The sequence below is a fragment of the Streptomyces sp. NPDC032091 genome (genome assembly GCF_055580265.1).
This window is the reverse complement of sequence record NZ_JBVILR010000028.1, coordinates 1-55,451: the sequence shown is the minus strand read 5'-3', so window position 1 is coordinate 55,451 and position 55,451 is coordinate 1. Positions and strand designations below refer to the sequence as shown.

At 73.1% G+C, this 55,451-nt stretch carries 51 protein-coding genes; 27 read left to right on the top strand and 24 right to left on the bottom strand.

Features of this window, described 5'->3' with window-relative positions; genetic code table 11:
* Nucleotides 1-792: a hypothetical protein gene (locus ACZ5NJ_RS32835; RefSeq protein ID WP_468769773.1), complete on the top strand. Its 792-nt coding sequence runs from the start codon at nt 1-3 to the stop codon at nt 790-792.
* 72 nt (nt 793-864) lie between these two features.
* Here the strand turns inward: ACZ5NJ_RS32835 and pspAA are convergent, their stop codons facing one another.
* Nucleotides 865-1,143: a PspA-associated protein PspAA gene (gene pspAA / locus ACZ5NJ_RS32830; RefSeq protein WP_468769771.1), complete on the bottom strand. Its 279-nt coding sequence runs from the start codon at nt 1,141-1,143 to the stop codon at nt 865-867.
* Between the two features lie 14 nt (nt 1,144-1,157).
* Entirely contained in the window at nt 1,158-1,952 is a 795-nt protein-coding gene (locus ACZ5NJ_RS32825) for a PspA/IM30 family protein (protein WP_468769770.1), read from the bottom strand.
* A 262-nt stretch (nt 1,953-2,214) separates the two neighbouring features.
* Here ACZ5NJ_RS32825 and ACZ5NJ_RS32820 point away from each other — a divergent pair, with 262 nt between their 5' ends.
* Both ACZ5NJ_RS32820 and ACZ5NJ_RS32815 read left to right on the top strand, forming a co-directional pair.
* Nucleotides 2,215-2,814 carry a DUF3043 domain-containing protein gene (locus ACZ5NJ_RS32820; protein ID WP_468769769.1) on the top strand — a complete coding sequence of 200 codons (600 nt, stop codon included), beginning with the start codon at nt 2,215-2,217 and terminating at the stop codon, nt 2,812-2,814.
* Nucleotides 2,815-2,891: 77 nt separating this feature from the next.
* Entirely contained in the window at nt 2,892-3,635 is a 744-nt protein-coding gene (locus ACZ5NJ_RS32815) for a class I SAM-dependent methyltransferase (RefSeq protein WP_468769847.1), read from the top strand.
* Between the two features lie 60 nt (nt 3,636-3,695).
* On the opposite strand, the gene ACZ5NJ_RS32810 is transcribed toward ACZ5NJ_RS32815, so the two are convergent.
* Entirely contained in the window at nt 3,696-3,905 is a 210-nt protein-coding gene (locus tag ACZ5NJ_RS32810) for a hypothetical protein (protein WP_468769768.1), read from the bottom strand.
* 93 nt (nt 3,906-3,998) lie between these two features.
* Here ACZ5NJ_RS32810 and ACZ5NJ_RS32805 point away from each other — a divergent pair, with 93 nt between their 5' ends.
* The 5 genes from ACZ5NJ_RS32805 (at nt 3,999) to ACZ5NJ_RS32785 (ending at nt 10,340) form a co-directional block, all read left to right on the top strand.
* Nucleotides 3,999-5,213, top strand: coding sequence for a bifunctional adenosylcobinamide kinase/adenosylcobinamide-phosphate guanylyltransferase (locus ACZ5NJ_RS32805; protein ID WP_468769766.1), 1,215 nt, complete (start codon nt 3,999-4,001; stop codon nt 5,211-5,213).
* A gap of 55 nt (nt 5,214-5,268) precedes the next feature.
* On the top strand, nt 5,269-6,348 hold the full coding sequence (gene cobT / locus ACZ5NJ_RS32800; protein ID WP_468769765.1) for a nicotinate-nucleotide--dimethylbenzimidazole phosphoribosyltransferase: 1,080 nt from the start codon (nt 5,269-5,271) through the stop codon (nt 6,346-6,348).
* Between the two features lie 81 nt (nt 6,349-6,429).
* Nucleotides 6,430-8,322, top strand: coding sequence for a phosphatidylglycerol lysyltransferase domain-containing protein (locus ACZ5NJ_RS32795; protein WP_468769764.1), 1,893 nt, complete (start codon nt 6,430-6,432; stop codon nt 8,320-8,322).
* Entirely contained in the window at nt 8,319-9,062 is a 744-nt protein-coding gene (locus tag ACZ5NJ_RS32790; RefSeq protein WP_468769763.1) for a hypothetical protein, read from the top strand. The genes ACZ5NJ_RS32795 and ACZ5NJ_RS32790 overlap by 4 nt, the downstream gene beginning before the upstream one ends.
* A 90-nt stretch (nt 9,063-9,152) precedes the next feature.
* The gene (locus tag ACZ5NJ_RS32785; RefSeq protein ID WP_468769846.1) at nt 9,153-10,340 is read left to right on the top strand and encodes a sensor histidine kinase; all 1,188 of its coding nucleotides are present in this window, start codon (nt 9,153-9,155) and stop codon (nt 10,338-10,340) included.
* A 914-nt stretch (nt 10,341-11,254) separates the two neighbouring features.
* Here ACZ5NJ_RS32785 and ACZ5NJ_RS32780 read toward each other — a convergent pair.
* The 5 genes from ACZ5NJ_RS32780 to ACZ5NJ_RS32760 all read right to left on the bottom strand — a co-directional run bounded on the left by ACZ5NJ_RS32780 (nt 11,255) and on the right by ACZ5NJ_RS32760 (nt 18,027).
* The gene (locus ACZ5NJ_RS32780) at nt 11,255-12,073 is read right to left on the bottom strand and encodes an endo alpha-1,4 polygalactosaminidase (RefSeq protein ID WP_468769762.1); all 819 of its coding nucleotides are present in this window, start codon (nt 12,071-12,073) and stop codon (nt 11,255-11,257) included.
* Nucleotides 12,070-12,750, bottom strand: coding sequence for a spherulation-specific family 4 protein (locus ACZ5NJ_RS32775; protein WP_468769760.1), 681 nt, complete (start codon nt 12,748-12,750; stop codon nt 12,070-12,072). The genes ACZ5NJ_RS32780 and ACZ5NJ_RS32775 overlap by 4 nt, the downstream gene beginning before the upstream one ends.
* Entirely contained in the window at nt 12,747-14,345 is a 1,599-nt protein-coding gene (locus ACZ5NJ_RS32770) for a hypothetical protein (protein ID WP_468769758.1), read from the bottom strand. The genes ACZ5NJ_RS32775 and ACZ5NJ_RS32770 overlap by 4 nt, the downstream gene beginning before the upstream one ends.
* On the bottom strand, nt 14,342-15,856 hold the full coding sequence (gene pelF / locus ACZ5NJ_RS32765; protein ID WP_468769756.1) for a GT4 family glycosyltransferase PelF: 1,515 nt from the start codon (nt 15,854-15,856) through the stop codon (nt 14,342-14,344). Before pelF ends, ACZ5NJ_RS32770 begins: the two co-directional genes overlap by 4 nt.
* 143 nt (nt 15,857-15,999) lie before the next feature.
* Nucleotides 16,000-18,027 carry a hypothetical protein gene (locus tag ACZ5NJ_RS32760; protein ID WP_468769755.1) on the bottom strand — a complete coding sequence of 676 codons (2,028 nt, stop codon included), beginning with the start codon at nt 18,025-18,027 and terminating at the stop codon, nt 16,000-16,002.
* Between the two features lie 358 nt (nt 18,028-18,385).
* Between ACZ5NJ_RS32760 and ACZ5NJ_RS32755 the strand changes: the two genes are divergently transcribed.
* From ACZ5NJ_RS32755 to ACZ5NJ_RS32730, 6 genes are all read left to right on the top strand, one after another.
* A complete protein-coding gene (locus ACZ5NJ_RS32755; RefSeq protein ID WP_468769753.1) occupies nt 18,386-19,924 on the top strand; it encodes a leucyl aminopeptidase in 1,539 nt (512 codons plus the stop codon).
* A gap of 342 nt (nt 19,925-20,266) precedes the next feature.
* Nucleotides 20,267-21,655 (top strand): dihydrolipoyl dehydrogenase, encoded by a 1,389-nt coding sequence (gene lpdA, locus ACZ5NJ_RS32750; protein WP_045950452.1) that lies wholly within the window; start codon nt 20,267-20,269, stop codon nt 21,653-21,655.
* Between the two features lie 57 nt (nt 21,656-21,712).
* Complete coding sequence (gene sucB, locus ACZ5NJ_RS32745) at nt 21,713-23,485, top strand: 2-oxoglutarate dehydrogenase, E2 component, dihydrolipoamide succinyltransferase (protein WP_468769752.1); 1,773 nt, start codon at nt 21,713-21,715, stop codon at nt 23,483-23,485.
* 188 nt (nt 23,486-23,673) lie between these two features.
* Nucleotides 23,674-24,300, top strand: a complete 627-nt coding sequence (locus tag ACZ5NJ_RS32740) for a GntR family transcriptional regulator (protein WP_395514045.1) — start codon at nt 23,674-23,676, stop codon at nt 24,298-24,300.
* 281 nt (nt 24,301-24,581) lie between these two features.
* On the top strand, nt 24,582-27,263 hold the full coding sequence (aceE, locus tag ACZ5NJ_RS32735; RefSeq protein ID WP_468769750.1) for a pyruvate dehydrogenase (acetyl-transferring), homodimeric type: 2,682 nt from the start codon (nt 24,582-24,584) through the stop codon (nt 27,261-27,263).
* A gap of 125 nt (nt 27,264-27,388) precedes the next feature.
* A complete protein-coding gene (locus ACZ5NJ_RS32730) occupies nt 27,389-27,907 on the top strand; it encodes a DUF4240 domain-containing protein (RefSeq protein WP_468769843.1) in 519 nt (172 codons plus the stop codon).
* A 6-nt stretch (nt 27,908-27,913) separates the two neighbouring features.
* Here the strand turns inward: ACZ5NJ_RS32730 and ACZ5NJ_RS32725 are convergent, their stop codons facing one another.
* A complete protein-coding gene (locus ACZ5NJ_RS32725) occupies nt 27,914-28,690 on the bottom strand; it encodes an SDR family NAD(P)-dependent oxidoreductase (RefSeq protein ID WP_468769748.1) in 777 nt (258 codons plus the stop codon).
* A gap of 86 nt (nt 28,691-28,776) precedes the next feature.
* On the opposite strand from ACZ5NJ_RS32725, the gene ACZ5NJ_RS32720 reads away from it, so the two are divergent.
* Nucleotides 28,777-29,430 carry a TetR/AcrR family transcriptional regulator gene (locus tag ACZ5NJ_RS32720; RefSeq protein WP_468769746.1) on the top strand — a complete coding sequence of 218 codons (654 nt, stop codon included), beginning with the start codon at nt 28,777-28,779 and terminating at the stop codon, nt 29,428-29,430.
* Between the two features lie 45 nt (nt 29,431-29,475).
* Here ACZ5NJ_RS32720 and ACZ5NJ_RS32715 read toward each other — a convergent pair whose 3' ends face one another.
* Entirely contained in the window at nt 29,476-29,739 is a 264-nt protein-coding gene (locus tag ACZ5NJ_RS32715) for a hypothetical protein (RefSeq protein WP_468769745.1), read from the bottom strand.
* A 178-nt stretch (nt 29,740-29,917) separates the two neighbouring features.
* On the bottom strand, nt 29,918-31,327 hold the full coding sequence (gene glnA, locus ACZ5NJ_RS32710; protein ID WP_395513981.1) for a type I glutamate--ammonia ligase: 1,410 nt from the start codon (nt 31,325-31,327) through the stop codon (nt 29,918-29,920).
* Between the two features lie 185 nt (nt 31,328-31,512).
* Between glnA and ACZ5NJ_RS32705 the strand changes: the two genes are divergently transcribed.
* Nucleotides 31,513-31,980 carry an RDD family protein gene (locus ACZ5NJ_RS32705; RefSeq protein WP_468769743.1) on the top strand — a complete coding sequence of 156 codons (468 nt, stop codon included), beginning with the start codon at nt 31,513-31,515 and terminating at the stop codon, nt 31,978-31,980.
* A gap of 79 nt (nt 31,981-32,059) precedes the next feature.
* Here the strand turns inward: ACZ5NJ_RS32705 and ACZ5NJ_RS32700 are convergent, their stop codons facing one another.
* The 5 genes from ACZ5NJ_RS32700 to ACZ5NJ_RS32680 form a co-directional block, all read right to left on the bottom strand.
* The gene (locus ACZ5NJ_RS32700) at nt 32,060-32,752 is read right to left on the bottom strand and encodes a DUF4191 domain-containing protein (RefSeq protein WP_344153651.1); all 693 of its coding nucleotides are present in this window, start codon (nt 32,750-32,752) and stop codon (nt 32,060-32,062) included.
* A 10-nt stretch (nt 32,753-32,762) separates the two neighbouring features.
* Nucleotides 32,763-32,960: an SCO2195 family GlnR-regulated protein gene (locus ACZ5NJ_RS32695; RefSeq protein WP_079426347.1), complete on the bottom strand. Its 198-nt coding sequence runs from the start codon at nt 32,958-32,960 to the stop codon at nt 32,763-32,765.
* A 225-nt stretch (nt 32,961-33,185) separates the two neighbouring features.
* Nucleotides 33,186-34,133, bottom strand: a complete 948-nt coding sequence (gene lipA, locus ACZ5NJ_RS32690; RefSeq protein ID WP_468769742.1) for a lipoyl synthase — start codon at nt 34,131-34,133, stop codon at nt 33,186-33,188.
* Nucleotides 34,134-34,244: 111 nt separating this feature from the next.
* Nucleotides 34,245-35,066 carry a lipoyl(octanoyl) transferase LipB gene (gene lipB / locus ACZ5NJ_RS32685; protein WP_468769740.1) on the bottom strand — a complete coding sequence of 274 codons (822 nt, stop codon included), beginning with the start codon at nt 35,064-35,066 and terminating at the stop codon, nt 34,245-34,247.
* A 47-nt stretch (nt 35,067-35,113) separates the two neighbouring features.
* A complete protein-coding gene (locus ACZ5NJ_RS32680) occupies nt 35,114-35,452 on the bottom strand; it encodes a hypothetical protein (RefSeq protein ID WP_468769739.1) in 339 nt (112 codons plus the stop codon).
* 174 nt (nt 35,453-35,626) lie between these two features.
* Here ACZ5NJ_RS32680 and ACZ5NJ_RS32675 point away from each other — a divergent pair, with 174 nt between their 5' ends.
* Nucleotides 35,627-37,066, top strand: a complete 1,440-nt coding sequence (locus ACZ5NJ_RS32675; protein WP_468769737.1) for a regulator — start codon at nt 35,627-35,629, stop codon at nt 37,064-37,066.
* Nucleotides 37,067-37,106: 40 nt separating this feature from the next.
* Here the strand turns inward: ACZ5NJ_RS32675 and ACZ5NJ_RS32670 are convergent, their stop codons facing one another.
* The 3 genes from ACZ5NJ_RS32670 to ACZ5NJ_RS32660 all read right to left on the bottom strand — a co-directional run bounded on the left by ACZ5NJ_RS32670 (nt 37,107) and on the right by ACZ5NJ_RS32660 (nt 40,451).
* On the bottom strand, nt 37,107-38,357 hold the full coding sequence (locus tag ACZ5NJ_RS32670; RefSeq protein ID WP_468769735.1) for an FAD-dependent oxidoreductase: 1,251 nt from the start codon (nt 38,355-38,357) through the stop codon (nt 37,107-37,109).
* 219 nt (nt 38,358-38,576) lie between these two features.
* Entirely contained in the window at nt 38,577-39,467 is an 891-nt protein-coding gene (locus tag ACZ5NJ_RS32665) for a TIGR01777 family oxidoreductase (protein ID WP_468769734.1), read from the bottom strand.
* Between the two features lie 294 nt (nt 39,468-39,761).
* Nucleotides 39,762-40,451: a VIT1/CCC1 transporter family protein gene (locus tag ACZ5NJ_RS32660; RefSeq protein ID WP_468769733.1), complete on the bottom strand. Its 690-nt coding sequence runs from the start codon at nt 40,449-40,451 to the stop codon at nt 39,762-39,764.
* Between the two features lie 102 nt (nt 40,452-40,553).
* Between ACZ5NJ_RS32660 and ACZ5NJ_RS32655 the strand changes: the two genes are divergently transcribed.
* Together ACZ5NJ_RS32655 and ACZ5NJ_RS32650 are read left to right on the top strand one after the other, a co-directional pair.
* Nucleotides 40,554-41,672 carry a PP2C family protein-serine/threonine phosphatase gene (locus tag ACZ5NJ_RS32655; RefSeq protein WP_468769732.1) on the top strand — a complete coding sequence of 373 codons (1,119 nt, stop codon included), beginning with the start codon at nt 40,554-40,556 and terminating at the stop codon, nt 41,670-41,672.
* Nucleotides 41,673-41,724: 52 nt separating this feature from the next.
* Nucleotides 41,725-42,630 (top strand): nuclease, encoded by a 906-nt coding sequence (locus ACZ5NJ_RS32650; RefSeq protein ID WP_468769730.1) that lies wholly within the window; start codon nt 41,725-41,727, stop codon nt 42,628-42,630.
* A gap of 59 nt (nt 42,631-42,689) precedes the next feature.
* Here ACZ5NJ_RS32650 and ACZ5NJ_RS32645 read toward each other — a convergent pair whose 3' ends face one another.
* Complete coding sequence (locus tag ACZ5NJ_RS32645) at nt 42,690-42,947, bottom strand: hypothetical protein (protein ID WP_468769729.1); 258 nt, start codon at nt 42,945-42,947, stop codon at nt 42,690-42,692.
* 140 nt (nt 42,948-43,087) lie between these two features.
* Between ACZ5NJ_RS32645 and ACZ5NJ_RS32640 the strand changes: the two genes are divergently transcribed.
* Nucleotides 43,088-43,459, top strand: a complete 372-nt coding sequence (locus tag ACZ5NJ_RS32640; protein WP_468769727.1) for an ArsC/Spx/MgsR family protein — start codon at nt 43,088-43,090, stop codon at nt 43,457-43,459.
* 10 nt (nt 43,460-43,469) lie between these two features.
* Here the strand turns inward: ACZ5NJ_RS32640 and ACZ5NJ_RS32635 are convergent, their stop codons facing one another.
* On the bottom strand, nt 43,470-44,327 hold the full coding sequence (locus ACZ5NJ_RS32635) for an alpha/beta fold hydrolase (protein WP_468769726.1): 858 nt from the start codon (nt 44,325-44,327) through the stop codon (nt 43,470-43,472).
* Between the two features lie 287 nt (nt 44,328-44,614).
* On the opposite strand from ACZ5NJ_RS32635, the gene ACZ5NJ_RS32630 reads away from it, so the two are divergent.
* Nucleotides 44,615-45,145, top strand: a complete 531-nt coding sequence (locus ACZ5NJ_RS32630) for a hypothetical protein (protein ID WP_468769724.1) — start codon at nt 44,615-44,617, stop codon at nt 45,143-45,145.
* Here ACZ5NJ_RS32630 and ACZ5NJ_RS32625 read toward each other — a convergent pair.
* Nucleotides 45,138-46,091, bottom strand: coding sequence for a Gfo/Idh/MocA family protein (locus ACZ5NJ_RS32625; protein WP_468769841.1), 954 nt, complete (start codon nt 46,089-46,091; stop codon nt 45,138-45,140). The genes ACZ5NJ_RS32630 and ACZ5NJ_RS32625 overlap by 8 nt on opposite strands.
* Before the next feature lie 192 nt (nt 46,092-46,283).
* Between ACZ5NJ_RS32625 and glnII the strand changes: the two genes are divergently transcribed.
* The 3 genes from glnII to ACZ5NJ_RS32610 all read left to right on the top strand — a co-directional run bounded on the left by glnII (nt 46,284) and on the right by ACZ5NJ_RS32610 (nt 49,297).
* A complete protein-coding gene (gene glnII, locus ACZ5NJ_RS32620) occupies nt 46,284-47,303 on the top strand; it encodes a glutamine synthetase (RefSeq protein WP_468769723.1) in 1,020 nt (339 codons plus the stop codon).
* A 49-nt stretch (nt 47,304-47,352) separates the two neighbouring features.
* Complete coding sequence (locus ACZ5NJ_RS32615; RefSeq protein WP_468769722.1) at nt 47,353-48,309, top strand: DUF6891 domain-containing protein; 957 nt, start codon at nt 47,353-47,355, stop codon at nt 48,307-48,309.
* Between the two features lie 373 nt (nt 48,310-48,682).
* Nucleotides 48,683-49,297 (top strand): winged helix-turn-helix domain-containing protein, encoded by a 615-nt coding sequence (locus ACZ5NJ_RS32610; RefSeq protein WP_468769721.1) that lies wholly within the window; start codon nt 48,683-48,685, stop codon nt 49,295-49,297.
* Nucleotides 49,298-49,355: 58 nt separating this feature from the next.
* Here ACZ5NJ_RS32610 and ACZ5NJ_RS32605 read toward each other — a convergent pair whose 3' ends face one another.
* On the bottom strand, nt 49,356-50,825 hold the full coding sequence (locus ACZ5NJ_RS32605) for a PepSY-associated TM helix domain-containing protein (RefSeq protein WP_468769719.1): 1,470 nt from the start codon (nt 50,823-50,825) through the stop codon (nt 49,356-49,358).
* Nucleotides 50,826-50,902: 77 nt separating this feature from the next.
* A complete protein-coding gene (locus ACZ5NJ_RS32600; RefSeq protein WP_468769718.1) occupies nt 50,903-51,742 on the bottom strand; it encodes a hypothetical protein in 840 nt (279 codons plus the stop codon).
* Nucleotides 51,743-51,807: 65 nt separating this feature from the next.
* Between ACZ5NJ_RS32600 and ACZ5NJ_RS32595 the strand changes: the two genes are divergently transcribed.
* From ACZ5NJ_RS32595 to ACZ5NJ_RS32585, 3 genes are all read left to right on the top strand, one after another.
* Nucleotides 51,808-52,431, top strand: coding sequence for a rhomboid-like protein (locus ACZ5NJ_RS32595; RefSeq protein WP_468769717.1), 624 nt, complete (start codon nt 51,808-51,810; stop codon nt 52,429-52,431).
* 99 nt (nt 52,432-52,530) lie between these two features.
* Nucleotides 52,531-53,331 (top strand): tyrosine-protein phosphatase, encoded by an 801-nt coding sequence (locus ACZ5NJ_RS32590; protein ID WP_468769715.1) that lies wholly within the window; start codon nt 52,531-52,533, stop codon nt 53,329-53,331.
* 100 nt (nt 53,332-53,431) lie between these two features.
* Entirely contained in the window at nt 53,432-55,354 is a 1,923-nt protein-coding gene (locus tag ACZ5NJ_RS32585; RefSeq protein ID WP_468769713.1) for a hypothetical protein, read from the top strand.
* The last annotated feature ends 97 nt before the right edge of the window (nt 55,355-55,451 follow it).

The window sequence follows — 55,451 nt, the reverse complement described above, 5'->3', positions numbered from 1 at the left end:
GTGGGTCACTGGTGGGATCGGAACATCGTCGATCCGGGGAAGCTCCCGCTGCTGCTCGCGCTGTTGTCGTTCGTGTTCTCGTTCCTGGTCACACGGGTGATCACCCGGCTGATCCGGGCGGGGCGGGGACCCTTCAAGAACATCACCCCGGGCGGGCTGCACGTCCACCACGTGGTGCCCGGGGTGGTCCTGGTGATCATCGGCGGGTTCGGGGCGGTGGGCAGCGGCGGGCACACCTTCGGCGCGGGCCTGTCGGCCGTGCTCTTCGGGCTGGGCGCGGGGCTGGTGCTGGACGAGTTCGCGCTGATCCTGCACCTGGACGACGTCTACTGGAGCGAGCAGGGCCGCAAGAGCGTGGAGGTCGTCGTCCTGACGGCCGCCGTGGTCGCCCTGGTGCTCGGCGGTTTCCTGCCCTTCGGGGTCAACGAGCTGTCGCCCGGGGAGCGGCACAGCCGCGGGCTCGTCGTCATGAACACCGCCACCAACTTCTTCCTGGCGCTGATCGCCCTGTGGAAGGGCAAACCCCGTACGGCGCTCTTCGGGACGGTCATCCCCTTCGTCGCGCTGATCGGGGCGGTGCGGCTGGCCCGGCCCGGGTCCCCGTACGCGAAGCGGTTCTACGCCCACCGGCCGCGCGCCCGCGCCAAGGCGGGGCTGCGGGCCTTCCACCACGACCGGCGCTGGGCCCGGCCGCGCCGCCGGTTCGAGAACTTCATCAGCGGGCTGTCCGACCCGGAGCGGGCGCGGGAGAGGAGCGGCGGCGGGGGCGGTCCGGGCCACGGCCGCGGATGACGCGAAGGGCCCGCCCCCGATGACGGGGGCGGGCCCTTCACACGCGTCGGTGCCCTCGGTGCGCGGGCCCGGTCAGCCCGGGATGAGGCCGTCGTCGCTGAGCATGTCCCGGACCTCGTCGAGGGTCGCGTCCGGGGCGGGCAGGATCAGCTCGGAGGGTTCCAGGGCGTCGTCGGGCAGCGGGGTGCCGAGGCGCCGCACGGCGTCGAGCAGGGCGCCCAGCGTGCGCCGGAAGCCCGCCTCGTCGCCGGACTCCATCTCCTCCAGGAGTTCGTCGTCCAGCCTGTTGAGCTCGATGAAGTGACCGTCGGCCACCTTCACCTGACCTTCCCCCATGATGCGGACAATCATGACGGGCCCCTGTCCTACTGCTTGTCGAACCGGTGCTGGGTCTGCTGCGGCCGGTCGGCGCCCGGGGCGCCGCCCTCGATGGCCTGCTGCTGCGCGGACGGACCGCCGGCCAGCTCCGCCTTCATCCGCTGGAGCTCCAGCTCGACGTCGTTGCCGCCGGAGAGGCGGTCGAGCTCGGCCTGGATGTCGTCCTTGGAGCCGAGGCCGCTGCGGTCGTCGAGGGCGCCGGAGGCCAGCAGCTCGTCGATCGCGCCGGCGCGGGCCTGGAGCTGGGCGGTCTTGTCCTCGGCCCGCTGGATGGCCAGGCCGACGTCGCTCATCTCCTCGGAGATGCCGGAGAAGGACTCGGCGATCCGGGTCTGGGCCTGGGCGGCGGTGTAGGTGGCCTTGATGGTCTCCTTCTTCGTCCGGAAGGCGTCCACCTTGGCCTGGAGGCGCTGGGACGCGAGCGTCAGCTTCTCCTCCTCGCCCTGGAGGGTCTGGTGCTGCACCTCCAGGTCGGCGACCTGCTGCTGGAGCGACGACCGGCGGGACAGGGCCTCGCGGGCCAGGTCCTCGCGGCCCAGGGCGAGGGCCTTGCGGCCCTGCTCCTCCAGCTTGGCGGACTGGCTCTGCAGCTGGTTCAGCTGGAGCTCCAGGCGCTTGCGGGAGGTCGCCACGTCGGCGACGCCTCGGCGCACCTTCTGCAGTAGCTCCAGCTGCTTCTGGTAGGAGTAGTCGAGGGTCTCGCGCGGGTCCTCGGCCCGGTCAAGGGCCTTGTTCGCCTTCGCGCGGAAGATCATCCCCATACGCTTCATGACACCGCTCATGGGCTTCGCGCGCCCCCTTCTGGACGGACTGTGGTGCAGGTCACCGACAGGACCCACAGTACGGGCCCTGCTTCCATTACCGCACTGTTCGAGTACGGATGTGCTCCTCCTCCAGGACGAGTACCCCCGGCGCCGTGTCAGGCGTAAGGAGTAGGTGATCCCCGAGGACCTCAGGAGCCTCGTACGGGGAAGACGCCCGCCGTTGCCGGATCGTTCCCCGCCGAGGTGGGCCGCCCGCCCTCGACCACGTAGGGTTGTGTCTGTGTTTGGTAGCCGCTCCTCCAAGGAAGAGAAGGCCGCCGCCACCGAAAAGGTGAGCGCCGACCTCTCGCAGCCCCGTGACCCGCAGGCCCCCAAGGGCCGCCCGACGCCGAAGCGCGCTGTCGCACAGTCGCAGCGCAAGGCCGTCGTGGCCTCGACCGGCAACCGCAAGGAGGACGCCCGGCGGGCCCGCGAGCGCCGCCGGGAAGAGATGGCACGCCAGCGCGAGGCGCTGGCCAACGGCGACGAGCGCTATCTGCCCGCCCGCGACAAGGGCCCCGTCCGCCGGTTCGTGCGCGACTTCGTGGACTCCCGCTATTCCGTCGCCGAGATGTTCCTGCCGCTGGCCGTGATCATCCTGGTGCTGAGCATGATCCGGGTGAACTCGATCCAGACCGTCGCGCTGACGCTGTGGATGGTCGTGATCGCCCTGATCGTCCTGGACTCGATCGGCCTGGTCTTCCGGCTCCGCAAGGCCCTCAACGAGCGCTTCACGAACGAGCCCCGCCGCGGCGCCATCGCCTACGGCCTGATGCGCACCCTCCAGATGCGCCGGCTGCGTCTGCCCAAGCCGCAGGTCAAGCGCGGGGAACGGCCCTGACCGGAGCGACGCCCGCACCGTCAGGGGCGTCGAAGGGGGAGGGCTTCTCGGGGGGAGCCAGGCTCTGGCTGGAGGGCCTGGGCGGACTGCGCAACGCCGTCCGCCAGGAACTCGTCGGCCGGCAGGTCGAGGAACAGATCACCCAGCGCTTCCCCGTCGGGCAGCGGCTGCGCGTCCTCGACGTCGGCATGGGCCAGGGCACCCAGGCGCTGCGCCTCGCCCGCGCCGGGCACATGGTCACCGGGCTGGAACAGGACGCCGCCATGCTGGCGGTCGCCCACGCCGCGCTGGCCGCCGAGCCGGCCGGGATCCGCGACCGGGTCGAGCTGATCGAGGGCGACGGCCGGGAGACGGGCGCGCACTTCGGGCCGGGCAGCTTCGACGTGGTGCTGTGCCACGGCGTACTGATGTACGTCTCCGAGCCGGACGCCATGCTCGCCGGGCTCGCCCGGATGCTGGCCCCGGGCGGACTGCTGTCCCTGCTGGTGCGCAACGGCGACGCCCTCGCGCTGCGGCCGGGGCTGTCCGGGGACTGGACGGGGGCACTGGTCGCCTTCGACACCGTCGACTACACGAACCGGCTGGGCCTGGAGGTACGGGCCGACCGGCTCGCCGACCTGACGGCCACCCTGTCCGGCATCGGCGCACCGCTGCACACCTGGTACGGGGTCCGCGTCTTCACCGACGGCACCGAAGCCGCCGCGGAGCTGCCGCCCGAGGAGGAGCTGGAACGGCTGCTCGCCGCCGAGGAACGGGCCGGGCGCACCGACCCCTACCGCTCGGTGGCCGCACTGCTGCACCTGTGCGGCGTGCGCGGCTGACGGAGCCGGCGGAACGGAAAACCCCCGGGGACCACCCCGGGGGTTTCGCACATCAGGGCGTCAGGCCTCCGCTGCCGCGCTGAGGCTCATCCTGTAGATCTCCGTCGCGTCCTCGAACAGGGTCACCCGTTCCGCGCCGCCGTCCAGGAGCTCCTTCCAGACCTCGCCGATCCAGGACTCCGCGTCCCCCTGCGTGGTGAACTCCTCCGGTTCCACCGCCGGGCTGGTCTCGGTGCCGTCGGCCGCCTCGAACCGCCACGTCCACGCCATGTCCGCCTCCGTTGGTCGTCCGCTACTCGCCTTGAGTGTGCCCGCAGCGTAACCGGGCGCGCACCAGTACCGGCGAAGGGAGAGGATCTCCGTGTGGAACTCACTCTCCTCGGCACCGGTACCCCCGAAGGACTGCCCCGCCCCGGCTGTCCCTGCGCCGTCTGCGCGGTCTCCGTCGGCACCCGGGCGCGCGCCGCGACGTCCGTCCTAGTCGACGGCGCACTGCTGCTCGACCTCACCCCCGGGGCGGTGCTCGCCGGGGCCCGCGCCGGACACTCGCTGGGCGGCGTACGGCAGGTGCTGCTGACCCACCCGCACGACGGGCCGGCCGTCGAGCTGCCGCCCGGGCTGCCCGCCGCCGGACGGGTCCCCGACGGACGGGAGCTCGCCGTGATCAGCGGGCACCGGGTGCGGGCCGTACCGATGGACTCGCCCGGGACCGGGTACGAGGTCACCGGCCCGGACGGGGCCCGGCTGCTGTACCTGCCGCCCGGCGGGGCACCCGCCGGCACCGAGGGCGTGCCCGCGCCCCGCCCCTACGACGTGGTCCTCGCCGACGTGCTCGGCCGGCCCGAGGCGCTGGCCCGGCTGCGGTCGACCGGCGCCGTCGGCCCCGCCACCGACGTGATCGCCGTCCACCTCGACCACGGCACCCCGCCCGGCGGGGAGCTGGAGCGCCGCTGCGCCGCCGCCGGGGCCCGCGCCGTGCCCGACGGCACCACGGTGACGGCCGGCGAGTACCACGCCGTACCGGACCTGCCCCGCCGCACCCTGGTGCTGGGCGGCGCCCGCTCCGGCAAGTCCGTGGAGGCCGAACGCCGGCTGGAGGCCTTCCCCGAGGTGACGTACGTCGCCACCGGCGGCACCCGCGACGGCGACACGGAATGGTCCCAGCGCGTCGGCCTCCACCGCGAGCGGCGGCCCGCCCACTGGCGCACGGCCGAGACCTGCGACCTCGTCCCGCTGCTGGAACTGCCCGGCGCCCCCCTGCTGATCGACTGCCTCGCGCTGTGGCTCACCGACGCCATGGACCGGGCCGGGGCCTGGGACGACGCCGTCTGGGCGGGCGGCGGCCGCAAGGAGCTGCGGGCCCGCACCGCCGAACTGGTCGCGGCGGTCCGCGCCACCCGCCGCACGGTGGTACTGGTGAGCAACGAGGTGGGCTCCGGTGTGGTGCCCGCGACCGCTGCCGGACGGCGGTTCCGCGACGAGCTGGGCCGCCTCAACAGCGCGGTCGCGGGCGAGTGCGAGCACGTCCTGCTCGTGGTCGCCGGGCAGGCCCTCGTCCTCAAGGGGCAGCCGTCGTGACGGATCGACAACCGGCCCCCGGAGGAGGGGCGCCGGCGGCTGTAATCTCTGGCAGATGACCACGCTGAATCTCGACGACTTCTCCGATCTGATCGAACGCCCCGACGGGGGCGTCCGACGTGACGCCGAGGAGCGTCGTGGGCGCCTCGCCGTGCCGCCCGGCGCCCTGGGCCGGCTCGACGAGCTCGCCGCATGGCTGGCCGCCGCGCAGGGCCGGGTACCGGTCACGCCGATCGAGCGGCCGCGGGTCGTCCTGTTCGCCGCCGACCACGGCATCGCCGCCGGCGGCGTCTCCGCCCGGCCCGCGGGCAGCGCCCACGCCCTGGTGCGCGCGGTGCTCGACGGGACCAGCCCGGTCGCGATCCTCGCCGAGCGCTTCGGGGCGGGCGTCCGCGTCGTCGACGCGGGCCTGGACTGCGACCCCGCCCTGCTGCCCGAGGACGTCGTCCGCCACCGCGTACGGCGCGGCAGCGGGCGCATCGACGTCGAGGACGCCCTCACCGCCGAGGAAGCCGAGGCCGCGCTGAAGCTCGGCATCCGGATCGCCGACGAGGAGGCCGACTCCGGTACCGACCTCGTCGTCCTCGGCGACCTCAGCGTGGGCGGCACCACCGTCGCGGCCACCCTGGTCGCCGCCCTGTGCGGCACCGACGCCTCCGTGGTCACCGGCCGCGGCGGCCTGCCGATCGACGACCTGGCCTGGATGCGCAAGTGCGCCGCCATCCGCGACTCGCTGCGCCGCGCCCGCCCGGTGCTCGGCGACCAGACGGCGCTGCTGGCGGCGGTCGGCGGCGCCGACGTCGCCGCCATCACCGGCTTCCTGCTCCAGAGCGCGGTCCGCCGTACGCCCGTCATCCTCGACGGGGTCGTCTCGGCCGCCTGCGGGCTCGTCGCCCAGCGGGCCGCCTTCCGCGCCCCCGACTGGTGGCTGGCCGGACAGGGAAGCGGGGAGCCGGGCCAGGCCAAGGCCCTGGACCGGATGGCACTCAACCCGGTCCTCGACCACGGCGTCACAGTGGGAGAGGGAACCGGTGCCCTGCTGGCGCTCCCCCTGGTCCAGGCGGCGGCCGCGCTCGCGGCGGAACTGCCCGAAAGGGCGTCCGGAGAGCCGCCGGCGGACCGGAAGACGGACTGAAAGTACCGGGCACCACGGGCCTGACCAGTCCGCAGTGCCCGTACGGCCTGCGGACCGGTGGCGCCCATATCATCGCGTTTCATGGGAGAGGTCCGCTTGTCCAGCGTAGAAACCGACCGGAACAGCCTCGATCAGGCTTCCGGCAAGGGTTCCAACAACAAGAAGGAAAAGGAGCAGGCAGGAGAGGCCGCCGCCAAGCCGGAGACCCGCAGGGGAAGCCCGCGCTCGCGGCGCAGCGCCGCCTTCGCCGTCTGGTACCTCCGCGCCGTCACCTTCGTCAACTTCCTCAGCGCGGTGTGGCTTTCGCTCGGGCAGGACCTGCGCCGGCACAACACCGCCGACTTCTACACCCCGTACCTGCTGACGGCCGGCTTCGCCTCCGGCCTGTTCTCGCTGCTGCTCGCGGTCACCATGGGCCGCCGCAAGCGGGCCGCCTGGATCCTGAACCTGGTGGTCAGCGGCCTGCTGCTGCTCGCGTTCGCGGTCGCCGCCTTCGCCCCGTGCATCGGCGGCGAGTTCAGCATGTGCTACCCGGAGTTCCGCGACCACGCGCAGAACTGGGTCTCGCTCGCCCTCACCGCCGCCTTCGTCGGCGCCCTGCTGGTGGGCCGCCACGAGTTCTACGCCAAGGGCGACCGCTCCAACCCCAAGCTGGCCACCGCCGTCGCCGCCGTCGGCCTGCTGCTCACCTCGCTGGTCGCCGCGCTCCTCGTCGGCGCCACCAACACCGACCCGGACCGGGCCGACGCCACGTTCCTGGCCCGCTGGCGCTACGGCGTGATGCGACTCATCACCCTCGCCCCCGACGACAAGGCGTACAACGCGATCACCACCCCCGCCTGGGTGGACGTCTTCATCAACGTCATGTCGATGCTGCTGCTGCTCGCCGCGCTGTTCGCCGCCTTCCGCTCGCGCCGCGCCGTCGACCCCCTCACCCCCGAGGACGAGGAGAAGCTGCGCGCGCTGCTCGCCAAGCAGGGCGACCGCGACTCCCTCGGCTACTTCGCGCTGCGCCGCGAGAAGTCCGTCATCTGGTCCCCCACCGGCAAGGCCGCCGTCACCTACCGCGTCGTCGGCGGCGTCTCCCTGGCCTCCGGCGACCCCATCGGCGACCCCGAGGCCTGGCCCGGCGCCATCGAACCCTGGCTGGCCGAGGCCCGCGAACACGGCTGGGTCCCGGCCGTGATGGGCGCCTCCGAGGAAGCCGGACAGATCTACGCCCGCCACGGCCTGGACGCCCTGGAGCTCGGCGACGAGGCCATCGTCGAGACCGACGAGTTCACGCTGGAGGGCCGCGCCATGCGCACCGTCCGGCAGGCCTACAACCGCGTCAAGCGCGCCGGCTACACCGTCCGCATCCGCCGCCACGCCGACATCCCCGCCGACGAGATGGCCGTCCTGCTCCAGCGCGCCGACGACTGGCGCGACGGCGCCACCGAACGCGGCTTCTCCATGGCCCTGGGCCGCCTCGGCGACCCCGACGACGGCCAGTGCGTGATGCTGGAGTGCACCGACGGCAACGGCGACCTGCGCGCCGTGCTGTCCTTCGTCCCGTGGGGCCCCAAGGGCCTGTCGCTGGACCTGATGCGCCGTGACCGGGACTCCGAGAACGGCCTGATGGAGTTCATGGTGATCGAACTCCTGGAACGCTCGAAGGAGATCGGCGTCACACAGGTCTCACTGAACTTCGCGATGTTCCGTTCCGTCTTCGAGCGGGGGTCCAAGCTCGGCGCGGGACCGGTGCTGCGCATGTGGCGCTCGCTGCTGAGCTTCTTCTCCCGCTGGTGGCAGATCGAGTCCCTCTACCGGGCCAACGCCAAATACCGCCCGATCTGGGAGCCGCGGTTCATGCTCTTCGAGAAGAGTTCCGACCTGCTGCGCATCGGCATCGCGGCGGGCCGGGCCGAGGGCTTCCTGGAGGCGCCCGGCCTGCCGAAGTGGCTGCACCGCAGACATCTGGAGACGATTCGTTGACGTCGTGGACGACGGCCTCACCGCGGCGGTTCGCCCGCCGCGAGTGGGGCCCCCTGTTCTGGACCCTCAGGGACGCGCTCGTCCGCGACAAGTGGCGGGCCGTCCCGATGACCATCGGCGCGGTCTGCCTCACCTCGGTCTTCCAGATCGTGCAGAACACGCACTGGGGCTTCCAGCCCGTCCAGAACCTCGGGTCCGTCAAGGCCGTCGATCCCCTGTGGCTCGCGCTGCTGCGCACGCCGCTCTCCCTCTTCGTCCCCGCCCTCGACCTGCCGGTGTGGGGGGCGCTCGCGCAGATCCTGCTCGTCTTCGGGATCGCCGAGATCTGCATCGGCTGGTGGCGCACCCTCCTGATCGGCTACGTCGCCACCCTCGCCGGCACCACCTTCGCCCGCGTCGGGCTCTCCCTGGGCCCCGACCACCCCTTCGGCCTGCCGGTCACCGACCGCGTCGTCAACGACACCGGCCCCTCGGCCGCGGTGGTGGGGCTGGCCATCTACGTGTGCTGGCGCTACCGGGCCTACTTCACCGGCACGCTGGTGATCCTCGTGATGATCGGGGAGGTGCTGGTCAAGGACAACCTCGCCGGCAAGGAACACCTCGCGGCCATCGCCGGCGTCATGGCGGTGTGCGTGGTGCGCGCCAAGTGGGGCCCGCCACGCTCCCGGGCCCCCCTGGGCCGCCGCACCCCACCGCCACCCCGCCGCCCGTGCCCGCCCCGGCCGCCGGACGGCGGCTGAGGCCCTACGGGCGCCGTACGGGCGAACCCGTACCGTAGCGGGGTGACCACAGAACTCGGACTCGGGCCCTTCCCCACCGGGCGGCAGTGGATGCGGGCCCATCCGCTCGCCACCGACGCCGTCCTGGCGCTCGGGGCGCTGGTCTCCATGGTCCTCGGCTCCTTCGTCGACCCGCACGGCCCGCTCGGGCCCGCCTTCCGCACGCGCGCCCCCGAACCCGTCTCCCTGCTGCTGATGCTGCTCGGCGCGGCCGCCCTCGTCTTCCGGCGCCGCGGCCCCCGCACCGTCCTCGCCGTCACCTGCGCGCTCACCCTGGTCGAGCTGGCCACCGGCGAGCCCCGGGCGCCCGTCGCGATGAGCGCGGTCATCGCCCTCTACACCGTCGCCGCCCGCACCGACCGGCCCACCACCTGGCGCACCGGGCTCCTGACGATGGCCGGCCTGACCGGGGTGGCCATGCTGGCGGGGCCGCTGCCCTGGTACGCGCAGGAGAACATCGGGATCTTCGCCTGGACCGGGATGGCGGCGGCCGCCGGCGACGCGGTCCGCAGCCGCCGGGCCTTCGTCGACGCCATCCGCGAACGGGCCGAACGCGCCGAGCGGACCCGCGAGGAGGAGGCCCGGCGGCGGGTCGCCGAGGAGCGGCTGCGCATCGCCCGGGACCTGCACGACGTGGTGGCCCACCACATCGCCCTGGTCAACGTGCAGGCGGGGGTGGCGGCGCACGTCATGGACAAGCGGCCCGACCAGGCCAAGGAGGCCCTGGCACACGTACGGGACGCCAGCCGCTCCGCCCTGAACGAGCTCCGGGCCACGGTCGGCCTGCTCCGCCAGTCCGGCGACCCGGAAGCACCGACGGAGCCCGCGCCGGGACTGGCCGTCCTGGACGAACTCCTCGACACCTTCCGGCACGCGGGCCTCCCGGTCGAGGCCACCGTCCAGCTGGGGGCAGGAGCGTGGACCGGCCCGGACCCGCTGCCGGCGGCGGTGGACCTGGCGGCGTACCGGGTGATCCAGGAGGCCCTGACCAACGTACGCAAGCACGCGGGCCCGGGAGCGCAGGCCGAGGTCAGCGTGGTCCGGGTGGGCGCCTCGGTGGAGGTGACCGTCCTGGACGACGGCGGCGACTCCGCCGACTCCTCCCCCGCCCCGGGCGACCCGGGCGGCGGCCACGGCCTCCTGGGCATGCGCGAACGCGCCACCGCCCTGGGCGGCACCTGCTTCACGGGCCCCCGCTACGGCGGCGGATACCGGGTCCACGCCATCCTGCCGGTGTGAGGGGGCGGGGTGGGGCGGGGTCGGGGTGGGCGGGGCCCCAGCGGGGCGGTCTCAGAGATCGGTTGGGGCTTTCCCGTCAGTCTCATCGTCCTTCCGTGGCGGGCCGGCCTGTCAAGGGCGCTCCCTTCGGTCGCGTCGCTTCGCGATGGCCTTCGGCCACCCTTGACAGACCGTCCCGCCACGGAAAAACGAAGACTGCCGGGAAACCCCCAAAGAAACGGGACGGATGTTCATAGGACATCCGGCCGTATCAGGGACCCTCCGGGGTCGTCGGGGGCCGGCAGACATCCATCCGGCCCCGTCGTGAGGGCAATCGGGGACGACGTACGCGTCAGATCGCTACGCGCTCCTCCCGGCTTAGCGTCCGCCGCCCGTCTGGGGCCGCTGCCCGCACCCAAGGACGACGGGATCGTCATCCGGGGCCGGTGGGCGCCCCAGATCGCTACGCGCTCCTCATTCCTCAGCGTCCGGCGGCCGTCTTGGCTTTCCGACCGCACCAGACGACGAGTGGCAGGGCATCCCAGCCCACGACCACCCCTGGACGCCGAGAAAAGAGAAGCGCGTAGCGATCTGACGCGTAGGTCGTCCCCGCTTGCACCTTGAGGTCTGCCCGGATGCCCGGTCAGGCGACCCCCGACGACCTCGCCTGCTCCCTGACACGGCCGGATGTCTCATGTACATCCGTCCCGTTTCTTTGGGGGTTTCCCGGCAGTCTTCGTTTTTCCGTGGCGGGACGGTCTGTCAAGGGTGGCCGAAGGCCATCGCGCAGCGACGCGACGAAGGAGCGCCCTTGACAGGCCGGCCCGACACGGAAGGACGATGAGACTGACGGGAAAGCCCCAACCCATCTCTGAGACCGCCCCGCCGGGACCCCGCCCACCCCCGACCCCGCCCAGCGCCCCAACCCCACCCCGTCAGCAGGGCTCGCGCCAGGCGTCCAGTTCGTATTTCTTCTTCATCGAGCTCAGTTTCAGGTCCCGGGAGCGGGCGCAGAACTCGTCCGTCGAGAGTTCGTATTCCACGTGGAAGACCGCCTTGTTCGCCTTGATGAAGGGGGTCAGGCTGTCGCATTCCTCGTATTCGGCGCACTGTTCGTTCACCGCGAAGTCGAAGTCGCCGAGCAGCTGCGGGATTTGGTCCAGGTCGTTCTTGAGGCCCACCGACATGCCCCGGTCGTGGGCGAGGCGGGCGATGAGGCGGTTGTAGGTGAGTTGGTCCGAGGCCGTGAGGGGGAAGCCGGTCTTGTTCTTGTAGCCGTCCATGTTGTCCGGTTCGACCGCGTCGAAGCCCTTGTCCCGGCACATGTCGAAGCGCTTGGCCATCAGGGGTTCCAAGGCGGACGTCTGGCGGATGTCCAGCCAGCGTTCGCCCTTCCAGCCGTTGCCCTCTCCCAGGAGGGACTTCGGGAAGGCGTCGGCGTCGGAGCGGAAGTCCTCCCAGGCGCCCGTGGAGATGTAGCAGATGGTCCTCCGGCCGGCCCGTTTCAGGTCCGCCATCTGTTCCTTCGTCGTGTTGAACCCGTCGATGTCGTACACCGGCACCTTCACCGACGTGTCCAGCCTCCCGCTCAGCTGCCACTGCCAGGCCGTCCCCGGCCTGGGCTGCCAGCGACCCCCCGGTGCCGGGGAGGGCTCCGGGGGCGGGGTCTCCCCGTCGTCCCCGTCGTCCGGGCCCGCCGTGCAGGCGGTGAGGAGGAGCAGGCCGGTGACCGCCAGCGCGGCGAAACGCTTCATCCGGCGGGCTCCAGGGCGTACGGGAGGGTCCCCCACGGGTGGGCGCCGGTGCCGGGGACGGCGCAGTGGACGGCCGCGTGCCGTTCGGCGGCCAGTTCGGCCGTCGGGGCGTGCGGCGGGACGGCGTACACGAGGTGGCAGAAGCGGTCGGCGGGGTGGTCGGCGGTCCAGGGGGGCGGGGCGGCGGTGCCGTCGCGGTACGCGTCCCAGGGGCCCTCGAAGGTGACGAGGAGGTCGGCGAGGGCGGCGTAGCCGGGGTGGGGGTGGACGCCGTGGTTGAGGACGAGCGTACGGGCCCCTGCGGCGCGGGCCGCGACGGCGAGCCGGCCGTAGTACGGGAGGAGTTCGGGGCCGGAGGCGGCCTGGTCGAGGAAGGCTCCGTCGGCCTCGTACCAGTCGCGGTGGCGCAACAGGTCCTGGACGACGTCGGCGTGGGGCCGGCGCCCGTAGTCGGTGTCGGTGTAGCCGAGGACGGGCACCCCGGCCTCCCGCAGCCGGGCGGCGACGGCGGCGAACCGCTCGTCGCGTGCGGTGCCCGGCCCGCTGGCGGGGTTGAGGACGACCGAGTGCAGCCGGCCGGCGGAGGCGATGAGCCGTTCCCACGCCTCGGGCCGGTCGGCGGGGTGCTCGTAGAGCGGGACCAGCAGCATGCCGTTCTCTTCCGGGTACGGGGTCATCGGTGGGCGGTCGCACGGCCGAGGAGCAGGCAGACCAGGACGGCCAGCACCCCCGCCGCGGCGCCGGCCACCGCCGGCTGGACCAGCCGGGGCTGGCCGGCGCCGGCCAGCAGGGCCAGGCTCTGGGCGGCGGCCGCGGCGGCGCAGACCACGGCGGCGGGGCGGACGGCGCCGAAGGACTGCAGGAGCAGCCCGGTCCACATCACGGCGCCGAGCAGCAGCAGGGTGGTGACCCGGTCCCAGGTGAGGCCCGGGGCCTGGGGCCACAGCAGGGTTCCGGTGGTGCCGAGCAGGAGCAGCACCGCCAGGTAGGCGGCGAGGCAGCGGGCCAGGGTGGTGAGCATCCGGCGCCGGAACGCCCGGGGTGAGCGGGCCGCGCGGAGCCCGGCCAGGCTGCCGCTGCGGAAGCGGTGCAGCAGCCATTCGGCGGGCCCCATGCTGAGGGTGAGGGCCACGGCCGAGGGGGCGGCGACGGCTTCGGCGGGGCCGCCGGTGAGGACGTCCCCCAGGGCGGCGTACAGCACCAGCAGGCCGGTTCCGAGGCCGAAGACCCCGTAGGGCACCGAGTCGCCGAGGCGGGGCCCGCGCCGGCCGTGTTCCTCCTCGGCCCCGCGCAGCATCCGCCAGCGCACCGCTCCGCCCCCCTCGCCCGGGTGGCGCCGCGTCCAGCCGAGGATCCTGCGCAGGGCGGCCCGTACCCCTTCGGCGAGCGGCAGCTCCCGCAGGGCCAGGGCGCAGGCGGCGGTGAGGGAGACCAGCAGCAGGGCCACCCGCAGCGGCACGGGCGGGTCGGCGAAGAGGGCGAGCACCGATCCGGCGGCCATCGGGGCGAGCGCGGCGAGCAGCAGCCGTTCCCGCCGCAGGACGAGCAGGACGGTCGCGGCGCCCACGTACAGGGCCTGGCCGGCGGCGAAGGCGTAGCTGAACGGGGGGCCGCCCGGGACGGCGAACGCGGCGGCGGTGCCGAGGAGGGCGCCGACGGGGGCGCCGACGAGGAGGGTGCGTCCGGCGGCGGCCCGGTCGCCGAGGCCGAGCCAGGTGTGGGCGCGGTGGGAGAGGGTCTGGTCCCAGACCCAGCCGACGAGGGCTCCGGCGAGCAGGGTGAGGGTGCCGGCGGGCAGTCCGAGCCGGTCGGGGGGGCCTTCGAGGAGGGGTTCGCCCAGGAGGTAGGCGAGGCCGGGGAGGGCGAAGATCAGCCCGCGCAGGAGGCAGGCGGTGAGGGAGACCTTCCAGGGGTCGGGGAGGGCGTCGGGTTCGGGGAAGGAGCGGGGGACGCGGGCGTAGAGCTCCTCGGCGAGGGCGAAGGAGTCGTCGCGGCCGTAGGTGAGGCGGATGTGTTCGTCGGTCATGCCGTCGGATTCGAGGACGGCGGCGATCTCGTCGGGGTGGACGGCCGCGGCGACGAACGCGTCGAGGCGGTCGGCGAGTTCGTCCAGGGGGTCGGCGCCCGCGTCGCGGGGTCCGTGGCCGGGCCTGGGGAGGACGGGCAGGGTGTCGGTGGCGCCGGGGCCGGGGCGGCGGGCGGAGGCCGCGTGGCCGACGTGCACCCAGGGGCCTTCGGGGCCGGGCGGCTTGAGCCAGAGGGATCCGCTCACCACAGGCTCCCGTCGGCCGCGAGTTCCCGGTACCAGGGGTCGGCGAGGCGCTGGGTCCACTGGTCGCCGGGGTGGACGGGCAGGACGGGCTGGCCGGCGAGTTCGCGGTAGATGTGGCGGAAGCCGTCCACGGACTGGTGGAGGGTGAACTTCTCGACGACCCGTTTGCGGGCCATGCGGCCGAGTTCGGCGCGGCGTTCGTCGTCGCGGAGCAGGGCGAGGGTGGCGCGGGCCATGGTCTCGGGTTCGCGGGGCGGGACGACGAGGCCGGTGTCGGCGACGGCCTCGCGGACGCCGCCGACGTCGGTGGAGACGGTGGTGCGGCCGCAGGACATGGCTTCGATGATGCTGAAGGGGAAACCTTCGCTGATGCTGGAGAGCATGACGACGCTGCCGGCGGCGTAGGCCCGGGCGACCTCGGTGATCCGGCCCTCCCAGGTGATGCCGTCGGCGACGCCGAGTTCGGCGGCGAGCTTCTCCAGGCGGAGCTTGTACTCCTCGCAGCCGGCCGGGACGGGGCCGAAGAGGCGCAGGCGCAGGGTGGGCAGTTCCTCGCGCATGAACGCGTAGGCGCGCAGGAGGGTTTCGAGGTCCTTGATGGGGTCGATGCGGCCGCACCAGCTGAGGGTGGGGACCTCGGGTTCGGGGCCGGCCTCGGGGAAGGCGTGCGGGTCGACGCCGTTGTAGACGGTGCGGATCCGCTCGGAGTGGGCGCCTCCGCGTTCCTCCCAGCGGCGGTTGTACTGGTTGCAGGGGGTGATGAGGTCGGCCTGCCGGTAGCCCTCGGAGTTCAGCTCCCGGTAGAAGCCGAGCATCAGGGCCTTGACGGGCCAGCGCTGGGCGGCGGTGCGGTAGCCGAGGTAGCGCTCGCGCAGGTAGATGCCGTGCTCGGTGAGGAGGAAGGGCACCCCGTCGAGGTGCTTGGCGGCGAGGGCCGGGAGGGTGGCCAGACCGCTGCTGACGGCGTGGGCGACGCTGTCGGGCGGGATCCGCACGGCGAGCGGGCGCAGGGCGTGTTCCAGCAGGTCGGTGGCGGTGAGGGCGTCGTGGACGGTGGGGTCGGCGGCGGCGGTGGCCAGGCCGGGGCGGGTCCAGACGTCCATCAGCAGGCGCAGGACGGGTTCGGAGCGCAGGGCCGGGGCGAGGCGGCCGGCGCGGGCGAGGCGGGCCAGTTCGGCCAGGGCCTCGGAGAACCCGCCGTGGTCGGGCCGGATCAGGGAGAGCAGGAAGGTTTCGTAGACCTCGGTGAAGCGGCGGTGGGCCTTGCCGCGGAGGGTGGTGCGGCGGGCCTTCTGGGGCGGCGGGCCCCACAGCGGGACGGAGGTGTGCCGGTAGACGTTGCGCGGCAGCTCCCAGGTGACCGGCTCGCGTCCGGAGCCGGTCAGGGCTATGACGTGGAAGTCGACTTCCGGCATTCCGCGTACCAGTTGGTCGCACCAGGTGCTGACGCCCCCGTGGACGTGCGGGTAGGTGCCTTCGGTGAGCATGGTGACATGACGCCCATGGCTCATGTGCTGAGTCCCCCCAGGACTGAAAAGGGGCCGGCGCCCGTGGTGGGCGGACGCCGGCGCTGGGTACTGCCGGGTGGAGCGGGTGATCGCGGGGCGCCGGGCCCCGCGGTCGGAGCGGGTCGGCGCGTGCGGGTCAGAGCAGGTCAGAGCAGGTGGAGCGTGACCGCGGACTGGAGCAGCTCGGGGCCCGTCCAGGTGGAGCGGGTGCCGGCGTAGGCGGTGCCGAAGTCCGCGGTGCCGAGCAGGAGCTGCTTCTTGGTGCCGTTGGGCGCGGTGACCGGGGCGAGGATTCCGGAGGGCGCCTTGACGGTGACGTCCTTGCCGATGCGGTAGGCGGTGACCTGGCCGGCGTCGACGGCCTTGTTCCAGGCGGCGCGGCGCTGGAGCTCGACGCCGGTGGCCTTCATGCTCTGGTTGACGATGGGCGCGCTGGGCGCGTAGAGGGAGCGGTAGGTGTCGAGGACCTGGTTGAGCACGGGGTAGAGGGTGCGGTCCTCGGCGAGGTTGGTCTGGTGGACGTAGTGCGGCTTGGGGTCGTTGGCGAGGACGTGGCGCAGGGCGGTCTTCGCCTCGGCGGGGACGATGTAGTCCAGGAAGCCGTTGTTGGTGTCCAGCGGGGCGGGCAGGCAGGTGGAGGTGGTGGGGTTGTCCTCGCAGAGGCCGCTGCCGCCGTCGGCGCGGCTGGTGTAGATCCAGTTGTACTCGTCGGCCATCTCGGCGTTGGTGCCGGTGTTGTAGAACACGTTCATGGGGTAGCGGGGGACGGTGAGGGCGGCGCCCACGGCCCGCTGGTCGGGCTCGCGGGAGTTGTCGCTGCCGGCCCACTTGACCCCGTTGTCGGCGAGGGCGCCGGCCAGGTTGGGGTTGTCCTGGGGCTGCTGCGGGAGGGTCTTGAGGCCGGAGTGCTCGCCGGTGACGAGTTCGGCGCGGTCGGTGGGGAGGCCCTTGGCGGCGGCCCAGTTGTTGTTGTCGCGGATCTGCGCGGAGATGTCGGCCCGGCTCATCCAGAGGGTCTGGCCCTGGGCGTCCTTGGTGCAGGTCCAGGGGCTGACGCTGACGTCCTGGGTGCAGCCGAGGAACAGGTGGGTGTAGGTGTGGTTCATCCAGCGGTACTTGGCCTTGTCGGCCAGGAGCTGGGCGGTCAGGGCGTCGGTGCCGCCGTTCTCGGTCTTCCACTCCTCGCCGGCGCCCGCGTTGAAGAGCAGGTCCAGCTTGAAGTCCTTGGAGGTCTGCCACTGCGCCAGGTACTGGGCGTCGGCGGCGGTCATGCGGATCGTCGACTCCTTGCCCTCGCCGCCCGCGCAGGCGTAGTCGCCGGGCGTGCAGTTGAGGGTCTTGTCCCAGCGGGCGTCCGGGGCGAAGACGTCGTCGACGTGGACGGCGAAGTAGTTGCGCTCCTGGCCGAGGTGGACGCCCTGGGTGAGCCATTCGACGATGCCGCGGGCGAGCAGCCGGAACTGCTGCTGGTACTGGTTGTAGCCGAAGGTGACGACGAGCTCGCTGCGCCCGCCGTGGGCGTACTCGCCGACCAGCGAGCCCCGTCCGGAGCCGACGGGGGCGTCCACGTAGCTGGTGTAGCCGGCCATCGGCTTGGCGATGAACCCGTAGCTCTCCGGAATCAGGGGAGAGTTGTCCTCGAAGTTCACTTGACCCCCGAGGTAGCCGAAGGGGCCCGTCTTTCCGGCGGCGGTGACGGCGGCCTGCGTGCCGTCGAGGGTGCCGGTGTAGCCGCCGTTGTCGGTGTATTCCAGGCCGACTTCGGGGTGGGCCCAGGTGTAGGCGTCCACCTGGCGGATCCCGTACGTCGTCTCGTACGCGGTGAGCGCGGCCATCTCGGCGGAGCCGGTGCCGAAGGGGTTCTCGTTCGGCAGGACCACGCCCTGGTACTTGGCGCGCGGCCGGCCGCTGACGGTGTCGCTGAGGAAGGCGGCGTCGATCACCGGGCGGCCGGCGCTGCCCAGGTCGATCCGCGTGAACGGGACCCCGGTGTCGCGGAGTTCGGCGGTGATCGCGCCGACCGAGCTGCCGCCGTCGTCGACGACCAGCACCTTCAGGTCGATCCGCGGTGCCACGGTCGCCGCGTGGGCGGTCGTGGCGGGTACTGCAACCGACATCAGCGCCGCTACGCCCATGGCTGCCGCGGCCCTGTTCATCCGGTTCTTGTTGACCATTTCGGCCTTTCCCCCCGCAGGCGTCCCTCGACTCGGCCCGTGGCGGACGGCCGGGCCGGGGGAGGCGCTGTGGAAATCATGCAAAAGGACCCCGCGTCCTCTTGCGAGAGTGGCTCGATCCTCTCGGACCTCGTCAGGTCTAGGCGGCAAACCTGGAGCAGAGTCCACAGATGGGTGAACCTGATGTCCCGGCTGTCGAACAACTTGACAAACCTTCGAGTGGCGTACGGATGACGGGCTGCGCGTAGGCTCGTTTCCGGCGGCCGTCGGGCCCGAATACGATCGCTGCGGAGCGGCCGGCGACCCCGACGCGACAGAAGCGCCCATATAACACAAACGGAAGCGAGACTTCACCACCGTGACTGCTCTGACTCTCAGCACTGCCGGCGCGGCGACGCTGCGCGCCGACGCCCTCGTGGTCGGCGTGGCGAAGGGCCCGAAGGGGCTCGTCGTGGCCGCCGGCGCGGAGGCCGTGGACACGGCGTTCGACGGAAAGCTCGCCGCCGTGCTCGACGCGCTCGGCGCCTCCGGCGCCGAAGGCGAGATCACGAAGCTGCCCTCCCCGGCCGGCCTCAAGGCCCCGGTCGTGCTGGCGGTCGGCCTGGGCTCCGCGCCCGAGCAGGACCAGTCCTTCGACGAGGAGGCCCTGCGCCGCGCCGCCGGCTCCGCCGCCCGCGCCCTGCACGGCTCCAAGAAGGCCGCCTTCGCCCTGCCCCTGGAGGACGCCTCCGCCGTCACCGCCGTGGCCGAGGGCGCGCTGCTGGGCGCCTACGCCTTCACCTCCTACCAGGGCGGCGAGAAGAAGAACGGCAAGGCCGAGAAGCAGGGCGGCCCGAAGCAGCCGCTGGCCGAGGTGGCCCTGCTCGGCGCCAAGCCGCGCGACAAGGAGCACAAGGCGGCCGCCGAGCGCGCGACGGTCGTCGCCGCCGAGGTCAACGTCGCCCGTGACCTGATCAACACCCCGCCGAACGACCTCACCCCCGCCGCCTTCGCCGCCATCGCCGCGGCGACCGCCAAGGAGCTCGGCCTCAAGGCCCAGGTCCTGGACGAGAAGGCCCTGGTCAAGGGCGGCTACGGCGGCATCATGGGCGTCGGCAAGGGCTCCGAGAACCCGCCGCGCCTGGTCAAGATCGCCTACACCCACCCCGAGGCGGAGAAGCACCTCGCCTTCGTCGGCAAGGGCATCACGTACGACTCGGGCGGCATCTCCCTGAAGCCGGCCGGTCACAACGAGACGATGAAGTGCGACATGTCGGGTGCCGCCGCCGTGTTCTCCTCGGTCGTCGCCGCCGCCAAGCTGGGCCTCAAGGTCAACGTCACGGGCTGGCTCGCCCTCGCCGAGAACATGCCGTCCGGCTCCGCCACCCGTCCCGGTGACGTCCTGCGCATGTACAGCGGCAAGACCGTCGAGGTCCTGAACACGGACGCCGAGGGCCGCCTGGTCCTGGGCGACGCCCTGACCAAGGCCTCCGAGGAGAACCCGGACGCGATCGTCGACGTGGCGACCCTGACCGGCGCCATGGTGCTGGCGCTGGGCGACCGCACCTTCGGCATCATGGCCAACGACGACGCCTTCCGCACCTCGATCCACGAGATCGCCGAGGAGGTCGGCGAGTCCTCCTGGCCGATGCCGCTCCCCGAGGACCTGCGCAAGACCATGGACTCCCCGACGGCCGACATCGCCAACATGGGCGTCCGGATGGGCGGCGGCCTGGTGGCCGGCCTCTTCCTGCAGGAGTTCGTCGGCGAGGGCATCACCTGGGCCCACCTCGACATCGCGGGCCCCGCCTTCCACGAGGGCGCCCCGTACGGCTACACCCCGAAGGGCGGCACCGGCTCCGCCGTCCGCACCCTGGTGCGCCTCGCCGAGCGCACCGCCACCGGCGACCTGGGCTGACCCGCCCCTGCGCCGCCCGCCGCGGGGCACGTCCCACCTGGTGGGACGTGCCCCGCGGCACGCGCCGGGCCCCGGGGACCGGCACCTCGGGCCCCGGGGCGTGTTCGCTCTGGAAGAAATCTTGAGGATCGGTAGGTTTCTACGCCCGGGTAACCCGGACTTCGGGCAGAACGACGGTGCACACCCGGGGCCCGGCGTCCCGCGTTCCCCCGACAAATGCGAAGATGGGTTCTCGGCAGGACAGGGCCCCCACCACAGGGCCGAAGAAACAAGCGGCCGATTACCAGCCGCCGCCCGGTCACAGAGGACCGGTGCCCGGCGCACATGCATGGAGGACGTGACGTGGCGAACGACGCCAGCACCGTTTTCGACCTAGTGATCCTCGGCGGTGGCAGTGGCGGCTACGCCGCGGCACTCCGCGCATCCCAGCTGGGTCTCGACGTTGCGCTGATCGAGAAGAACAAGCTCGGCGGCACCTGCCTGCACAACGGCTGCATCCCCACGAAGGCTCTGCTGCACGCCGGTGAGGTCGCCGACCAGGCGCGCGAAGCCGGACAGTTCGGTGTCAAGGCCTCCTTCGAGGGCATCGACATCGCCGGTGTGCACAAGTACAAGGACGAGGTCATCGCCGGCCTGTACAAGGGTCTGCAGGGCCTGGTCGCCTCCCGCAAGGTGACCTACATCGAGGGTGAGGGCCGCCTGTCCTCCCCGACGTCCGTCGACGTCAACGGCCAGCGCATCCAGGGCCGCCACGTCCTGCTGGCGACCGGCTCCGTGCCGAAGTCCCTGCCCGGCCTGGACATCGACGGCAACCGCATCATCTCCTCGGACCACGCGCTGGTCCTGGACCGCGTGCCCCAGTCCGCGATCATCCTGGGCGGCGGCGTCATCGGCGTCGAGTTCGCCTCGGCGTGGAAGTCCTTCGGCACCGACGTCACCGTCATCGAGGGCCTCAAGCACCTCGTCCCGGTCGAGGACGAGAACAGCTCCAAGATCCTGGAGCGCGCCTTCCGCAAGCGCGGCATCAAGTTCAACCTCGGCACCTTCTTCCAGAAGGCCGAGTACACCGAGTCCGGCGTCCGCGTGACCCTCGCCGACGGCAAGACCTTCGAGGCCGAGGTGCTGCTGGTCGCCATCGGCCGCGGCCCGGTCTCGCAGGGCCTGGGCTACGAGGAGCAGGGCGTCGCGATGGACCGCGGCTACGTCCTGGTCGACGAGTACATGCGCACCAACGTGCCGACCATCTCGGCCGTCGGTGACCTGGTCCCGACCCTCCAGCTCGCGCACGTCGGCTTCGCCGAGGGCATCCTGGTGGCGGAGCGCCTGGCCGGTCTGAAGACCGTTCCGATCGACTACGACGGCGTTCCGCGCGTCACGTACTGCCACCCCGAGGTCGCCTCGGTCGGCATCACCGAGGCGAAGGCCAAGGAGATCTACGGCGCGGACAAGGTCGTGGCCCTGAAGTACAACCTGGCGGGCAACGGCAAGAGCAAGATCCTGAAGACCGCGGGCGAGATCAAGCTCGTCCAGGTCAAGGACGGTGCCGTGGTCGGCGTCCACATGGTCGGTGACCGGATGGGCGAGCAGGTCGGCGAAGCCCAGCTGATCTACAACTGGGAGGCCCTGCCGGCCGAGGTCGCGCAGCTCATCCACGCGCACCCGACCCAGAACGAGGCGCTCGGCGAGGCCCACCTGGCCCTGGCCGGCAAGCCCCTTCACGCACACGACTAATCCACAGTCACGGGCGCGACGACCACTTCCGCACTTTCGTTAGGAGCAACAGAAACCATGCCGGTTTCCGTAACCCTTCCGGCGCTCGGTGAGAGCGTCACCGAGGGCACTGTCACCCGTTGGCTGAAGGCCGAGGGCGAGCGCGTCGAGGCCGACGAGCCGCTGCTCGAAGTCTCGACCGACAAGGTCGACACCGAGATCCCCTCCCCCGTTTCGGGCATCCTCGCGTCCATCAAGGTCGCCGAGGACGAGACGGTCGAGGTCGGTGCCGAGCTCGCGATCATCGACGACGGCTCGGGCGCCGCTGCCCCGGCCGCCGCTCCGGCCGCCGAGCCCGCCGCCGCCCCGGCGCCGGTCGCCGAGGCCCCGGCCGCCCCCGCACCGGCCGAGACCCCGGCCGCCCCGGCCCCCGCCGCCGCCGCTCCGGCCGCGTCCGGCACCGATGTCGTGCTCCCCGCGCTGGGCGAGTCCGTCACCGAGGGCACCGTCACCCGCTGGCTGAAGGAGGTCGGTGAGTCGGTCGAGGCCGACGAGCCGCTGCTGGAGGTCTCCACGGACAAGGTCGACACCGAGATCCCGGCGCCGGTTTCCGGCACCCTGCTGGAGATCCTGGTGGCCGAGGACGAGACCGCCGAGGTCGGCGCCCGTCTGGCCGTCATCGGTGTCGCGGGCGCCGCCCCGGCCGCTGCCCCGGCTCCGGCGGCCGCTGCCCCGGCTCCGGCCGCCGCCGCCCCGGCTCCGGCCGCTCCGGCTCCGGCCGCTCCGGCTCCGGCCGCTCCGGCTCCGGCCGCTCCGGCTCCGGCCGCTCCGGCTCCGGTCGCCCCGGCGGCTCCGGTGGCCGCTCCGGCCCCCGTGGCCCCGGCCGCTCCGGCCGCCCCCGCCGCCCCGGCCCCGGCCGGTGACGAGGGCGCCTACGTGACCCCGCTGGTGCGCAAGCTCGCCTCGGAGTCCGGCGTCAACCTGGCGACGGTCACGGGCACCGGTGTCGGTGGCCGTATCCGCAAGCAGGACGTCCTGGCCGCCGCCGAGGCCGCCAAGGCCGCCGCCGCCCCGGCTCCGGCCGCCGCTGCGGCCCCGGCCGCCGCCAAGGCTCCGGCCGCGGTGTCCGAGCTGCGCGGTCAGACGGTCAAGATGACCCGCATGCGCAAGGTCATCGGCGACAACATGATGAAGGCCCTGCACTCGCAGGCGCAGCTCAGCTCCGTGGTCGAGGTGGACATCACCAAGATCATGAAGCTGCGCGAGAAGGCCAAGGCCGGCTTCCTCGCCCGCGAGGGCGTCAAGCTGTCCCCCATGCCGTTCTTCGTCAAGGCCGCGGCCCAGGCGCTGAAGGCCCACGCGGTCGTCAACGCCCGGATCAACGACGACGAGGGCACCATCACCTACTTCGACTCGGAGAACATCGGCATCGCCGTGGACTCCGAGAAGGGCCTGATGACCCCGGTCATCAAGGGTGCAGGTGACCTCAACCTGGCGGGCATCTCCAAGGCGACCGCCGACCTGGCCGCCAAGGTCCGTGGCAACAAGATCACCCCGGACGAGCTGTCCGGCGCGACCTTCACCATCAGCAACACCGGCTCGCGCGGTGCGCTGTTCGACACGGTGATCGTTCCGCCGAACCAGGTCGCGATCCTGGGCATCGGTGCCACGGTCAAGCGCCCGGTGGTCATCGAGACCGAGGAGGGCACCGTCATCGGCGTCCGCGACATGACGTACCTGACCCTGTCCTACGACCACCGCCTGGTGGACGGCGCGGACGCGGCCCGGTACCTCACCGCCGTGAAGGCGATCCTGGAGGCCGGCGAGTTCGAGGTCGAGCTCGGCCTCTGAGGCCACGGCGCGCAGGGATCTGCCGCTTGCGGCGCCCCCGTCCGGATTCGTCCGGGCGGGGGCGCCGTCGTTGTAACGAGCCTCACCCTGCGTCCCTGACCACGAACGCATCGGAGCAGGCCACGGCGGCCTTATTGTCTAGGCATCAGGCCCCGCGTGTCCGCACACACAGGAGTTGAACCCCGATGATCACCCCACCCGTCGTGCACTCGCTGCGCGAGCAGATCCGCGAGCACATCGTGGAGGGGATCGTCAGCGGCCGCTGGAAGCCCGGTGAGCGGATCGTCGAGCGCCGGATCGCGGTCGAGCTGGAGGTCAGCCAGACGCCCGTACGGGAGGCCCTGCGCGAGCTGGAGACGCTGCGGCTGATCGAGTCGGCGCCGAACAAGGGCGTGCGCGTGCGCAACCTCTCGGCGGCCGACCTGGAGGAGATCTACCCGGTCCGGGCCGGGCTGGAGCAGATCGCGGCCGAGCTGGCCGCGCCGCGGCTGGCGGCCGACTGCTCGGCGCTGGAGCCGCACGTGGCGGCCCTGTGGGAGGCCGACCGGATCCAGGACGGCACGGCGCAGGTGCGGCACACGGTGGGCTTCCACCGGGAGCTGGTGCGGGCAGCGGGCAACAGCGTGCTGCTGCACACCTGGGAGAGCCTGGGGATCGAGGTCTTCACCGCGCTGTCGATCCGGTGGCTGGGAACCGTCCAGAAGTCGTACGCCGAGGAACACGAGGCCCTCGTCGCGGCGTTCCGCAGCCAGGACCCGGACATCGGCGTGCTGGTGAAGCGGCATGTCCTGGGCTGCGCCCCGCGGAGCGCCTGACCCTCTCTCCACCCCGTCTGACCTGCGGTTTTCAGTGATCCTCCAGGGGATCGTCAGCGCTTTGGCGTGTACTGATGAAACCGGCACCGGGTGCCTGAGTTCATGGCACCGGGTGCCGACTTTTGCCCGAGTGTCGAATATTCGTCACTTTTATTTGATCGATCATCGATCAGGGATTTACAGTCACTGCGGGCCCCAACCCGGGTCCTTCGGCCCTGTCCTGCCCGTCAGGGTTTTTCTTCACCACCTCCTCTCCTTTGTCCGGAAGGCGGCGCACACCGATGTCCGACCCCGTAGGAAAGCTTCCGAGCGAGCTCGACCAGCTCCCGGACCGCGACACCGAAGAGACCGCCGAATGGGCGGCCTCCCTCGACGCCGTCGCCAAGGCCGCCGGTACGCGCCGCGCCGAATACCTGCTCCGCCGTACGCTCCAGCACGCCGAGGCCGCCGGCCTGGCCCTGCCGAAGCTGCTGGAGACGGACTACGTCAACACCATCCCCACCTCCGCCGAGCCCGAGTTCCCGGGTGACGAGGAGATGGAAGCCAAGATCACCGCCTGGAACCGCTGGAACGCGGCCGCCATGGTGACCCGCGGCTCCAAGTACGGCGTCGGCGGCCACATCGCCACCTTCGCCTCGGCGGCCTGGCTCTACGAGACCGGCTTCCAGCACTTCTTCCGCGGGAAGGAGGCCGACGGATCGGGCGACCAGCTCTACATCCAGGGCCACGCCTCCCCCGGCATCTACGCCCGTGCCTTCCTCGACGGGCGCATCTCCGAGCAGCAGCTCGACAACTTCCGCCAGGAGTCCGGCGGCAACGGCCTGCCGTCCTACCCGCACCCGCGGCGCCTGCCGTGGCTGTGGGAGTTCCCCACGGTCTCCATGGGCCTCGGCCCGCTCTCCGCGATCTACCAGGCGCGCTTCAACCGCTACCTGCAGAACCGGAACATCAAGGACACCGCCAACTCGCACGTCTGGGCCTTCCTCGGCGACGGCGAGATGGACGAGCCCGAGTCGACCGCCGCCCTGGCCCTGGCCTCCCGCGAGCAGCTCGACAACCTGACGTTCGTCATCAACTGCAACCTGCAGCGCCTCGACGGCCCGGTCCGCGCCAACTTCCGCGTGGTCCAGGAGCTGGAGGCCCAGTTCCGCGGTGCCGGCTGGAACGTCATCAAGACTCTGTGGGGCTCCGCCTGGGACGAGCTGTTCCAGCTCGACACCACGGGCGCCCTGGTCCGCCGCATCCGCGAGGTGCCGGACGCGCAGTTCCAGACGTACGCGACCCGCGACGTGGCCTACATCCGCCAGCACTTCTTCGGCGCCAACGCCGAGCTCGTCCAGCTGGCCGGCGTGCTGTCCGACGCGAAGATCGCCGAGTGCTTCCACTCCTCGCGCGGCGGCCACGAGCCCCGCAAGGTCTACGCCGCGTACAAGGCCGCCCTGGCGCACAAGGGCGCGCCGACGGTGATCCTGGCGCAGACGGTCAAGGGCCACACGCTGGGTGCCGGGTTCGAGTCGAAGAACGCGAACCACCAGATGAAGAAGCTGACGGTCGACGAGTTCAAGGACATGCGCGACCTCCTCGGCCTCCCGATCCCGGACAGCGCCTTCGTCGACGGCAAGGTCCCCTACGGCCACCCGGGCGCGGACAGCCCCGAGGTGCGCTACCTCCAGGAGCGCCGCGCGGCCCTCGGCGGCCCCGCCCCGGCCCGCAAGGTCCACCACGTGGCCCTGCCGGCCCCGGCCGACCGCTCCTTCGCCCCGCTGATCAAGGGCTCCGGCAAGCAGGAGATGGCCACCACCATGGCCTTCGTCCGCCTCGTCAAGGACCTGATGCGGGACAAGGAGACCGGCAAGCGCTGGGTGCCGATCGTCCCCGACGAGGCCCGTACCTTCGGTATGGAGTCCCTGTTCCCGTCGGCCGGCATCTACTCGCCGCTGGGCCAGACGTACGAGCCGGTCGACCGCGACCAGCTGATGTACTACAAGGAGGCCAAGGACGGCCAGATCCTCAACGAGGGGATCACCGAGGCCGGCGCCATGGCCGACTTCATCGCCGCCTGCACGTCGTACGCGACGCACGGCGAGCCGATGATCCCGTTCTACATCTTCTACTCGATGTTCGGCTGGCAGCGCACCGCCGACCAGATGTGGCAGCTCGCCGACCAGCTCGGCAAGGGCTTCATCGTCGGCGCCACGGCCGGCCGCACCACCCTGACGGGTGAGGGCCTCCAGCACGCGGACGGCCACTCGCACCTGATCGCGTCCACGAACCCGGCGTCGCTCAACTACGACCCGGCCTTCGCGTACGAGATCGCGGTGATCGTCAAGGACGGTCTGAAGCGGATGTACGGGGAGAACCCCGAGGACGTCTTCTACTACCTGACGGTCTACAACGAGCCGAAGGTCCAGCCGGCCATGCCCGAGGGCGTGGAGGAGGGCATCCTCAGGGGCCTGTACCGCTTCAACACGGCCGCCGCCCTGGAGGCCGCCCCGGCCGCCGACGCCCCGAAGATCCAGCTCATGGCCTCGGGCACGGCGATCCACTGGGTCCTGGAGGCGCAGCGGCTGCTGGCCGCCGACTGGAACGTGGCCGCCGACGTGTGGTCCGCCACCTCGTGGGGCGAGCTGCGCCGCGACGCGCTGGAGTGCGACGAGGCCCTGCTGCGCGGCGAGGAGCGCACCCCGTACGTCACCCGCGTGCTGGAGGGCGCCCCGGGCCCGGTCCTGGCGGTGTCCGACTGGATGCGCCAGGTCCCGGACCAGATCAGCCAGTGGGTCCCGCAGGACTACACCTCGCTGGGCACGGACGGCTTCGGCCTCTCCGACACCCGCGAGGGCGCCCGCCGCCACTTCGGCGTCGACGCGCAGTCCATCACGGTCGCGGCCCTGGCCCAGCTGGCCCGCCGCGGCGAGGTCCCGGCGTCGGCCGTCAAGGAGGCCCGGGAGCGCTACGGCCTCTGAGCCGCCGGCGACCGGAACACCACAGCGCCGAAGGCCGGTGCCCACCCCTGCGGGGGTCGGGCACCGGCCTTTGGCCGTATGCGCGGTGGCGGTGCGGGGGTGGAGCCCGGATGCTGTATTCCGTGATGGACGAGACGGAGTTCTGGGAGATCGTCGACCGTACCCGCGAGGCCGCCGACGGCGACCCCGAGGAGCATGCCGAGCTGCTCGTGGAACGGCTGGCGCAGCTGGACCCCGACTCCGTGCTGGACTTCGCGCGACATTTCGAGTCCCGGTACAACCGGGCGTACACCTGGGACCTGTGGGGGGCGGCGTGGGTGCTGCTCGACGGGGCCAGCGACGACGCGTTCGACTACTTCCGGTGCTGGCTGATCGGGCAGGGCCGGGAGGTCTTCGAGGGCGGGGTGCACGATCCGGACCAGCTGGCGGAGCTGCTGGGCGAGTTCGACGAGGAGATCGACGGCGACGGCGAGGAGCTGGGGTACGCGGCCGACGAGGCGTACGAGCAGCTGACCGGGGCGGTGGCGCCGGACCTGGGGATCCCGTTGCAGGCGGAGGAGCCGGAGGGCGCCCCGCTGGACTTCGAGGACGAAGCCGTGCTCGCGGAGCGCTTCCCCCGGCTGTGGGACCGCTTCAGGGGCTGAGCCGGCTCAGTAGTGCGTGCCGCCGTCGATGCGGATCTCGGTGCCGGTGATGAAGGCGCCGTCCTCGGAGCCGAGCATCGCGACGACGCCGGCGACGGTCTGGGGGCCGGCGAAGCCCTGGCCGAGGGCCGGGGCCAGCTTGGTGAAGAGGGACCAGTCGGTGTCCTCGGGCAGGCCCGGGCCGGTGCCGGTGGTCATGCCGCTCTCGATGGAGCCGGGGGCGACGGAGACGAAGCGCAGGCCCTGCTTGCTGTACTCGGCGGCGAGGGCGTGGGTCATCGACTGGATGCCGCCCTTGCTGGCCGCGTAGGCGGACATGTAGGGGTGCGCGAAGCTCGCCGAGGTGGAGCTGAAGTTCACGACGACCGGCTGGTCGCCGGCCAGGAGGGCGGGGAGGGACTCGCGGATCATCAGGAAGGTGCCGGTCAGGTTGACCGCGATGACCTTGTTCCAGAAGTCCAGGGTGGTCTGGTGGGTGTGCGCGGAGCGCAGGATGCCCGCCGCGTTGACCAGTACGTCCAGGCCGCTGCCGCCGAGGGCGTCGACGGCGGCCGCGACGCCCTCCTTGACCGAGGCCTCGTCGGATATGTCCAGGACGGCGGTGGTCAGCCGGCCGCCGTGCCCGTCGGCCGCGGCCTGCTCGGCGGTGGCCTTCAGGCCGGCTTCGTTCACGTCCACGGCGTGGACGCGGCCGCCCTCGGAGAGAATGCGGTGCATGGTGGCCCGGCCGATGCCGGAGCCGCCGCCGGTGATGAGGACACGACGTCCTTCGTAACGGTTCATGGGCGCAGCGTACCGAGAAGATGACACGTTTTGCCAGACTGGCATCGATTGCATCCATCTGATCTGACTGGCGGTACGCTTCACCCGTGAGATCTCCCCGTCCGTACGCCCCCCAGAGCGGTTCCGGAACCCCGTCGCTGACGGAGCGCCGCAAGGCGGCCACCCAGCTCGACATCGCCCGCGCCGCCTGCGCGCTCTTCGCCGCGCACGGCCCCGACGGGACCACCGCCGAGGACATCGCCCACCGGGCGGGGGTCGCGCTGCGCACGTTCTACCGCTACTTCCGCAACAAGCAGGAGGCCGTGGCCCCGCTACTGGCGGGCGGCGGCGACGCCTGGCGGGCGCTGCTCGCCGAGGAGGACCCCGCCACCCCGCTGGCGCAGGCCCTGGAGCGGGCCGTCACCCGGGCCCTGAGCGACTCCAAGGCCGTGGAGGAGGGCCTGGAGGTCACCCGCGGCCTGCTGCGGGCGGCCGCGACGGACGAGGCCCTGCGCGCCGTCTGGTACCGGGTGAACCAGGAGTCCGAGGAGCGGCTGGTCCCGATCGTGGCCCGGCTCGCGGGCCCGGAGGCGGACGGGATGTCCGTACGCCTGGTGTCGGCGGCCGCCACCGACGCGATCCGGGTCGCCCTGGAGCTGTGGTCCGCCGGCGACGCCCCCGTCTCCGGCCCGGGCTCCCCCGCCGACCTGGCGGTGCGCTGCCTGCGCGAGCTGACCGGCGCGATGCCCCTGCTCCGCTGAGCGCGGGGCAGGGGCACCGGGTGGAATACGGGGGGTCGGGCTCGGTCAGCGCCAGCCGCCCCAGTCGTGGTACCAGTTGGCGTTGTCCCAGCGGCCCCAGTCGCTGTCGCTCCAGTTGCCGTGGTGACGCCAGTGGCCGTTGTTGCCGCAGTCGTCGTCATCGTCCCAGTTGTTGGCCCAGCGGGAGTGACTCGAACGGTTCCAGTTGCCGTCGTGGTCGTGGGCGGACGCGCTGCTCAGGGGCAGCAGGGCCAGGGTGAGTCCGGCACCGCCCGCGACGACGGCTCCGATGATCCTACGGCGCATCATGATGCACCTCCGAACATATTTCGCTTATCGGGCTTATCGGGCCTTTAGGTCCCCCTCAACCGTTACTCCGGTCGGGCGGCCTGTCAAAAGCAGGAGGCCCCCCGCCGCTCTTCGAAGAGAGCGGCGGGGGGCCTCCCAGCAGGCACGATCCCGCTGCGCGGGCCGGCTCCGACTTTTTTTACAGGTCGAAGTAGAGCTCGAACTCGTGCGGGTGCGGACGCTGGGCGATCGGGGCGATCTCGTGCGTGCGCTTGTAGTCGATCCAGGTCTCGATCAGGTCGGGGGTGAAGACACCGCCGGCCAGGAGGTACTCGTGGTCCTCCTCCAGGGCCTTGAGGACGTCCTCCAGGCTGGTCGGGACCTGCGGGACGTTCGCGTGCTCGTCCGGGGAGAGCTCGTAGAGGTCCTTGTCGATCGGCTCCATCGGCTCGATCTTGTTCTTGATGCCGTCGAGGCCCGCGAGGAGCAGCGCCGAGAAGGCGAGGTACGGGTTCGAGGACGGGTCCGGCGCGCGGAACTCGACGCGCTTGGCCTTCGGGTTCGATCCCGTGATCGGGATGCGCATGGCGGCGGAGCGGTTGCGCTGCGAGTACACCATGTTGACCGGCGCCTCGAAGCCCGGCACCAGGCGGTGGTACGAGTTCACCGTCGGGTTGGTGAAGGCGAGCAGCGACGGGGCGTGCTTGAGGATGCCGCCGATGTAGTAGCGGGCGGTGTCCGACAGGCCCGCGTAGCCGGCCTCGTCGTAGAAGAGCGGCTCGCCGCCGGCCCACAGGGACTGGTGGACGTGCATGCCCGAGCCGTTGTCGCCGAAGATCGGCTTCGGCATGAAGGTCGCGGTCTTGCCGTTGCGCCAGGCGACGTTCTTCACGATGTACTTGAAGAGCATCAGGTCGTCGGCCGCGGCCAGCAGCGTGTTGAACTTGTAGTTGATCTCGGCCTGGCCGCCGGTGCCGACCTCGTGGTGCTGGCGCTCGACCTGGAGGCCCTGGGCGTCCAGTTCGAGGGAGATCTCGGCGCGCAGGTCGGCGAAGTGGTCGACCGGGGCGACCGGGAAGTAACCGCCCTTGTAGCGGACCTTGTAGCCGCGGTTGTTCTCCTCGGAACCGGTGTTCCAGGCGCCGGCCTCGGAGTCGATGTGGTAGAAGCCCTCGTTCGCGGAGGTCGCGAAGCGCACGCTGTCGAACACGTAGAACTCGGCCTCGGGGCCGAAGAACGCGGTGTCGGCGATGCCGGTGGAGGCGAGGTAGGCCTCGGCCTTCTTGGCGATGTTGCGCGGGTCGCGGCTGTAGGCCTCACCCGTGATCGGGTCGTGGATGAAGAAGTTGATGTTCAGCGTCTTGTCACGGCGGAAGGGGTCCAGACGCGCGGTCGAGATGTCGGCGCGCAGCGCCATGTCCGACTCGTGGATGGCCTGGAAGCCGCGGATCGAGGAGCCGTCGAAGGCGAGCTCCTCCGCCGGGTCGAACGCACGCGCCGGGATCGTGAAGTGCTGCATGACACCGGGCAGGTCACAGAAGCGGACGTCGACGAACTTGACGTCGTTCTCCTCGATGTACTGCTTCACTTCTTCGGCGTTCTTGAACATCCAAGTCCTCCTACTCCCGGTCCCGGGGCAGGGACGGGCTGTATAGCTCGTGGCGCGTCAGTGCGGTGCCGCACGCTGACCCGACCTTAAGCAGACGGGATTTCCCAAGCATGACCCATTTGTTTCGCACAAGTTAACCAGGGTCCCGTCCAGGTCCCGTCGAAGCGCACCGGTACCGTGGTGGAGTGGACAACAGGCAAGCAATCGGTTCCTGGATCTCCGGCCCCCGCGCGGCCGCCGAGGAGATGGGCGTCGACTTCGGCTATCCGGGCCAGCAGCTCGGCCTGCCGCAGTCGGGGCCCGGCTCCGTGGCCCGTTTCGGGCGCCGGCTCGGCGCGGTGGCCATCGACTGGATCGGCTGCCAGCTGATCGCATACGGCCTCGTCACCCATGGCGACCTGGCCTCGGCGGGCAACTGGACGCTGGGTCTCTTCGTGGTCCTGTCGGTCCTGACCGTGGGCACGGTGGGCTTCACCCCCGGCAAGCGGATTCTCGGCCTCCGGGTGATCGCGCAGCACGGCGGCCGCCTCGGCCTGCCCCGCGTGGTGCTCCGTACGGTGCTGCTGGCCCTGGTCATCCCGGCGCTGGTCTGGGACCGGGACGGCCGCGGACTGCACGACCGGCTCTCGGGCGCGGTCCAGGTCCGGATCTGACCCGCGGCGGCGGTACACGAACGGGAGCGCCCCGCGGGCCGTCGGCTCGCGGGGCGCTCCCGTTTCGTATACGGGCGGGTCAGCGCGGGCGCTGGCCGCGCATGCCGCGCCCGGGGACCGGGCCCTTCGGGATGGGCATGTTGCTCATGAGGTCGCCCATGGCCCGCAGCTTGTCGTTGACCTCGGTGATCTGGTTGCCCGCCAGGACGCGCGGCAGCTTCAGCAGCGTCGTGCGGACCTTCTTGAGGGGCACCTCGCCCTCGCCGGTGCCCACGATGAAGTCGTGGACCGGGACGTCGGGCATGATCCGGGCCAGCTTCTTCTTCTCGGCCGCGAGCAGGGACTTCACCCGGTTCGGGTTGCCCTCGGCGATCAGGACCACGCCCGCCTTGCCGACGGCCCGGTGGACGATGTCCTGGTTCCGGTTCATCGCGACGGCCGGGGTGGTCGTCCAGCCCCGTCCCACGTTGTCCAGTACGGCCGCGGCAGCGCCCGGCTGCCCCTCCATCTGCCCGAAGGCAGCCCGCTCGGCCCGCCGTCCGAAGACGATCGCCATCGCGAGGAACGCCACCAGGAAGCCCAGGATGCCCAGGTAGACCGGGTGGCCGATCAGGAAGCCGATCGCAAGAAAGACACCGAAGGTGACGATTCCCACGCCCGCGACGATCAGACCGACCTTCGGGTCGGCCTTGCGCGTCATCTTGTACGTCAGGGCGATCTGCTTCAGTCGCCCGGGGTTCGCAGCAGTCTCTGCGTTTGACTTCCTCGCCATAAGGCGAAGTTTACGTGGCCTGCGGGGTACGGGTGGCCGCGGCCTCCAGTACGTGTTCGGTTTCGACCCGGTCCTTGGCCCTGCGGCGATCCTCCAGGACGGCCGTCCAGGCGTTGCGCCGGGCACCGCTCATGAGCAGCGATTCGATGCCGCGGAAGGCCTCACTGAAGGACGGGATGGCGATGGCGCGGACGGGCGCGGCCTGCATGATGTCGGTCCCTGCCTCTCGGTACTCGCATCGGTGGCGTGTGCGGTGCGTGGATCCAGCGTCACTGACTGGTGTTACCAGGGCATGACCGGTGGGTCAAACGTGATGAAAGATTGACGCGGCCCGCCGGGCTCTCCCAATGAAAGAGCCTAGGGGCCGCGCCATCGCGTATTACTGATCGGTAAGTTTTTGTGCCCGACTTCACACGGAGTGTGACGAAGTGGATCAGGCGCCCGCGCGCTTCTCCATCGCCTGCCCGTAGAGGCGGCCCGCGCGGTAGGACGACCGGACCAGCGGACCGGACATCACGCCGGAGAAACCGATCTCCTCGGCCTCCTTCGCCAGCTCGACGAACTCGGCCGGCTTGACCCAGCGCTCCACGGGGTGGTGGCGCGGCGAGGGCCGCAGGTACTGGGTGATGGTGATGAGCTCGCAGCCCGCCTCGTGCAGCTCCTTGAGCGCCTCCGAGACCTCCTCGCGCTCCTCGCCCATGCCCAGGATCAGGTTGGACTTGGTGACGAGGCCGTAGGCGCGGGCCTGGCGGATCACGTCGAGCGAGCGCTCGTAGCGGAAGCCGGGGCGGATCCGCTTGAAGATGCGGGGCACAGTCTCGACGTTGTGCGCGAAGACCTCGGGGCGGGAGGCGAAGACCTCCTCCAGCAGCTCCGGGACCGCGTTGAAGTCGGGGGCCAGCAGCTCGACCTTGGTGTGGCCGCCCTCGCGGCCCGCCGTCTGCTGGTGGATCTGGCGCACGGTCTCCGCGTACAGCCAGGCGCCGCCGTCGGCCAAGTCGTCGCGCGCGACGCCGGTGATGGTGGCGTAGTTCAGGTCCATCGTGACGACCGACTCGCCGACGCGGCGCGGCTCGTCCCGGTCCAGGGCCTCGGGCTTGCCCGTGTCGATCTGGCAGAAGTCACAGCGCCGGGTGCACTGGTCGCCGCCGATGAGGAACGTCGCCTCGCGGTCTTCCCAGCACTCGTAGATGTTCGGACAGCCGGCTTCCTGGCACACGGTGTGCAGTCCTTCGCCCTTCACCAGGGCCTGCATCTTCGTGTACTCGGGACCCATCTTCGCCCGGGTCTTGATCCACTCGGGCTTGCGCTCGATGGGGGTCTGGCTGTTACGGACCTCCAGGCGCAGCATCTTGCGTCCGTCGGGTGCGACTGCGGACACGACCGGCTCCCTGTGACTTCGATTCTTCGGCGCCCACCAGGGTACGCCCGTAATTCGTACGCTCTTACGTCCGGCCAACCGGGGGAAGCCCGGACGCATTCCCCCCGGCCGTCAGCCGGCGGCCGGCGCCGGCTCGGGCCGGGTTTCGCGCTCGACCTCGCGCGGCTTCGGCTCGGCGTTCTCCAGCACGTCCTTGAGGTGCCGCTCGACGACCGGCAGCACCTCGGCGATGGTGATCTCGCGGCCCAGTTCGTACGAGAGCGAGGTCACACCGGCGTCCCGGATCCCGCAGGGGATGATCCGGTCGAACCAGGTGCTGTCCGGGTTCACGTTGAGGGAGAAGCCGTGCATCGTCACGCCCTTGGCGACGCGGATCCCGATGGCGGCGAGCTTGCGGTCCTCGCGGCGCTGACCGGCGTTGGACGGGGCGTACTCGGGACCGTTCAGGCGGGCGTCGAACTCGTCGTCGCCGATGCGGGGGTCGAAGTCCAGGGAGAGGCCGCCGATCTTCGGGCGCTCCTCCACGGGGTCGCCGAGGACCCACACGCCGGAGCGGCCCTCGACCCGGGTGGTCTCCACGCCGAACTCGGCGGCGGTGCGGATGAGCGCCTCCTCCAGACGGCGCACGTGGGCGACCACGTCGACCGGGCGGGGCAGCTTCAGGATCGGGTATCCGACCAGCTGGCCCGGGCCGTGCCAGGTGATCTTGCCGCCGCGGTCCACGTCTATGACGGGGGTGCCGTCCAGCGGGCGCTCGCTGGGGTCGGTGCGCCGGCCGGCGGTGTAGACCGGCTCGTGCTCCACCATCAGGCAGGTGTCGCCGGTCTCGTCGGCGAAGCGGGCCGCGTGGACGCGCCGCTGCTCCTCCCAGGCCTCGGTGTACTCGACGGATTCCGGCCCGAAGCCCAGATGGACAAACCGAAGCTCAGTCACCGCAGCGCCTCCTCGTTGAACCTGCTGTGTGCACGTATCCGCACCGGTCAAGAGTACGGCGGGCCGTGCGCGGCCCCTCCGGCCCCCGGCGGGGGCCCGGGCTCGGGACCGTCCGCGGGCGGCGGGGCGGGGAGCGGGCGGGGGCGCCGGCGCCCGGCCGGCGGGCGGTCGGGGTCCTCGTCGGCGCGCGGCAGCCGGCGGTGGCCCTCGGAATGGTCGTTGACCCAGCCGCACACCCCGCAGGCGTAGCGGCCGTCCAGTCCGGCGATGTGCGTTCCGCAGCGGCGGCACTGCCCCTCGGTGAGCTCGGGGGCGGGCAGCGGGGCGCCGGGCTGCGCGTTCGCGTGCGGGTCGGACGGACGCGCCCCGTGAGGTCGGCGGCTCATGGGGGCGCAGCTTACGCGGAGGTCGTCGACCCGTCCGTAAAGAGCCCTACCCATTCTGCACACGATCGGATGAATGTGGGGCAGAGAGGGCGGCGCGGGCGGAGTTGGCCGCTACATTCACGCCGTTCACAGGGCCGGGACTCCGGTCCGTCACGTACGGGAACCGTGGAGCCGATGACGGAACGACCTGCCCAGCGCGTCCCCAACCGGCAGCTCGCGGCGCTGATCGCGGAAGCCGGGTTCTCCAACGCCGGGCTCGCCCGCCGCGTCGACCAGCTGGGGCTGGAGCACGGGCTGGATCTGCGGTACGACAAGACCTCCGTGACCCGGTGGCTGCGCGGCCAGCAGCCCCGCGGCACCACCCCCGCGCTGATCGCGGAGGTCTTCACCCGGCGCCTCGGGCGGCGGCTGTCGGCGCAGGACCTGGGCCTGGACGCGTGCGCCCCCGTGTACGCCGGGCTGGAGTTCGCGGCCACCCCGGAGGAGGCCGTGGACATCGCGAGCGGGCTGTGGCGCAAGGACTCCGGCTCGCACGCCGAGCTGCGCAAGATCGCCTTCACCCCGGCCGGGCTGGTGGTGCCCAGCCGGGACTGGCTGATCGGGCGGCCCGACGAGCGGGTGGGGCGCGGCGCGGACCCCGCCGCCAACCGGGTCCCGACGCAGGGCCGCACCACGGTGCCCCGGCAGCGGCAGATCGACCGGGGTCCCGGTCAGCGGGTCACCGGCGGGGACATCGCGGCGCTGCGGTCGGTGAGCGAGCTGTTCCGCACCCTGGACCACGCCTACGGCGGCGGGCACGCCCGCCAGGCCCTGGTGCGCTACCTGGAGCACGAGGCCGAGCCGATGCTGCGCGGCACGTACGGGGAGACCACCGGGCGCCGGCTGTTCTCGGCCGCCGCCGACCTGACCCGGCTCGCGGGCTGGACCTCGTACGACATCGCCGCGCACGGGCTGGCCCAGCGGTACTTCGTCCAGGCGCTGCGGCTGGCGCAGGCAGCCGGGGACCGGCCGTACGGGTCGTACGTGCTGGTCACTATGAGCCGCCAGGCGGTCTACCTCGGGCACGGCCGGGAGGCGGTGCAGCTGGCCCGGGTCGCCCAGCAGGGCGTGGGCTCGGGCCCGCCGCCGGTCGTGCAGGCGCTGCTGCACGCGGCCGAGGCGCGGGGGCACGCGGTGCTGGGCGAGGTCCGGGCGGCGACGGCCTCGCTGGTGCGGGCCGAGCGGGCGCTGGGCGCGGCCCGGCCGGGGGACGACGTACCGCACTGGGCGCGGGCCTTCGACGAGGCGCAGCTGGCGGACGAGTTCGGGCACTGCCACCGCGACCTCCAGCAGTACCGGGCCTCGGCCCAGCACGCGGAGCGCTCGCTCCAGCTGCGCTCGCCGGGGTACGCGCGCTCGCGGCTGTTCTGCCGGGTGGTGCTGGCGACGGCCCGGCTGGGGCTGGGCGAGCTGGACCAGGCGTGCGCACTGGGGGCGGAGGCGGCGCAGCAGGCGAGCGAGATGCGGTCGGTGCGGGCGGTGGAGTACGTACGCGACTTCGAACGCCGGCTGGAGCCGTACCGGGACGCCTCGGCCGTCCGGACGTACCGGGACCGGGTGGCGGCGCTGAACTGAACCGGCCGGGGTCCGCGGGAGCGGACCCCGGCCGGTTCCGTCAGGCCGCTGCCGGCAGGACCGGCTCCGGGTGGCTCTGGAGGGGGATGCCGAAGTCGCGCAGCAGGGCCGTGGCGGCGCGGCGGGCGGAGTGCAGGGCGCCCTGGACGGTGTTGGAGTCGCGGTGGTCGCCGCAGACGTAGAGCCCGGCCAGGACCCGTACGGGCCGCTGCCGGTCGTGCGGCGGGGGCATGGCCGGGACGGCCTCCGGGGTGTGGTGGACGGCCAGCAGCTCCCAGTCCCGGGTCGCGGTGTCGTAGAGCCGGGCCAGCCGGGCGGCGACGGTGCGGGCGGGCGGCGGGGGGCCGTGGACGGTGGTGGTGACCAGGCTGCGGCCGGCCGGGGCGCGGACGGGGTCGACCGCGCTCATCACGGTGGTGTGCGCGACGGGCCACTCGGGGTCGGCGTCCAGGAGCAGCGATCCGTCCCAGGGCAGGGGCTCGGGGGTCGCGTGGTGGATGACGGTGACCTCGTGGAAGGCGGGCACCCGCAGCCCGGGGAGCAGTTCGGCGGCGGCGCGGGCGCCGGTGGCCAGGAGGACGGAGCGACAGCCGAAGTCCCCGTGCTCCTCGGTGGTGACGAGGTTGGTCGCCACCGACCGCACCCTGATGCCGGTGCGTATGGTGCCGGGCGGCAGGCCGGCGGCGAGCAGGGCCGGCAGGGTCGCCGCGCCGCCTTCGGGTACGGCGAGGCGGCCGCGGGCGAAGGTGCGCAGGGCGAGGTCGGCGACCCGGCTGGAGGTGGTGAGGTCCGGGTCGCGCAGCAGGGCGGAGAGCAGGGGCCGCAGGATCCCGTTGACGGTGCGCGGCGGCAGGCCGCGGGAGCGGAGGGCGGCGAGGGCGGTGCGTTCGGGCCGGGCGAGGACGCGGTCCGCGGGCAGCGCGGCGAGGCGGGCGAGGGCGGCGCTGAGCCGGGCCTGGTCGAGGGAGCCGCTGGCCAGGGCGCGGGCGGGGGTGAGGGCCCCGGCCCGCTGCCGTTTGCCGTCGGCGCCGTGCACCAGGACCCCGGGCGCGAAGGGCCGCAGGGTCAGGCCCTCCAGGCCCGGCGTGCGGGCGGGCTCGGTGTACGCGGTGTTGAGGAGCTGGCCGACCCGGTCGAGGCGGAAGCCGTCGGCCGATGCGGTGGCCATGCGGCCGCCGGGGTCGTCGGCGGTCTCCAGGACGCTGACGCTGACCCCGGCGGCGATCAGGTGGTGCGCTGCCGCGAGTCCTGAGACTCCGGCTCCTACGATGACGACGTCGCTGCTGAGCACGTGCCCCTCCCCGAGGTCGGCGCGGCGGCTGTGTGGGGTTCGTTCTTCCCCCAACAAGCTCCGGGAGAACCCGAGTCCGGCGCGGTATTGCGCACAACTCCGGTCGCACGGCGGTCGCATGCGGGTCACAACCGGTCGCACGTGGACGCCGGATGCGCCGGACCAGCGCCCCGACCAGGCTCCGGACCGGGGGTCGGGACAGGGGGGCAGGGCCGGGGGTCAGGACAGGGCGGCCCTGATGGCCTCCTCGATCCCGGGGTGGGCGTGGGTGAACCCGGCCTCCAGCAGGCGCCTCGGCCGGACCCGCTGGCTGCCCAGCACGTCCTGCGCGAACTCCCCGAGCGCGACGCGCAGGACGGGCGCGGGGACGGCGAACACCGTCGGGCGGTGCAGTACGCGGCCCATGGCGGCGGTGACCTCACGGTTGGTCAGCGGCTCGGGGGCGGTCAGGTTGAACGGCCCGGACAGGCCCGGGGTCTCGGCCAGGAAGCGCAGGGCGGCGATCTCGTCGTGGATCGAGATGTACGGCCAGTACTGGCGCCCGTCGCCGAGACGGCCGCCGGCGCCGGCCCGGAAGAGGGGGAACAGCCGCCCCCAGGCCCCGCCTTCGGCGGAGACCACGAGCCCCGTGCGGGCGAAGACGGTACGGATCCCGGCGTCCCGCGCGGGGGCGGCGGCGGCCTCCCACGCGACGCAGACGGAGGGCAGGAACCCGGTGCCGGCGGGGGCCGACTCGTCGACGGGCCGGTCGCCGGTGTCGCCGTAGTAGCCGACGGCGGACCCGCACACGAGCACGGCCGGCGGTTCGTCCATCCCGGCCAGCGCCCTCGCGACGGCGGCGGTCCCCAGCACCCGGCTGTCGCGGATCTCCTTCTTGTAGGCGTCCGTCCACCGGTGGTCCCCGACCCCGGCCCCGGCGAGGTGCACCACGGCGTCACACCCGCGCAGCCCGACGGGGTCGACGTATCCGGCCCGGGGATCCCAGCGGGCCTCGTCCGGGGCGGCGGGGGCGCGGCGGACGAAGCGGACGGTTTCGTGGCCGTCGGCGTGGAGGGAGCGGAGCAGGGCTTGGCCGATGAGTCCGGAGGCTCCGGTGATGGCGATGCGCATGGGGGCAGTGTGCCCGCCTGAACGCGCCGTTCACGGGACGGCGCCCCTGGCCGCCGTCCAGCGGCCGCCCGCGGACCGCTGCCGCTGCGCGGGGCGGGGTCCCCTACCCGCCCTTCACCCGTTCCCCGGGCGCTGCCCGGACCCGTTCCGCGCGCGGTGCGCCCGGTGGGCTCGATCGCCGCGCGGGCCGGATTTCCACGCAGAGAAATCCAGCCCCGCCGGCGCTTGAGGCGCGGGGTCTGGGGCGGAGCCCCGGGGAAGGACCCGCACCCCGCACCCGGCGGAGCCCAGGGGTCAGCCGGCGCCCAGCCAGGTGCCCACCGCGTAGGTGACCGCCATCGCCAGGCCCCCGCCGAGCACGTTCCGCAGGACCGCCCTCGGCACCCGCGCCCCGCCAAGCCGCGCGCTGACCACCCCGCACAGCGTCAGCGCCCCCAGCACCGCCGCCACCGTCACCGGGACCCGGTCCGACGCCCCCGGCAGGACGATCGCCAGGAGCGGCAGCAGCGCCCCCACCGTGAAGGCGACCAGGCTGGCCAGCGCCGCGTGCCACGGGTTCGCCAGTTCGTCCGGCTCGATCCCCAGCTCCACCCGTGCGTGCGCCCTCAGCGCGTCCCGCTCCGTCAGCTGCTCGGCGGCCTCCCGGGCCACGTCCCGGGTCAGCCCCCGCGCGGCCAGCAGGTCCGTCAGCTCGGCCAGCTCCGCCTCGGGGTCCTCCGCCAGTTCGCGCCGCTCCAGGTCCAGCGCCGCCCGCTCGGAGTCCCGCTGCGAGCTGACCGACACGTACTCCCCCACCGCCATCGACAGCGAGCCCGCCAGCAGGCCGGCCACCCCGGCCGTGAGGATCTCCGCGCGCGAGGTGGTGGCGCCGGCCACGCCCACCACCAGGCCCGCCGTGGAGATGATCCCGTCGTTGGCGCCGAGCACCCCGGCCCGCAGCCAGTTCAGCCGGGTGCTGATGGCCGCGCTCTGCGTCTGCGTCACGGCACCACTGTGGCGGCCCCCGCCCGCCCCGGCCAGCCCGCCGGGGCCACCCGGCGTGCGCGGCCCCCTGCCCCGTACCAGGGTGGAGGGGTGAGACCAGGGGTGAGACGAAGGGCGCTGCGGCGCGGTCGGGACGAGCCCGGCTGGCTGCGCGGGGCGCCGCCGCCCCGCTGGGCCCGGATCGCTCCCGCGGTGGCGCTGGTCGCGCTCTGCGCCGCGCAGTGGACCACCTCGACCGCGGAGCTGGGCTACTTCCTGGCGGCCCTGCCCGCCGTGGCCGCCTTCTCGTACGGGGCCGCCGGCACGGCCGTCTTCGCCGTGCTGGTACTGGTCCTGCTCGGCGTTCCCCAGCTGGGCGTCGGGCACGCCCGCGGCACCGACCTGGCCACCGTGGCCACCGTCGGCCTGCTGAGCGTCGTCATCGCCTGGGTGCGGCGGCGCCGGGACGCCCAGCTGGTCAGCGTCCGGACCGTCGCCGAGGCCGCCCAGCTGGCGGTGCTGCCGCCCGTGCCGGAACGGGTGGGCGGGGTGCGCTGCTCGGGGCTGTACCGGGCCGCGCAGCGGGGCACGCTGGTCGGCGGCGACCTGTACGACGTACGGGCCGGACCGTACGGGGTGCGGGCGGTGGTCGGGGACGTCCAGGGGCACGGGCTGGCCGCCGTCGGCACGGTCGCCTCGCTGCTCGGCGCCTTCCGGGAGGCGGTGCTGGACGACCCGGGGCTCGCGGCGATCGCGGCCCGGCTGGACCGGCGGCTGGCTGCCGACGCGGCGGCGGACGCGGTGGCGCACCCGGAGCTGTTCGCGACGGCGGTGCTGCTGGAGTTCCCGCCCGGGCTGGACCGCGTACGGATCGTGTCGTGCGGGCATCCGCCGGTGCTGCTGCTGCGGGAGTCCACCGTCACGGAGGTGGCCGCCGAGCCCGGCCCGCCGCTGGGCCTGGGCCTGGCCGGGCCGGCCCTCCCGGAGGTCGCCGAGCTGCCGCTGCTGCCGGGCGACCGGCTGCTCGCGCACACCGACGGGGTGACCGAGGCCCGCGACGCGGCGGGCTGCTTCTACCCGCTGGCCGTCCGGGTCCCGGTCCTGGCGGGCGACCCGGAGGGTCTCGTACCGGCGCTGTGGCAGGACCTCGCGGCCTTCAGCGGGGGCGGGCCGCGCGACGACGTGGCCCTGCTGGTGCTGTCGCCCGATCAGCGGCTGTCAGGCGGGTCGGGGCGTCCGTAGATTCAGGGGGCATGCACTGCGCGTCCCCGTGCCCACACCAGTAGGAGCCGCCATGTCCATGCCGATGTTGTTGATCAAGGGAACCTTCCGGGCGAGGGGCTTCAAGCCCGACGGCGACACCATCAACTTCACGCCCGACAACGTGGCCGACTGGAAGCTCGTGCCCGGGGCCAGACCCGTCGTACCGAGGTGGGACGGCAGCGCCCCGATCCGGCTGGAGGGCATCGACGCCCTGGAGACCCACTACGGCGAGGAGACCTCGCCGTCGGGCGTGCAGCACCAGCCCCTGCCCCTGGCACACGAAGCCACGCAAGGGCTCCTGAAGGCGCTCGGCTTCACCGCCTTCGACCGGGACGACCACGATCAGGAGAAGATCAGCAGCAGCACCCCCGAGGCGGCGGAGGGCTACGTCCTCACCCGCGGCGCCGACATCTTCGGCCGGTGCGTCGCCCTGGTCGGACGCAAGTTCCAGCCAGCCCCCAACGGCTACTCCGTCGAGGTCGACGAGCGGATGCTGAGGAACACGGCCAACTACCAGCAGATCGAAGCCGGCCTGGCCTACCCGACCTACTACAGCGAGTTCCCCGAGCTCCTGCGCGCCTCCCTCACCGCCGCGGCGGCCGCCGCGGCAGCCGCCCCCGAGCCGGGCAAGAGCGTGTGGGAGAAGGACTCGACCACCACCGGCACGAAGGTCACCGGCCTGGACTCCCTCACCGCCCCCAACGGCGCGGTGATCCTCCCGAAGCTCTTCCGCCGCCTGAAGGACTACCTGGACCTGAACCCGGCGGACCCCTCCCTGTCCTGTTTCCGCGCCTACCTGGCGGGGGCCTCGGAGGACCGCTTCCACCTCCAGGGCAAGCCGGAGGTGTACAGCGGCATGCACCACATCGTCGAGGTCAACGGCGACACCGTGCGGATGACCCACGGGCCGCAGGAGATCGTCTTCATGGAGAAGTGAGCGGACGGACGGCCGGCCGGCGAGCGGGGCGGCGGCCGGCCGTCGGCGCACGTGGTGCCTCAGCCGGCGTTCGCGACGATGAAGGCGCGGACCATCCGGCAGGTGAGGTTGGACGGCCGGCGGATCCCCACCCGGGCGGCCATCGTCCGTATCTTGCGGTTGGTCGCGCGCTTGGCGTCGTACGTCCCCGTGTCGAGCAGGGAGATCGCCAGCCGCATGGCCTTCAGACGGCGGTTGTGGTTCTCGTACCACTCGCGGGGCAGGCCCGCCGGCAGCGGCTTCTTCTTGGGCATCACAATGATCGCGGCAGCGGCCATCTACAGCCTCCCAAACGGTAGTTGGCTTCCTGTCGTTCTCCTTCGATTTTACCGGGGGGCACTGACAAAAGCCCTGGCCGGACCGGACGCGGGCCGGGCCCGGACGGGGCGCGGACGGCGATCTGACTAGGCTTGCGGGCATGGAGATCTGGATCAATCCCGCCTGTTCGAAGTGCCGCAGCGCGCTGACCCTGCTGAACGCGGAGGGCGCCGACTACACCGTGCGCCGCTACCTGGAGGACGTGCCGTCCGAGGCCGAGATCCGCGAGGTGCTCGGCCGCCTCGGCCTGGAGCCCTGGGACATCACGCGCACCTCCGACCCCCTGGCGAAGGAGACCGGCGTACGGGACCTCCCGCGCGAGGCGACGGACGAGGCCCGCGCCCGCTGGATCGCCCACCTGGCCGCCCACCCGAAGCTGATCCAGCGCCCGATCATCACCGCCGAGGACGGCACGGCGGTCGTGGCCCGCTCGGAGGAGGCGGTCCGCGAGGCCCTGTCCCGGAAGGGGTAGGCGGGGCCGGTCAGGGGGCGAGCAGCCGGGTGACCTCGTCGGCCGCCGTCAGCGGCAGCGCGTGGTGCGAGGCCCCGCGCGCCAGCCGGACCCGCGCCGCCGGCAGCGCGCGCGTGGCGGCGGCCAGCGCCCGCAGGGGGTCGTGGCAGCGGGCCCGGCCGGCGAACAGGACGTCGAGGCCGAAGGGGGCGAGCCCCGTCAGGTCCGGGCGGGGCCCGGTGACGGGCCGGACGGTCGGGAAGCCGGCCGTCTCCTCCTGGAGCCGCAGCCAGGCCGGGTCGAGCGGGACCCCGCCGGTCTCCCAGGCGAGGAAGGAGCGGATCCGCCCCGGGGTCGGCCGCGCCAGTACGGGCAGGGCCCGCAGGACGTAGCGGGCGCTCAGCCCGGTGAACACCTGGGTGGGGTCCAGCAGGACGAGGCGGTCGAGCCGTGGGCGCGGGGCGTACCAGCCCACGCGGCGGGCGGCGTACTGGGCGGCGATCCAGGCCCCGTAGGAGTGGCCGGCGAGGGTGACCCGCCCCTCGGGCACGAGCCCGTCCAGGACCGCCTCCAGCCATCCGGCCAGGTCCTCGGGCGTCCGTACCGGCCGCCCGGGCTCCGGGACGCTCAGTCCCGGCTCCCCGATCAGGTCCACCGCGTACACCCGCCTCTCGCGGGCCAGCCCGGCCGCGACGCAGGCGCCCCAGACGGTGGAGGTGGCACCGCCGCCCGGGAGCAGCACCAGCGGCGGCGCCCCGACGGGACCGCAGCGGTTGACGTGGGTGAGCCCGTAGGGCGTGGGAACCGCGACGGCCTCGACGGGCACGGCCCACCGGGCGAGGGCCTCGTCGTAGGCGTCGCGAAACGCCGCCCGGACCACTTTCCCCATGCGGCACACGCCCCTTCGGCCCCTCGCCGGGCGATGAGCTCGCCCGGCGAGGGATCCTAGGCCGCAGGCGGCGGGGACGACAACCGTCCGGAACCGGTGCGCCTGCCGCGGGCGGCGGCCCTCGTATGCGGCCTGCGGCAAGCGGAGTTCGCCCTCGCCCCGCCGACCCCCGACCCCGCCCCGCCGGCTCTTCATCTCGTCCCCACCTCCCGCCTCGTAGGGTGAGGGGTGCAGGAAACGGGATAAACCCGGACTAAATCGCTACACGAGCCCAGGGGCCGACCCTCATGACCGAACAGCAGCAGACGCCGCCGACCGCCGCCGTGAGCCTTCCGCCGCCCCGGCGGGGGGCCGACTGGATGTTCGGCGGGGTGTACGGGACCGTGCTGGCCAGCGGGCTGCTGGCGGCGCTCGATCAGAAGAGCGGGGACTACACCCCCTTCTACGACGCCAGCTGGGTCCTCGTCACCGCCGCCACGGCCGGGCTCGCGCACGGGTACTCGCACCACATGACCACCCACCAGACCGGCTCGGCCGCGCACCGGTGGCGGCTGTTGGTGCTGGCGCTGTGGCACGAGTGGCCGATGATCGCGGCCACCCTGCCCACCGTGCTCCTGCTGGTCCTCGCCGGGGTCGCGCACTGGGAGTCGTACGGGGTGACGGCCGTCGGGCTCGGCCTGAACACCGCGCTGCTCTTCGCCTGGGGTTCCTTCGTGGCGATCCGGGTCGGCTACCGGCTCGCCTCGGCCCTGCTCATCGGTCTGGCCGACGCCACGATCGGCCTGGCCATCATCGTCGCCAACGCCCTGATCAAGTGAGGACGGCGCCGGCCAGCTGGACCTCCGCCTCGGCCAGGACCTCCGTCAGCCGGGCCCCGAACTCCGCACCGCGCGGGTCCGGCACGCCCGTGCGGGCGGCGGTGAGGACGGCGTCCAGGGCGCGCCCGTAGGCGCCGGGCACGTCGCTCCAGTCGGGCAGCCTGAAGACGCCCTCGGCCCCGCGCAGCTCCAGCCCCACCCCGGCCGCCGCGCGCGGCGCGCCCAGGCTGAGGACGGCCGTGCTGGCCGCCCCCGAGGCGTGCCGCAGGGCGAGCTGGACCAGATCGGACGGGCCCCGGCTGGCCGTGACGGCGGTGACCTCGCCGAGGATCGGGATCAGGACGGACAGGGCGTGCGGGCCGACGTCCCACAGCCCGCCCTTGGCCTTGCGCCAGGGCGAGTCGGCGTACGCGCTGGGCTCGCCGGCGGGCGGGAAGACGGCGCCGAGCCAGTGGGCGGAGGCGGTGAACCAGCCGCTGCGCCCGGCCTGTTCGCGGACCCATCCGGCGGTGGGCTCGGCGAAGCGGAGCGTCAGGAAGACGACGGAGGCGACGCCGTGCGCGGCGGCCGCGCCGGCGACGGCGCGGGCGTCCTCCACGGTCGTGGCGACGGGTTTGTCGAGCAGCAGGTGGCAGCCGGCGGCGGCCGCGCGGACGGCGAGCGGGGCCTGGACGTCCGGCGGCAGGGCGAAGGCGACCACGTCGCAGTCCTCGAACAGCGCGTCGGGGTCTTCGTACACCTTCACCCCGTGCGCGGCCGCCAGCTCGGCCGCCGCTTCGGGCCGGCGGCCCCACACGCCGGCGAAGTCGGAGCCGGCGTGGGCGGCGAGGGCGGGGGCGTGGGTGCGGCGGGCCCAGGGGCCGGTGCCCAGCAGGCCGACGCGGGGGCGGGGGTGGCCGGGGGCCTGCTCGGAGCCCTCACCGGCGGAGTTCAAATCGTACGAAATGCTCACCCGCTCAGTCTGCCCCACTCGGACGGGTGCGCGGCCGTCAACCCGCACAAGCCGCCCGACCTGCGGCGTAAACCCCGGTAACAAGGGGTTCACACACGGGCAACGGATGAGAAATCGCCAAGGGGGACGCTTCCGGCCAAGACGCAGCACCCGCAGAGTCCCCGCAGAGTCAGGATGGATGGGCCCGTGAGCTACAAGGCTGAGTACATCTGGATCGACGGCACCGAGCCGACGGCGAAGCTCCGCTCCAAGACGAAGATCCTGCAGGACGGTGCGGAGCTGCCGGTCTGGGGCTTCGACGGCTCCAGCACGAACCAGGCGCAGGGCCACGCCTCCGACCGCGTGCTCCAGCCGGTCTTCTCCTGTCCGGACCCGATCCGCGGCGGGAGGGACATCCTGGTGCTGTGCGAGGTCCTGAACATCGACATGACCCCGCACGAGTCGAACACCCGCGCGCTGCTGCGTCCGGTGGCCGAGAAGTTCGCCGCGCAGGAGCCGGTCTTCGGCATCGAGCAGGAGTACACGTTCTTCGACGGCGCCCGGCCGCTCGGCTTCCCGGTCGGCGGGTTCCCGGCCGCGCAGGGCGGCTACTACTGCGGGGTCGGCGCGGACGAGATCTTCGGCCGCGAGATCGTCGAGAAGCACCTGGACCACTGCCTCGCCGCCGGCCTGGAGATCTCCGGCATCAACGCCGAGGTGATGCCCGGCCAGTGGGAGTTCCAGGTCGGTCCGGTCGGCCCGCTGGAGGTCTCCGACCAGCTGTGGATCGCGCGCTGGCTGCTGTACCGGACGGCGGAGGAGTTCAACGTGTCGGCGACGCTGAACCCGAAGCCGGTCAAGGGCGACTGGAACGGCGCGGGCGCGCACACCAACTTCTCCACGAGGGCGATGCGCGAGGACTACCGGGCGATCATCTCGGCCTGCGAGGCGCTGGGCGAGGGCAGCAAGCCGCTGGACCACGTCAAGAACTACGGCGCGGGCATCGACGAGCGCCTGACGGGGCTGCACGAGACGGCGCCCTGGAACGAGTTCAGCTACGGGGTCTCCGACCGCGGCGCGTCGGTGCGCATCCCGTGGCAGGTGGAGAAGGACGGCAAGGGCTACATCGAGGACCGCCGGCCGAACGCGAACGTGGACCCGTACGTGGTGACCCGCCTGATCGTGGACACCTGCTGCACCGGTCTGGAGCGGGACGGCCTGGTCTGACCCGGACCGGGCACGGGGCGTTGTCAGTGGCCCCTGCCACCCTGTGGTCATGCACCCCGACACCACGCCCGCGCGGCCGGCGCCGGTCCGGCCGACGGTCCGAGTCCGCACCGAGCCCGGCGGCTCGCACGACCTGCACGGCCCTGAGGCGTACGGGCCGCTGTCCGGACTGGTGGCGCGCCTGGGCGCGCCCGGAGACCGCTTCCTCATCGTGGACCGGATCCCGGACGAGCCCGACGTGTACGTCCAGGTCTGGCACGAGAGCGGCGGCGACTACGAGCTGGAGCACCGGGCGGGCGCCCCGGACCGGCACTTCCGCACCCGGGTGGCCACGGCGGCCGAGGTCGCGGAGGCGATGTTCCGCTGGGCCGTCCGGGAGGAGGGCTGGGACCGGGGGCGGGTCTGGGAGCGGATGGAGTTCCCGGTGGAGGAGGTGGCGCCGCTGGACCCCGGGGTGGAGGCGGAGCTGGCCGCGGCCGTGCGGGGCTGGCTGCGCTGCGGTTACGACGGCCGGGCGCGGCTGACCGAGAACGCCGAGGAGTACCTGGTGGACGGCGACGTCCGGCCGGTGTCCCGGGCCCAGGCCGGCGAGTTGGTCGACCGGCTCTGGCGGGAGCGGGTCGCGGAGCAGGCGGGCTGGACGGGCGAGACCGATCCGGAGCGGCTGGCCCGGGCGTTCGCCGCGCTGGAGGCGGCCGGGATCACCGCCCGCGAGCACTTCACCTGCTGCCGCGGCTGCGGGCTGGCGGAGATCCATGCCGCCGGCGCGCCGGACGCGCGCGGGTTCGTCTTCTTCCACGCGCAGTCCACGGAGGGCGCGGCCGCGGGCGGGGACCTCTTCCTGCACTACGGGGGCTTCGACTGCGAGCCGGAGGTGACCGTCTCCGTGGGGCGGGAGGTGGTCGCGGCGCTGGAGGCCGTGGGGCTGGCATGGGCGTGGGACGGATCGGCCCACGATGCGATACGGGTGACGGGACCGGACTGGCGGAATCGACTTTCCTGTTGAAGGTTTGTCGGGATTGTGACGGCATGACGAAGACTTGACGACAGAATATGAGATTCCGGTCCATCAAGTGAGACGCGGCCTGCCCCGGGCCCGTGGTTTCTGCTTCAATGACGCCCATGGCCAGCTACTCGTACTCCCCGACAGGTCGCAGCGACCTGGAGCCGTTCTGGCCGTCCCGTCAGGACCACGATTTCGACCGGGTGTGTTGCCGCGCCGAGAACGCGCCGGCCCTCTAAAGCCTTCCGGGACCTCTCACCAGACCCGCCCGGGGCCTTCGGTCTGCGCGGTACGCAACGACTACGTGCATCTGCACACGTGCCCATGCACACGTACGTCTTCTGCCGACCACTCCGCGTGAAAGAGCTGACCACTCATGGCGAACACCCGCTCCATCGCTTCTGCCGCCTCCGCTGCGACCTCCGCCGCCCTGCCCTTCCCGCCCCTCCCGAACGGTGCGCGCCACCGGCTGCGGGCCGTGGAGCGGGACGAGGTGGCCCGGGTGGTGGACCTGCTCCCGCCGGGCGCCACCTGGCTGCCCGCACCCCAGCACGCCGTTCCCGCCCTGCCGGGCCAGCCGCCGATGGTCGGCTACCTGGTCCTCGTACCGGCCGACCAGCAGCCGATCGCCTTCGCCCCGCAGTCCGTTCCCGTACCGGGACCGGTCTCGCCCGTCCAGCCTGCGGCGCAGGCCTCGACGACGACCGGAGACGCGCTCGTGCGGATCGACGCCGCGCAGCGCACGGCGGAGGTCGACGGCGAGCTGCTGGACCTCACCTACCTGGAGTTCGAGCTCCTCGCCCACCTGGTGGCCCACCCGCACCGGGTGCACAGCCGGGACCAGCTCGTCACCACGGTGTGGGGCTACGGCCACGTCGGCGACGGCCGGACGGTCGACGTCCACATCGCCCGCCTGCGCCGCAAGCTGGGCGCGGCGCACCGCGGCGCCATCCAGACCGTCCGCCGCGTGGGGTACAAGTACACGCCGTGACGGCCGGTATGACGGCGGGCCCGTACGCGACCGAGCGCGTACGGGCCCGCCGTCGGCGTTACGCGGCCCGGGCCGCCGAAGCCCGCCTGCGGGCGACGAGGCCGAGGGCCGCGTCCAGCACGAGGAAGGCCAGCAGGCTGATCCCGAGCAGCGGGACGAACCAGCCGACCAGCGCGGTCACACCGGCGAACGGCAGCAGCACGGTCACCGGCAGCCGGCGCCAGGCCCCGCGCGGCTGGGCGCGGCCGGCGGAGAGGGTGCGCTCCTTGGTGGGCCGGCGCAGCCACCACATCCGGTAGCCCCAGACGATCAGGTACATCACCGCGACGGCGAGCGCGGCCAGCGCGATCTGGTTGGCGATCCCGAAGGTCAGGCCCATGTGCAGGTCGATCCCGAACCGGGTCAGCTGCGCGAGGAGCGGGTAGTCCGCGAAGCGGAGCTCGTCCATGACCCGGCCGTCGGCGGGGTCGACGGCGACCGAGTCCAGGTGCACGGGAAGGGTCTTGTCGGCCTCCTTGACGACGTAGCCCTTGCCCTGGGCGGGCAGGGTGACGCGCAGGCTCTCGGTGACCCCGGCCGCGCGGGCGGCCGCTACGGCCTTGTCGATGCCGATGTCGGTGGCGGGCATCGGCATGGACATCTCCGTGCCGTCGGGCATGACGTGCCCGGCGTGCTCGCCGCCGCCGTCGGCGGCCCCGGAGCCCGGGGTGAGCTTGGCGGCGACGGCGGGGGTGGCCCCGCCGAGCCGGTCCTGGAGCTGTCCGATGTTCTCGCCGGCGTACTTCGACCAGGTCAGACCGGTCGCGGAGAGTCCGACGAGGCCCACCGCGGCCCAGAGGCCGACGCTGCCGTGCCAGGAGAGGGTCTTGCGGCGGCCGGTGGCCTTGCGGTCGGGGACGACGAGCAGGGCCTTGCGGGTGCGGCGGCGGCCGATCCACAGGGCGAGGCCGCCGAGGGTGACCACCCAGAGCCAGCTGGCGGCGAGTTCGCTGTAGTTCCGGCCGAACTCGCCGAGCTGGAGGCTGGCGTGGAACTCGCTCAGCCAGGCGCGGAGCGGGAGGGCGTCACCGCTGGTGGTGAGGTGTCCGCGGACCTCGGCGGTGTAGGGGTCGACGAAGACGGTGAGGGTCTTGCCCTCCTCCAGCTCCGGATCCTCCATGATCACCCGCGTGGTGGCGTCGGGCTCGGGCGCCGGCCACACGCCGACGACCTTGCCCTGGGGCTCGGCGGCCTTGGCGGCCTTCACCTGGGTGCTGAGGGGGACGGGGGCCTCGCCGACGCTGTCGACGGTCAGCTCGTGGGAGTAGAGGATCCGCTCGGCCTGCCAGGAGCCGGCGTACAGCAGGCCGGTGGCGGCGGCGAGGAAGAGCACCGGGGCTATGAGCAGCCCGGCGTAGAAGTGCATGCGCAGCAGCAGCGGCCGCAGCGCGGCCCACCCCTTGGCCGCGCCGGTTCCGGGGGAGGCGGTGGGTTCGGTTTCGGGTGCGGTGCCCCGCGCGGGGGCGTCCGTGAGGTCGTCAAGGGACATGTCGGTCCTGGGGTTCGGCGAAACGGGGGAATCGGCCCCCGGTCTCGCCGTCCCCCTCGCGGACGAGGGTGCGCCGGTCAGGCGGCGCGGGCGGGAAGCGGCCGGAGGGCCGTGGTGCGGGTGTCTCGCCGGCCGGGCGGCCCCCTGCGTACGACCGTGTGGGCGTGGACGGCCCCGCGCAGGCGGCGCGGCGGCCGGTACGAAGGACGCTGCGCGGGCGGGCCCGGTACGGGGGCGGGCCGGGTGCGGAGCAGTACGAGGACCCGGGCGAGCGGCCGGGCGGCCAGCAGGGCGGTGGCCCCGAGGACCCCGGCCAGCCCGAACACGGCCGCCTCGCCCCGGGCGAGCCAGAGGGCGCAGAAGACCCCGGCGACCAGGTGCGCGGCGACCATCCCGAAGCCGCCGTGGCCGGCCATCCCGAGCAGATCGGCGACCCCGCCCATGACGTCGGCCGTTCCGGTGGCGGAGGCCATGCCGTCGGCCATACCGGTGCCGGACGCCATCCCGTCGGCCATCCCGGACGCGGACGCCATCCCGTCGGCCACCCCGGTGCCGTGGGCCATGCCGGCGTGGGCCGTGCCGGAGGCGGCGGCGCCCGCGGCCGGGTCCGGCATCGCGTGGTGGTGGCCCGCCATCGCGGCGGAGCCGTGGGCGTGGCCCTGGCCCGCGGAGAACGCGACGTGCAGGGCGCCCTGCACCGCCAGCAGCGCCGCCGTGATGCCCAGCGGGCCGCAGCGGCGGCCGGCGGCCGCCCAGGCGAGGGCGGCGGTCCCGGCGAAGGCGCCGAGGAGCCAGGGCAGGGGGATGTCCGCGCCCGACATGTGGGCGTGCCCCACGGCGGCCAGCGCCACGCACACCGCCGCGAACATCGCGGCGCGCGGGGCGCGCATCGGCACGCGGGGACGGGGCTCAGACATGTCCCGGTCATGCTCTCACGGGGCCCGGCGACCCACGCGCCGCACCCGTATCCGATCATGGACGGGTGAATCCACAGCCATGGTCATGGTCGAAGCCGCGCCTGGGGCCGCTCGGCGCGCTCTACACCGGCGCGGTCCAGCTCGGGGCCCACGCCCTGGAGCGGCTGGCCCCGGCCGAGCGGGAGCGGATGCTGCGCGACTGCTCGACGAACGTCGACAACCTCGACGGCGGCCGCTGGGAGACCCTGCTGAGCAGCGCGCTCGTCGTCGAGGAGCCGATGCCGCTGCCGTACGCCCTGCTGCTGGTCGCGGTGCTCGGCTACGCGGAGTACGCGTACGGGGCCTGGTGGACGGCCGCGGTCTTCCTCTTCGGGCACGCCTCGGCCACGCTCCTCGTCTACGGGGTGCTGCGCCGCACCGCCGACCGGGAGACCCGTCGGGCCGTGGACGTCGGCACGAGCTACGGGTTCAACGCCGTGCTCGGGGCGCTGACCTCGGCCCTGCCCCGCGGGGCGGTGCGCACGACGGTCCGGGCCGGGCTGCTGGCCGTCGCCGTGCGGCCGGTGCTGCGGCGGGAGCGGACCTTCACCGACGCCGGCCACCTCGTGGCGCTGGGCCTCGGGCTCGGGGTCTCGTTCGCCGTCGATTGTCTTTCCGGATCAAACCATCGGAAAATCGCTCATATCTGAGCAAGGGTGCGACCGCGGCCGCCACCGCCTCGCACGAGTCACCTCACCCCGCGCGGCCGGGCCCTCCCGCGCCGCGCGCCGAACGCTGGAGCCGCCACGATGACCGCCACCGCCACGCCCTCCACCACCGTCGCCAACCTCCGCGACCTCGGTGGCACCCCGCTCACCGGCGGCCGCACCGTCCGCTCCGGCCTGCTCCTGCGCTCCGGCGCCCTCGACCGGCTCGACCTCGACGCCGACCCGACGGTGGCCGCGCTGGGCCTGCGCACGGTCATCGACTTCCGCAGCGACGCCGAGCGCGCCGACCACCCGGACCGGATACCGGACGGCGTCCGCCTGCTGGTGCGCGACGTCCTGGCGGACAAGATCAGCGAGACCCGGATGCCGGCCGCCGCGCAGCTCAAGGACCTCCTCGCCGACCCGGTGGTGGCCGAGGAGCACCTGGGCGACGGCAAGGCCCGGGCGCTGTTCGGCTCGGTCTACCGCTCCTTCGTCACCACCGCCTCCGCGCACGCCGCGTACCGGACGCTGCTGATCGAGGCCGCCGACCCGCAGGCGGGCCCGCTGCTGTTCCACTGCACGGCCGGCAAGGACCGTACGGGCTGGGGCGCGACGGTGCTGCTGTCGCTGCTCGGCGCCGACGAGGACACCCTGATGGCCGAGTACCTGTCGGTGAACCCGGCGGTGAAGGCGGCGTTCGCCCCGTTGATCGAGGGTTTCACCGCCGCCGGCGGGGACCCGGACATCGCGCTGGCGCTGATCGGCGTGTTCCCCGCGTACCTGGAGGCGGGGCTGGACGAGCTCTACCTGCGCTTCGGTTCCATGGAGAAGTACGTCCGCGAGGGCCTGAAGGTCCCGGACGAGACGGTCGAGGCGCTGCGCGCCCGGCTCGTCGCCTGACCGGACGATCCGGCCCGGCGTCACGCCCGGCGCGCCCGGTTCATCCGAACGTGTGCGCTGGTGCGGGTGACCATCCCACGATTCGCTCGTTCTGCTGAACGTGACTGCGCCGGATACCGCCACCCGCCCCCTGCCCCCCGACGTCGAGCAGGCCGAGGCCGCCATCGTCGAGCACTACCCCCGGCTGGTGCGGCTCGCCTACCTGGTGCTGCCGCCCTCCCTCGGCCGCAACCGGCGGGTGCTCACCGCCCACTCGCTGACCCAGCGGGCCCTGCCGCGCGGGCGGCGGGCGGCCGACGCCGCGGCGGTGCAGGGCGGGGTGCCGGCGCAGCGGGGCGGGCTGGGCGGGCCCGAGTCCGGGTACGCGTACGTACGGCTGCGGGTGCTGCGGTCGGCCCTGGAGGCGGGGATCCCGCTGACGTTCAAAGCGCTCCCGCTGCGCGGGCAGCTGCCGGCGCTGCTCCCGCAGGTGTGGGGGCTGCGGCTGTTCCCGCGCGCGGGCGGGGCCGAAGAGCTGGCCCTGGACCAGTGGCTGGCCACCCTGAACGGGCCCGGCCGGGCGGCGTGCGTGCTGCGGGCGCTGGAGGGGCTGGCGGAGCCCGACGTGCTGCGGGTGCTGGCGGAGGCCGGGGTGGCCGACCCGGCGGCGGCGGTCGCGGAGTCCGGGGACCCGGCGCACGACGCCCTGTTCGCCTCCCCCGAGTTCGACCCGTGCGTGCTCCAGGCCCGGCCCACCGACCTGCTGCGCCGCCGCCGGTTCGCGCGGGCGGCGCTGGCCGGGGCGGCCGCCCTCGCGGTGTGCGGGGCGCTGCTGGCGCTGCCGGGCGGCGGCTGGGGCGCGGACGGGCCCGCCGCGCCGCCGTACGCGCGCAACGCGGCCGCCGAGCAGGCCCTGGACCCGGGGCAGCTGATGCGGGTCGCGCCCGCCGCGTGGCGCACGTCCTCCCGTACGGACTACTCCGCCTGGCCGGCGCGCGGCGACCGGGCCGGGGACACCGAGCTGCTGCGGCGGGCGCTGGCCGTGTGGGCCCGCCCGGGCAAGGCGGTGGTGGTGTCGGCCACCCCCGGGACCCCGTCGGGGCCGCCGATGGGGCCGCCGCAGCTGCTGTTCGCGGGGACCGTGGACCAGGCGGTGGTGGTGCTGCTGTACGACGGGCTGCGGGTGGTGCGGTACGCCGAGCCGCGCAACGGGACGGCCGGCGCGGCCCTGGACTTCGCGCGGACCGACGGGGCGACGGCGGACACCGCGACGGCCCTGGTGCTCAGCCGGGTCGACGGCAACGTCCGCTACCTGACGGCGCCCTGGGTTACCGGCGCCGCCGTGCGCGACCTGCTGAAGCCCGCCGCGGAGCCGGCCGCGCTGAAGCTCACCCCGGACGGGCTCACCCCGCCGGTGCTGGGGCCGGCGGCGAACGGCGAGTGCACGAGCTGGAGCGCGCTGGCCCTGACCGGTGACGGGGCGACCCGGCTGGTCACCGACCTGGGCGAGCTGACCCCGGCCCGGCTGACATCGGGCGCGCCGGGTGCCGCGCGGGACGTGGCGGAGGCGGCGGAGCTCGGGGAGTGGTCGAAGACGGCCTGCCTGCTGCCGTCGGTGCGGTCGCACGGGGTGCGGTCCGTCAACGCGTGGACGTACGCGAAGCAGCCGCTGCCGGAGGGCGACGGGGCGGCGACCTGGCTGTGCAGCCGGGCGGAGACCTGGCAGGGGACGGCGGACCGGGTGCAGGTGCAGTTCCTGGCGCCGGGGGCGGCGCTGGCCGCGCAGGCGGCCAAGGCGGAGGGTTCGGCGGCCTGCGGGCCGCGGGAGCCGCGGGTGCTGGCCGGGGTGCTGTGGAAGTCCCGGGCGGGGCAGTGGTACGTCCTGGCCGCGGGCAGCGCGCAGTTCAGCTCCCTGACGGCGACGGGCAGCGGGGTGAACGGCAGCGCGAACGGCAACCGGCTGGCGGTGAAGGCGCCGGAGGGCGCGCAGGTGGACCTGTCGGGGAAGCTGACGGACGGCAGCAAGGCCGGGGCGCTCCGCTAGGTCGTCTCTTTCGGATCTTGCCGGTCAAGCCCGCGTCGTCCGGTGCCGTGCATCGCCGCCTTGGCGGGGCGCCGCCGTACTGGACGTACTTGGTGCC

Excerpts from the sequence above, each read along its gene's own strand:
- ACZ5NJ_RS32715 (WP_468769745.1), bottom strand. The coding sequence starts at position 29,739 with ATGATGCGCCGTAGGATCATCGGAGCCGTCGTCGCGGGCGGTGCCGGA.
- ACZ5NJ_RS32680 (WP_468769739.1), bottom strand. The coding sequence starts at position 35,452 with ATGAGCCGCCGACCTCACGGGGCGCGTCCGTCCGACCCGCACGCGAAC.
- ACZ5NJ_RS32775 (WP_468769760.1), bottom strand. The coding sequence starts at position 12,750 with ATGACCCCGTACCCGGAAGAGAACGGCATGCTGCTGGTCCCGCTCTAC.
- ACZ5NJ_RS32725 (WP_468769748.1), bottom strand. The coding sequence starts at position 28,690 with ATGAACCGTTACGAAGGACGTCGTGTCCTCATCACCGGCGGCGGCTCC.
- ACZ5NJ_RS32675 (WP_468769737.1), top strand. The coding sequence starts at position 35,627 with ATGACGGAACGACCTGCCCAGCGCGTCCCCAACCGGCAGCTCGCGGCG.
- ACZ5NJ_RS32665 (WP_468769734.1), bottom strand. The coding sequence starts at position 39,467 with ATGCGCATCGCCATCACCGGAGCCTCCGGACTCATCGGCCAAGCCCTG.
- sucB (WP_468769752.1), top strand. The coding sequence starts at position 21,713 with ATGCCGGTTTCCGTAACCCTTCCGGCGCTCGGTGAGAGCGTCACCGAG.
- ACZ5NJ_RS32615 (WP_468769722.1), top strand. The coding sequence starts at position 47,353 with ATGCACCCCGACACCACGCCCGCGCGGCCGGCGCCGGTCCGGCCGACG.
- ACZ5NJ_RS32605 (WP_468769719.1), bottom strand. The coding sequence starts at position 50,825 with ATGTCCCTTGACGACCTCACGGACGCCCCCGCGCGGGGCACCGCACCC.
- ACZ5NJ_RS32730 (WP_468769843.1), top strand. The coding sequence starts at position 27,389 with ATGGACGAGACGGAGTTCTGGGAGATCGTCGACCGTACCCGCGAGGCC.
- ACZ5NJ_RS32630 (WP_468769724.1), top strand. The coding sequence starts at position 44,615 with ATGACCGAACAGCAGCAGACGCCGCCGACCGCCGCCGTGAGCCTTCCG.
- ACZ5NJ_RS32650 (WP_468769730.1), top strand. The coding sequence starts at position 41,725 with ATGTCCATGCCGATGTTGTTGATCAAGGGAACCTTCCGGGCGAGGGGC.
- ACZ5NJ_RS32785 (WP_468769846.1), top strand. The coding sequence starts at position 9,153 with ATGCGGGCCCATCCGCTCGCCACCGACGCCGTCCTGGCGCTCGGGGCG.
- ACZ5NJ_RS32645 (WP_468769729.1), bottom strand. The coding sequence starts at position 42,947 with ATGGCCGCTGCCGCGATCATTGTGATGCCCAAGAAGAAGCCGCTGCCG.
- ACZ5NJ_RS32640 (WP_468769727.1), top strand. The coding sequence starts at position 43,088 with ATGGAGATCTGGATCAATCCCGCCTGTTCGAAGTGCCGCAGCGCGCTG.
- ACZ5NJ_RS32695 (WP_079426347.1), bottom strand. The coding sequence starts at position 32,960 with ATGCAGGCCGCGCCCGTCCGCGCCATCGCCATCCCGTCCTTCAGTGAG.
- ACZ5NJ_RS32590 (WP_468769715.1), top strand. The coding sequence starts at position 52,531 with ATGACCGCCACCGCCACGCCCTCCACCACCGTCGCCAACCTCCGCGAC.
- ACZ5NJ_RS32700 (WP_344153651.1), bottom strand. The coding sequence starts at position 32,752 with ATGGCGAGGAAGTCAAACGCAGAGACTGCTGCGAACCCCGGGCGACTG.
- ACZ5NJ_RS32825 (WP_468769770.1), bottom strand. The coding sequence starts at position 1,952 with ATGAGCGGTGTCATGAAGCGTATGGGGATGATCTTCCGCGCGAAGGCG.
- pspAA (WP_468769771.1), bottom strand. The coding sequence starts at position 1,143 with ATGATTGTCCGCATCATGGGGGAAGGTCAGGTGAAGGTGGCCGACGGT.
- ACZ5NJ_RS32780 (WP_468769762.1), bottom strand. The coding sequence starts at position 12,073 with ATGAAGCGTTTCGCCGCGCTGGCGGTCACCGGCCTGCTCCTCCTCACC.
- pelF (WP_468769756.1), bottom strand. The coding sequence starts at position 15,856 with ATGAGCCATGGGCGTCATGTCACCATGCTCACCGAAGGCACCTACCCG.
- aceE (WP_468769750.1), top strand. The coding sequence starts at position 24,582 with ATGTCCGACCCCGTAGGAAAGCTTCCGAGCGAGCTCGACCAGCTCCCG.
- ACZ5NJ_RS32635 (WP_468769726.1), bottom strand. The coding sequence starts at position 44,327 with ATGGGGAAAGTGGTCCGGGCGGCGTTTCGCGACGCCTACGACGAGGCC.
- ACZ5NJ_RS32795 (WP_468769764.1), top strand. The coding sequence starts at position 6,430 with ATGGGAGAGGTCCGCTTGTCCAGCGTAGAAACCGACCGGAACAGCCTC.
- ACZ5NJ_RS32810 (WP_468769768.1), bottom strand. The coding sequence starts at position 3,905 with ATGGCGTGGACGTGGCGGTTCGAGGCGGCCGACGGCACCGAGACCAGC.
- ACZ5NJ_RS32760 (WP_468769755.1), bottom strand. The coding sequence starts at position 18,027 with ATGGTCAACAAGAACCGGATGAACAGGGCCGCGGCAGCCATGGGCGTA.
- ACZ5NJ_RS32610 (WP_468769721.1), top strand. The coding sequence starts at position 48,683 with ATGGCGAACACCCGCTCCATCGCTTCTGCCGCCTCCGCTGCGACCTCC.
- ACZ5NJ_RS32600 (WP_468769718.1), bottom strand. The coding sequence starts at position 51,742 with ATGTCTGAGCCCCGTCCCCGCGTGCCGATGCGCGCCCCGCGCGCCGCG.
- cobT (WP_468769765.1), top strand. The coding sequence starts at position 5,269 with ATGACCACGCTGAATCTCGACGACTTCTCCGATCTGATCGAACGCCCC.
- glnA (WP_395513981.1), bottom strand. The coding sequence starts at position 31,327 with ATGTTCAAGAACGCCGAAGAAGTGAAGCAGTACATCGAGGAGAACGAC.